Source organism: Paenibacillus arenosi, assembly GCF_014841135.1.
Lineage (GTDB): Bacteria > Bacillota > Bacilli > Paenibacillales > Paenibacillaceae > Paenibacillus_B > Paenibacillus_B arenosi.
The window spans coordinates 1-53377 of the sequence record NZ_JACYTN010000028.1; the positions used below are offsets into that span (position 1 = coordinate 1).

The following is a 53377-nucleotide window of genomic DNA, read 5'->3' on the forward strand; positions in this document are numbered from 1 at the left end:
AGAGTCCGCTCGACTTGCATGTATTAGGCACGCCGCCAGCGTTCGTCCTGAGCCAGGATCAAACTCTCCATAAAAGTGTTTGACTTGCTCATTTGTAATGCTGACGAAATTCATTACTGAATTTCTTATATCAAACGTTTCACTCGTTGTTCAGTTTTCAAAGAACAATTCGCCTCAGATCACTTATCTTACGATTCGTTTTCTTTCGCTCTCGTTCGCCGCGTTTCTCAGCAGCAACTCTTATAATATATCATGTTGTTTATTTTGAGTCAAGCTTTTTTTTAAAAACTTTTTTTTGAAGTTTCGTTTCAAACCAAACTTCAAACCGCTTCTATTAAGCTTTTCTCAACCGCCTCTCTCGGTGGCGGAATTACAATATATCATGCCGACCCAGCTTTGACAACAGGAAAAATAAGCCACGACAACTCGCTTCTAGGCGTTGTCGTGGCTTATTTCAATTGACTTGTATTAACCGTTAATCCACGGCATACTTTTACCTTTATGACTTGCATTAACCTGCGTATAAGAATCAGACTCTTTGTTGTTACGTGCGTTTACATTTTTACGTTGCTCTTTACTCTTCTTCTTTCCTTTGTTTGAAGATACATTATCATTTATATTAGTCGAAACATCTTCCGACTTCTGCATAGTTTCATTATCTTTCCCTGCAACTGGACTTACATCTCCCCACTGAGCCAACCAACTGCTATCCTGCATAGAAGCATTCACTCTATAAGGAGTTCCGCATTGATGACAAAAAACGCTATAGTCGCCATATGGCGAAGCTCCATAAGCACTATATTCTTGAGCAGCATATGGCATATTACTATACTGCGCTTGCTGGAACGCGTAAGACTCTGCATTCGCAACCTGTTCGTTTACTTTTTTATCCCACATCTCACCGGCAACATTCGGCGAAAAATTCTGATTAGATATCGGCGACACAGATGACAACCCATAATTAGCATTAGCTTCTGGCGATACCGAGGCCGGGCCATAGTTCGCATTTGCCACTAGAGATACAGATGCCGGACCATAGTTTGCGTTAGCACCTGGCAACACTGACGTTGGACCATAATTCGCATTAACATCTGGCAACACTGACGCGGGACCATAATTTGCATTCGCTCCCTGCGATACGGAAGCCGGGGAATAGTTCGCATTTTCTGAATAAGCTACATGATCATTTCCCCAGAATGAATTGATTCCATCCGCGTACGAAGTCTGATAAGGCACGAACGGCAGCGAGGCCCCACCATAAGATGGATAGGCACAAGGATTGCAATGATGTCCACCATAAGGATGGGGTGGATACGGATTACAGAAATTCGTATAAGGCGATATATCCGGAGAACAAAACCCTTCATATTGAGGCACGTTTGGATACACGTTAGGCTGTGAAGTCGACTGCGTCCCACCAACTTCTTGAGACTGCCATTGTACATTGCTCTGCGATTGCCCTACATAGTTAGGCGCAAAAGAATTGGGATACGGTTCTACATTGGGCATGTTTGCCGAGAAGTTACCGTAACTTGCAGGCGAAGGAACGAAATTCGGCACTTCACCTTTCGTTGTTGGCTTAACAGGACTCACATTGCCTGTCAAAGGTTTCACGGATGGTGGATTTGGTAAAGGAGTTGGAGGTATTAGCTGCTCGGCTTGTGGCTTAATTTGCGACTGCGGCTGTGGCTTGGGTTGAGATTGAGATTGTAATGGAGGTTTTGCTTGAGCTTGTGGTTGCGGTTGAGCTGGTAGTGGCTGCTTCGCTTGCGGTTGCAATTTATTCTCCGGCAGAACAGATGGTTGTATAGGCGGTTGTATAGGCGGTTGTACTGATGGTTGCGGCGGTATCGGTTTAGTCAGCTCAGCTTTGGAAAGAGGTACAATACCAGCATTCGCTGCATTCGCGCCCCAACCTGCACTCGCACTAGGCCCACTTGACTCATTCACAGTTAGTTTAGGAATATTAACAACTTGCCCAATAAGAAGCACATTCGGATTTTTCAGCTGTGGATTGGCAGCTATCAATGCCTGAAGCGGCACACCCCAAGCTTTAGCCAATTTCCATAGTGTGTCCGCTTCCTTAACTACATGCTTATGGACAATTTCGTAGCCTCCAGTAGAAACAGGAGTAGAAGGAACTCTAATTTTCATACCAACTTGAACTTGATTTGGATCAGTTAATTGTGGATTTAGAGCGATAAGCTGATCCAAAGATACCCCGTATTTTTTGGAGAGAGCGTACAATGTTTCGCCCTTTTTAATAATATGAATTTTCACGCGCGGTACCTCCTAAGGGAATCATCCTCGTAACACGGGACAATCGCCCGCGTAGTCATTTATACATCCTATGCAAGAGCTAGGCATTTGACATCATTTTTTTCAACTAACATATAATCTCCATAATAGACAGGCCATCCTATCACCAAAATTGTAGATTACAAAAAAAAGAAGCTCCCTCCTCTTCGGAGAAAGCTTCCTGCGCAATTAAGATTCGTATATTTTAACGCCATCCTGCGTTACGATTTGACGGAACTTGTCCAACAACTGAAGCGTAATCGGCCCAGCTTGCCCATTCCCTACAATACGACCATCAATCTCACGTGCCGCAATTACTTCTGCAGCTGTTCCTGTGAAGAATACTTCATCAGCAACATAAACATCATGCATAGAGAACGGCTCTTCCTTTACAGTAAAGCCCTGCTCCTTACAAATGTCGATGATCGCATTACGTGTAATCCCCTCTAAAGCCCCTAAGTAGCACGGCGGAGTATACACTACCCCTTTTTTTATAATAAAGATGTTATCTCCCGAACCTTCTGTAACATAGCCTTGTGCATTAAGCATGATCGCTTCGCCTACATCAGCTAGGTTGGCTTTAATCTTAACTAGTATATTGTTCAAATAGTTCAAAGACTTAATCTTCGGATTCAATGCATCTGGAATGTTACGACGCTCTGCAACTGATACCGCACGCAAACCGTTTTTGTATGCTTCTTCTGGATAAATAGCCAGCTGTTCAACGATGATTATAACACTCGCTTTTGGACAACGATTCGGATCTAAGCCAAGATTGCCCGCTCCACGAGATACAATAAGACGAATATATCCGTCACGCAGCCCGTTACGGCGAATCGTTTCTACCAAAGCAGCCTGCATTTCTTCAATGGTAAGTGGGATGTTCAGCATAATCGACTTAGCAGAGTCGTACAATCGAACTAAATGCTCATGACATTTAAAAATATTACCGTCATAAATGCGGATACCTTCAAATATACCATCACCATATAAAAAACCATGGTCGTATACCGATATTTTTGCTTCTTCTTTAGTAACAAATTCGCCGTCTAAATAAATCCACTGCGTCATGCTTACACCTCCGAATGATGAGGCTCTTCTCGTTGACTGGTTGAATACGCATAGGTTGGATATGTACCTAGAATGCGAACGTGGCAGCCAAGCGCTTCAATTTCTGCAAAAGCAGAAGGAAGTAGCACTGAATCTAGAGCCATTTGCAAATCGATATAAAAATAATAATTTCCGAGCTGACGCTTAGTCGGACGCGATTCAATTCGAGACAAGTTAATTCGTCTCCAAGCGAAAGCCGATAACACCTGATGCAAAGCACCTGGGAAATCCTCTGGCAGCGTCACCAAGATAGTCGTCTTATGCGTCATCGTTTCCGCCAGCTCAATCGGTTGAGATCCTAACAGAATAAACCTTGTATAATTATTATGATGGTCCATGACCTCACTGGCAAGTACATTTAGGTCATATGTTTGCGCACCCAATCGAGTACCGATTGCCGCCCAATTCTCCTCAGAGTTAACTTTTACAAGCCGAACCGCCTCAGAAGTGCTACTGACGTGCTCTTGGATCGCATGCGGCAAGTATTTACGCAAAAATTGCTGACACTGCGCCATCGCAACAGGGTGTGATAGCACCTTATTAATAGAAGAATAATCTTCTCCTCCCTCAACATCTCTTCCTATCAGATGTTGAATAGACGGATACACCCACTCCGCTTGAAATGGCAAATCAACTTCATGAACAATCCAATCCAGATGCAAATTAACAGAGCCTTCTATTGTATTCTCAATCGGAATAACAGCATAGTCCGCCTCTTTATTCACAACAGCCATAAATACTTCAGAAATAAGCTTGAAATGATGATATTGATGGTGATCGCCAAGCAGATGAAGCGCAGCTTCATGAGACACGGATCCTTGTGGCAATAAAGCAATACGAGCCATACTTCACTTACTCCTTCACATTCAAGTACCTATACTTCTGCGGCTAAACCAGACCGGTAAATCTCAGGTATCAAACTATAAATATCATCCGCCGATCCTTCCAAGCATGCCGCACCGACTGAGCTAGGCTCTAACAAGAACACATCTGCCTCAACACCACATTGTTGTAGAGTATCATTCATAAAGGCAACCAATTCATCGTTGCTCTGCAGCTGATTAACGAGCGCCAATATCGTTGGACCTGCACCACTTAAAGCAACACCATACGCACCATACTTACGAGATTCCTCCAACACCCGCTTCATACCAGGAACTAGCGACATGCGATACGGCTGATGAAGTCGATCCTGCATCGCATCATACAACAGCTCGAACTGCCCCGTTGATAAAGCAGCAACCAGCAATGAAGAATGACTCACATTGTGCACTGCATCCGCCATTGAAACTTGCTCCGGTAGAACTCCGCGGGCAGCCTTCGTCTCCAAATGGAATTTAGGAATAGCTACAACTGCTCCCAAACTTCTATGTGGCTCCAATCTCACATGCCTTGCCTGTTTGCCATCCCAAGAAGCCACGACAATCCCACCGAATAAGGATGCACCAACATTATCTGGATGACGCTCCCAAGCAGATGCCATATCGAACAATTGTTGATCTGACAATGGGGAGTTTAATAATGCATTAGCGGCTACGAGTGCCCCCACAATCGCAGAAGCACTACTCCCAAGACCCCTCGTCAGAGGAATTTCACTATATACATCGATTTCGAGCGGGCAAAACTCTATTCCCGCTTCAATAAATACCCGCTTGGCCACTTGAACGATAAGGTTCGTTTCATCCGCTGGCAAACCACCTAATTCAGGACCAAACATACGTACAACCGTTGTCTCAGCAGGCTTCATACCAATCCAAGTGTATAAAGAAAGAGCCATACCTAATGTATCAAAGCCAGGCCCCAAATTAGCCGTACTTGCAGGAACCTTTACTAGCACACCGTTTTGCTGCATCATCTGTCAGTCACCCTTCTAGCTTACGAATCGCATCCATAACCGCCTCTTCCGTATCCGGAACAACAAGCGGTTCGACAGCAGCCGTTTTTATCGCAATATTCGGGTCTTTCAAGCCATTCCCCGTCAGCACGCAAACGACAGACTCTCCGCCTTGGAAATAGCCTTCCTGATGCAATTTAATAACTCCAGCCAAGGATGCCGCAGAAGCTGGCTCTGCAAACACACCCTCTGATGCAGCAAGCAATTGATACGCAGACAAAATCTGCTCGTCCGTTACATAGTTAATCTGACCTTCTGATTGCTCAGAGGCTTCCACCGCCGTTTTCCAACTTGCCGGATTACCAATCCGTATAGCCGTCGCAACCGTTTCAGGCTCTAGAATCGGCTCACCTTTTACGATCGCCATTGCTCCTTCTGCCTCAAAACCAATCATTTTAGGTAGCTTATCCACTTTACCAGCCTCATAGTATTGCTTAAAACCTTTCCAATAGGCAGTGATGTTCCCTGCGTTACCTACGGGAATTGCCAAATAATCCGGAGCCTCTCCAAGCTGCTCACACACCTCAAACGCAGCAGTCTTCTGACCCTCGATACGATAAGGGTTAACAGAGTTCACTAACGTAATAGGATGCTTAGCCGTAATGTCACGAACAATTTCTAATGCACGATCGAAGTTACCCTCTATCGCAATCACTTTTGCACCATAAATCATAGCTTGAGCCATTTTACCAAGCGCAATATTGTTATTAGGAATAAGAACGATACAATTCAAACCGCCACGCGCCGCATAAGCAGCAGCTGCCGCAGAAGTGTTACCTGTAGAGGCACACATAATCGTACGGCTACCCTCTTCCATCGCCTTCGCAACTGCCATAACCATACCGCGATCTTTAAAAGAACCAGTAGGATTCAATCCTTCATACTTAAAATACAGATTCAACCCCAGTTGTTCCGATAGGTTTTCCGCTCGAATCAAAGGTGTATTTCCCTCATGAAGTGTAATCATCGGAGTTGCTTCCCCAATCGGAAGGTACGCTTTATACGTTTCTAACAGTCCCATATATCTCATCGTTCTCTCCTCCATCTCTATTCCGTACGCTGGAATGAATGATTAGCCCTCAACGCGATATGCACTCTTAATTTCCTTTATAACATCCAAGCTCACAAAATGATCCAACACTTTTCTCATGCTTGCTTGGCTTGCTTCATGTGTAATAATGATAATTTCAGCATCAGGATTGTTCGGATTCGGCTGCTGTACAACAGACTCTAAGCTCACACCGAATTCTGCAAATACTTGCGTAATTCTCGCCAATACTCCTGCACGATCATGAACATCCAAAAGAATAAAATTCTTATAATGAATCTGGTCGTCTGTCTTGAGCTTCTTAGTACGATAAGCATGGTGACCTTGCTTGCCATTGACACCAATACGAAGGTTCTTCACAACAGCTACCAAGTCAGCTACAACCGAAGTGGCCGTAGGCATCTCGCCGGCACCAGGACCGTAGAACATCGTCTCTCCGACAGCTTCACCATATACATAAACCGCATTAAATACTCCATTTACAGAAGCAAGCGGATGCGATGTCTTAACCATCGTAGGCTGAACAACAACACTAATCTGATCGTCTTGTCTTTCTGCAATACCTAGCAGCTTCATTTCGTAACCAAGACGCTTCGCATAACCAATATCCTCTTTAGAAATGCTAGATATGCCTTTCACTACAACATCTTCAAGCCCTACCGTCGCATGGAACCCTAACGTAGCAAGAATCGCCATCTTGCGAGCTGCATCCAGCCCTTCTACATCTGAAGTAGGGTCAGATTCTGCATAACCTAGCGCTTGTGCTTCTTTAAGCACATCTTGATAAGCTGCGCCTTCTTGGCTCATCTTCGTTAGGATATAATTCGTAGTCCCATTTACGATACCCATAATCTTCTTAATGCGATCCGAAGAGAAGCCTTCCATTAAGGTACGAATAATCGGAATACCACCTGCTACACTCGCTTCGTAAAATACATCGCAATTGTTCGCACGTGCTTTTTCTAATATTTCAGGTCCATGAAGCGCCATCAAATCCTTGTTGGCCGTTACAACATGCTTACCTTGTTCCAAAGCATCAAGAATGAGTTGTTTGGTAGGCTCAATGCCTCCCATAACTTCCACAACAACATCAATCTCTGGGTCAAACACCACTTCTGAAGCATCTTCCGTCATAAGCTCTGGTTGAATATTTAAGTGACGCTGCTTACGCATATCCTTTACGAGTACTTTACGAACTTGAATGGGAGAACCAACTTGACTCATCAAATCTTCCTGATGCCCTTCTATAATTCTTACAACACCAGTTCCAACTGTTCCTAATCCTAATAAGCCTACCTGTATTGGTTTCATCTTTGTTCCTCCCCTTCTTATGTGTACAGCTGTATCCCTACTTTCCTAACCTTGACCAATAAGAACAACTCGCTTCACTCCAGGTATATCCCGAAGCGTATCCATCATTTGTCCAAAATTCTCAGCAATTAATGCCGTTTCAATGGACAACACTACGTTAGCCATACCCTGCAGCGGTATCGTCTGGTGAATAGTAAGTACATTCCCCTCAAATGTAGCTACCGAGCCAAGTACTTTGGACAAAATCCCTGCACGATCTTCTAAATCCAATGAAACCGTAACAATCCGCTCGCGCTCCAATTGATTCAACGGAAAAATACCATCTTTATATTTATAGAAAGCACTACGACTCAAATCGACTCGCTCCGCCGCTTCATGTACCGTCTTTACCTCTCCAGCCGCTAGCAGTTGTTTCGCTCTTACGGTTTTCACTACTGCTTCAGGCAGTATATCCTCACGAACTAAATAATACCGTTCTGCCATAACCGTCCTCCATATAGAGACTATTGTTTAACTATAGAGGACATTATAGCGAATAAGTGCCGCAAAAACAATAGGTTCATGTCAAAAGTTGAATCTTATTATACACGATGTCTATCCTATCAATCTTAATATTTTCTTACTTGAGTTAAAAGTTAAAATAAAAAAAAGCCGTATGACGCAATAACGCCATACGACTTGTTCTTCTTATTAATAGTAGCTACTGCCTTCGACAAACTCAAATTCGAAATCAGCGATACGTATAATCGTGCCATCTTTTGCTCCGCGCTTACGAAGCGCATCGTCAACACCCATTTTACGCAGCGTGTTTGCAAAACGCAAAATCGCATCATGCGTATTCATTTGCATACGCTTCATCATGCGCTCAATCGCTTCGCTCTCCACCACATACGTTTCATTCTCACGTCGAATTGTGAACTGCGGCTCATCACCTTTTTTATCAAAGCGATAGATCTTACGCTCTTGAACTTGAGCAACTTCTTCCACTTCGATTTCTTCAGGCAATTGATCCAACACTTCCAGCGCCTTGTACATCAATTCCTGAATGCCTTCACGTGTCAAAGAAGAAATAGGCATAATCTCGATATCTGGTCTTACTTCTGCTAATTGTGTGCGGAATGCAGCTAAATACTCTTCTGCCTCAGGCATGTCCATCTTATTAGCAGCTACAATTTGCGGTCGTTCTGCCAACTTCTCGTTGTACAGCTTCAATTCGTCATTGATTTTTACCCAATCTTCAAATGGGTCGCGGCCTTCAGTCCCTGCCATATCAACCACATGAAGAATAATACGTGTACGTTCAACGTGACGCAAGAATTCATGCCCCAGTCCAACGCCCGTATGTGCTCCTTCAATTAGGCCAGGTAAATCTGCCATAACAAAGCTCTGGCCATCCCCCATATCAACCAATCCTAGGTTCGGAGTAATTGTTGTAAAGTGATAAGCACCAATCTTTGGTTTAGCAGAAGTAACAACCGACAGTAGTGTAGATTTACCTACACTCGGGAAACCAACCAACCCGACATCTGCCATGACTTTAAGTTCAAGAACAACCCAACGCTCTCGTCCCTCTTCACCGTTCTCAGCCAGTTCAGGTGCAGGATTGGTTGGAGTAGCAAATCGCGTATTACCGCGTCCACCACGACCACCCTTCGCAACAACAACTTGTTGCCCATGACGGGTCAAATCTGCAATTACTTCCTGAGTATCATCATCTACAACAACAGTTCCAGGAGGAACGCGTACGATCATGTGCTCTGCATTTGCACCATGCTGACTTTTATTACGCCCTTTAATTCCACGAGGAGCCTTGAAGTGCTTCTGATAGCGGAAGTCTACCAACGTCCGCAAACCCTCATCAACACGGAAAATAACGTCGCCACCACGTCCGCCATCTCCACCTGCCGGCCCTCCATTTGGTACATACTTTTCACGACGAAACGCCACGAGACCATCCCCGCCGTCTCCGCCTTTTACATATATTTTAGCCTTATCTACAAACATGAAGTTTCACCTCTCTAGTCCCTTACCTTACATGGTACAATCCATTCATATATAGAAGCACCAGCTTGTAGCTCGTTCGCGGGCACCTGCTCCAGCCGCACGCCATGCTCAGCTGCCAGCCTGTCAAGTTGAGTTCTCACATCGTCCGGTTGAAGCAGCTGTCCTTCATATAAGAATCGAATGCCTAGCGCATTATCTGAACGAATATCTATTATAAATTGAAGCGGAGCTGCCACATCTGCACTTGCTTTTGGCGCTAAGCGCATGACTTGAACTCCCTCTTTAATTATATCCGTTAATGCTCGTCCTTCCATCAACAACCCGATTTCGCTCAAATCAATCTGTCTTGGAAGATGTACATACACAGGCATCGCATGCCCTGATACACGGACATGAAGCAAGAACAATGTCAATTCCGGAATGCCTAGTTTAGCAATACGTCCTTCTTCGATCATTTTACTCTTAATGCCTTCAACACATAAACGGAGCTGCTCCATTCGATTCAGTCGAACATATCCATACAGCAATTGCAATTCATTCATCCAATCATGTCGCTGATGATTCATTAATTCAAGCGCAGACTGATGAGCCATATGAATAGCGCGCTCATGTTGATGTCGCTGTTCGCGAAGCAACATAATACAACCTGCCGCTAAACTTAGGATGAGTAGTATGACAGCGAATATACGCCACGGCAAATATAAAGGTCCCCATGCCAATACCACTGCGCAAATAAATGCACAAGCGCTGCACGCAAACACCCAAAGTCGGATTCCCCTCATCGTTCACCCTCGCTCCATTCCCAAATAAATGCACACTCCCACCCCATAGTATAGCATGAGTTCAGAAAGTCGTCCAAAGCGATTCCAGTCGAACAAACGCGAAAGAAGGCAAGAAATGAATCAAAAAACCCTCGGCCTAAGCCGAGGGTTTCACATGACGTCTATTACACTTCCACAGCAGCTGCAACTGGTGCAACGTTAACTGGGTAGACGCTCACTTTCTTGCGGTCACGACCCCAACGTTCGAACTTAACAACGCCTTCGATTTTAGCGAAGAGCGTGTCGTCTTTACCGATACCAACGTTGTTGCCTGGATGAATCTTTGTTCCACGTTGGCGCACCAAGATGCTACCACCTGTAACAGTTTGACCATCGGCACGCTTAACACCAAGACGTTTGGAGTGGGAATCACGACCATTCTTCGTGGAACCTACACCCTTCTTGGAAGCGAATAACTGAAGGTTTAATTTCAACATGTTGTCTACCTCCTTTTTGAATTATTTTCTTTTATCTGAATATACGAACCGTATGAATCTTCCATCGTATTCAGACTGACGACCATCGACTCCAAGAGCAATTGAACTTGCTCCGAGCAATGAGCGTCATTCAGAACCGGCACAGTGCCGTTCAGGAATCCATCCTTCATCTGGCACTCCAACGCAACGCCCGTCAATGCTTCAATAGCATTCACTACTCCGACCGAAACCGCAGATACGCCAGCACATACAATATCCTCTCCATGCGGAGCATAATTAGCATGTCCCTTAATGGCGAAACGCTCGATAAGCCCTTCAGAATTCCGGTAAATGGTGACGCGAATCATTCGCTACACCTCTTATGCTTTGATGCTTTCGATTGTCACCTTAGTGTAAGGTTGACGGTGACCTTGCTTACGACGGTAGTTTTTCTTAGCTTTGTACTTGTACACGATAATTTTCGCGCCTTTTCCATGCTTCTCAACTTTAGCCGTAACAGCAGCACCTTCTACCAATGGAGCACCTGTTACGAGGCCACCCTCGTTAGATACTGCCAATACACGGTCGAATGTGAAGCTCTCACCTTCAGCAGCGTTCAACTTCTCAATGTAAAGAACATCACCTTGTTGAACTTTGTACTGCTTACCACCTGTTTCGATAATTGCGTACATTGTGTTGCACCTCCTCATGTCTCAGACTCGCCATACCAGGTGATGGAGTAAACCATACTTATGACCTGTTCCGTGCGGTTACAGCATGTGTGCAGAAACGAATATTAGACACATACCTGATGATTCTAACACACACTCTCTCAAAAATCAATGTGCGATTACAATTACATTCCCGTACCAAACATTAGTTACAATTGCTGAAATTCCGGAACCCTTTTGCCTGTACCATCACAAGTCGGACAAGGTGTATATAAGCGACTCATCACTTGCTCTCGTACTTTTTTACGAGTAATCTCAAGCAAGCCAAGCTTTGTCCAACCAACGACTAAACATTTGGTACGATCCTTCCGAATCGTTCGCTCCAATTGCTCAAGTACACGCTTACGATTATCGTCTGAATCCATATCAATAAAGTCAACGATAATAATGCCGCCAATATCTCTTAACCGAATCAGACGGGCAATCTCTTCTGCCGCCTCCATATTTGTGAAAAATACGGTATCCTCTAGATCGCTCGTGCCCGTATATTTGCCTGTATTCACGTCTACTACCGTCAAAGCTTCTGTTTGATCCCATACAAGATATCCACCGCTTTGCAGCCACGTTTTTCGTTGGAACGTCTTATCTATCTGTCCTTCAATATGGAATTTGCGAAAAATCGGTTCTCGGTCTTGGTAGACCATTACACGCTCAACCAACTCAGCATCAAACGTACATACGAATGATTTTATTAACTCCGCTTGCTTTCGATCGTCGATTACAAGCTCATCTACATTGTGAGTGAACGCGTCCCGTATCATTCGTTCAGCCATCGATACATCCTGATGGAGCAGAGCGGGTGCACTTACAGCAGAAGCTGCTTGCTCAATCGCTCTCCATTGCTGACGTAACGTTTCCATATCTTGAGCGAGACCTTCAACCGTCTCCCCATGCGCCACGGTTCGAATAATGATACCTTCTTCATTTGCTCGCAGCGCTTCAGCAAGTTGCTTCAGTCGATTGCGTTCTGATTCCCGCTCAATCTTCTTTGATACACCAATATAGTCTGCTTGTGGCATAAAGACTAAGTGGCGCCCTGGCAATGAATAATGCTTCGTAACACGAGCACCTTTCCCACCAAAAGGCTCTTTCATCACTTGTACAATTAACTCTTGCCCTACACGCAGCAAGCTCGTAATAGGAGGCTTCTCCTTCGGCTGCTTCTCTAAATGCGGATGCAAACAATCATCAACATATAAAAAAGCGTTCTTCTTCTGCCCAATATCTACAAAAGCTGCCTGCATACCCGGAAGAACATTAACAACGCGGCCCTTGTAAAAGCTCCCAACGAGCCTAACACCCGCTGCACGCTCTACTGCAAACTCTACTAGACGGCCATCTTCTAGCAATGCCATCTGAGTTGACTGTTCTCCACAGTGAACGATCATTCGTTTCATAGCTTCACCTCTACTCAAGCGCGTCACCTCTTATTGTAACATGAAGCGAGAAACGATGAACATGTCGGTTCATAACTCGATCTAAAAAAATATATACTTCCATCCAAACGTACCCCTATTTTCGACTATTCATTTCTTCGTAGTCACGCACATGGCTACGAATCGTCTTGCCAATGTTGAAAAAAAGCATCTATTAATTGCTGCTCTGGTATTACTCGTTGAATACGGCCATGCTCGTCAATCACGTATATCATATGATAGCTATTTCTGCGAAAGTGCTGCATGATATCTACAAGACCACGCTCTGACGATGCAACGATTGGCCTTCCTATATGGGAGCTCATTTCCCATGCACGAAGTCGCTTGGCACGATGTACAAGAAAACGAAAAAATCGATACGGAACATGCCTGCATTCCATTATGTTTGTCCACAGTAAAAATAATCCGAGCACCAGCAAATTCATATTAACGGCCGATTGCTCCAACAATGGCAGTAGCGCGAATAAGCCAAGCAAAGCACTTCCTACAATACCAATCCAAGCCCCTAACCGGAGTGTAAAATGATAACTGAGTCCATACGCACATAAAGCCTGCAAAATCCGCCCACCATCAAGCGGAGGGATCGGAAGTAAGTTAAAGCCACCAATGATAAGGTTGGCCTCAATAAAATAAGTGGACCAAGCTTCGCTCCACCACCCCATATATTGAAACCACAGTGACAATCCGATCATAAGTACATTTTGCAGAGGTCCAGCAGCAGCTACAATGATCTCCTGCCACGAAGGAGATAAGGCCCCATCCTCCGTCTCAGCTACTCCACCAAAAGGTAGCAGCTTCACGTCAACAATTGACCATCCGAAGCACTTCGCTGCAATGACATGCCCCGCCTCATGAACTGCAACAATGACCACTAGCGTTAACAGTTCCAACAAATGGCCCGTAATTGCCGAAAGAGCCAGCAGCATGATCAACAATGGATGTAAGGAATAGGTCGTCCCCTTCCACCTAATCAAAGCTCATCACTTCCGCTGGATCCACAAACTGCCCCTCTTTCTTAAGCGCAAAAAATAATCCTGAAATCGTGCCTGATGAAGACATGTTCGGCATACGGCCAATCTCCTGCCCTGCCTCTACCCAATCATCCTTCTTCACGTAGCATTCTTCTAACCGTTCATAGTAAGACATATATTGATTGGCGTGCTGAATAACAATCGATGACCCAGCTTGCGGATCTTCAATTACTCGTATCACTCGACCCACAGCTACGCTTGCTACATTCGCCCCGCCTTCCTCCGCTCGTAACTCAATTCCTTGCAAGCTAAGAGCGAATGGCTGTACAACATTTCCCGCCATCGGTATTTGAAAACCAAGCTTAGCTTGAGCTTCTTTAGCTGCTGGCGTGTGATCTTTCCATATAGGTATAAACGCAGGCGAACCCCCAAATGTTGCTTCCGCCCACACTGCTATTGATTGGAAATCCATATTCTCTGACATAGCCGAAGCGACATAGTTCCTAGTACTGTCTAAAAAAGGAGTTTTCCACTTCATCAAGCCTGTCACAGCCACACACAGCACGATCGTACAACCAAACTGTATGAAAAAGGTCCTCATAAAGGTTGAGGAACCGTGAGTTCGCTCGCTTTCTTTCCAACCATAGCGTCCTCCCCATGCCTGCTTAGCATCTCTCCATACTTGCTCTGGGTCGCGCTCATTGTACTCAGCAGCTAGCGCCCCCTTGTCCTGTGCAGGATGGCTGTAATGGTAATAGGACGGCTGTGTAATCACCGACGGAGAGACAGACTCCTTCGTAGCTCCGCTCATGTTATGGCCCGGAATATCCCGTAGTGTCAGTTCCTTAATGCGCGCTTCTCGGCGGCGACGAATATCATCCTTCATCCGTATCCCTTCCCCACTCAAATTATTCATATGCTACATATGTATGACGAGCAGGATATTGATATGAACAAGCCCTTGCAACAATACAAAATGAGAAGCTTCAGCAATACAAAAAAACACCTCGCTGCCTAACAAGGGAACGTAACGTTTCCTTACTAGAACCACGAGGTGGATAAGTGAATATGACTTACATAATGATGTGGACCGACATTATTCATCTAATTGGTATTTTTCTTGATGAATCCGCACGCTCAACACTAGGCCAATACAGACCATATTCAGAATAAGCGACGTTCCACCGTAACTAATAAACGGCAGTGTAATTCCTGTAATCGGCATAAGACCGATCATCATCCCGATATTTTGGAAGATTTGAAACACAAACATGGAGACGATACCAATAATAATGTACGATCCCCTCAAATCATAGCACTGGAAAGCAATGAGAATCATGCGATAAATAAGGAAGAAATAGAGCAGTAACAGCAAGGCTCCTCCCTGAAAACCAAATTCCTCACCAATAACGACGAAGATAGCATCAGAATAGGTAAGCGGAATAAAGTTACGACTCTTCAGCTCTCCTTGTAAATACCCATCACCAGTCAACCCACCGGAACCAATAGCAATTAATGCATATCTCGATTGATGGGATTCGTCTTTATCTGCTGACTCTGGATTGATAAATGTATTAATACGTTCATACCAGTGATTTTGACCGAGCGTATCTTTGAAGAAACTTTCAACTTGTGGGCCGAATTGCGTAAATAACACAACTACGATCGCAATGAGAGCACCAACAATCGCTGTTCCAACAAACATATGCCGATACTTCACACCACCTATCCACAGCATCCCGATAAAGATAACGATCAATATCATCGCATTCCCTAAATCAGGCTGAGCTACAATAAGACCGAATGGAATGATCATCACACAAGCAATTGGAAGTAAATCTTTAACAAATCCGAGCGGTTCACCTTCACGTTTGCCGAGCAGTTGCGCCAAAGAGAGGATCAATACAATTTTGGCTAATTCAGCTGGCTGGAACGATAGTCCTCCAAATTTATACCATCCTTTTGCGCCCATAGTGACGTCAGCAAAAAAATAGAGACCGATAAGAAGGAGAACCGTGATAACCATCCATATGATCCAGCCCTTAAGCAGCAAACGATAATCAAATAAAGTAACGGCAAACATGACTACGAATCCGATAACGTAAAATACGATTGTCTTTATTTCAAAATTAGCTGGTTCGAACTTTGTTCCAACTGTGGAGCTGTACACAATAAAAGGGCTTATTACCGCAAAAACACCTAGTATCGCAACAATCATCCAATCGATGCGCTTCAATTTATTCAACAACAGTCAATCATCCTATTCCAAAACTTCTTCTATCAGCTTTCACCTTCAACCTACTCAATCAGGATCAAGCTGATACTTTTCTTGATGAATCTTTACACTAAGCACCAAACCCATGCTTATCATATTTAGAACTAACGATGTGCCACCATAACTAATGAACGGAAGCGTAATCCCTGTAATCGGCATTAGACCAATCATCATCCCAACATTCTGGAAGATTTGGAATACCAGCATCGAAACAATTCCAATGATAATATAGGATCCCCGTAAGTCATAACATTGAAACGCGATTAATATCATCCGATAAATAAGAAAGAAATACAATAATAGCAGCAATGCTCCACCTTGGAAGCCGAATTCTTCTCCTATTACAACAAAAACAGCGTCCGTATAGGTATAAGGTATAAAGTGACGGCTCTTTAGCTCCCCTTGCAAATACCCATCCCCAGACAAACCGCCTGATCCTATAGCAATAAGCGCGTATCTCGACTGATGAGACTCGTCTTTGGTCGCCGACTCAGGATCGACAAACGTATTAATACGTTCATACCAATGATTTTGACCAAGTGTATTTTTAAAGAAACTCTCTACTTGCGGACCAAATTGCGTAAACAAGACAACTATGATCGCGATAAAAGCACCGACAATTGCCGTTCCAACGAACATATGCCGATACTTCATGCCGCCAATCCATAGCATTCCAATAAAAATGACGACCAATATCATTGCATTGCCTAAGTCTGGTTGCACTACGATAAGTCCGAACGGAATAATCATCACAAATGCAATCGGAACAAGATCCTTTACAAATTCAAGCGGCTCGCCTTCACGTTTACCCAACAACTGAGCTATTGCAATAATTAGCGTTAGCTTTGCTAGCTCCGCTGGTTGAAACGTCTGCCCTCCTGGAAGTTCATACCACCCAGTTGCTCCCTGTCGTTCCGACCCGAAGAAAAAAAGCCCGATAAGAAGCAAAATCGTAATGCCCATCCAGATATACCAGCCCTTAAGCAGCAGACGATAATCAAATAGAGTAACAGCAAGCATAACTACAAATCCGATAATATAGAATACGATTGTCTTTATTTCAAAATTAGCTGGTTCAAACTTTGTTCCAATCGTGGAACTGTACACAATAAAAGGACTTATTACCGCAAAAACGACAAGTATTGCAACAAGCATCCAATCTATGCGCTTCAGTTTATTCAGCAAAAGTCAATCATCCCATTCCGAGAAACTTCTTCATGCGAGTAAGCACGCTTTTCTTTTGGTCCATCGGCATTAACGGCACAGTATCACCAAGTATGCGGCGAGCAATATTACGATACGCCAATGATGCTTTAGAATCCGGATTCATCACTGTCGGCTCGCCCATGTTCGCTGCCTTAATAACGTGTTCATCATCAGGAACAATTCCAATGAGTTCAATATTCAATACTTGCAAAATATCTTCGATATCAAGCATATCACCGCTCCGAACCATGTTCGGACGTATCCGATTAACAACGAGACGTGGCGCAGACAAGCTCGCACTCTCCAACAAACCGATAATTCGATCTGCATCTCTCACGGCCGCATTTTCAGGTGTCGTGACAACGATTGCACGATCAGCGCCAGCAATAGCATTTTTGAAACCTTGCTCTATACCTGCCGGACAATCAATAATGATATACTCGAAGTCTTTCTTCAACTCCAAAATAATATCTTTGATTTGCTCTGGAGATACGGCATGTTTGTCTTTCGTTTGAGCAGCTGGCAGCATATACAACTCTTCAAAGCGCTTGTCTTTGACAAGAGCTTGATTCAAGCGACAACGCCCTTCAGCCACATCGCAAATATCATAAATAATCCGATTCTCCAGTCCCATTACTACATCTAAATTACGAAGACCGATATCGGTATCGACCATACATACTTTTTTCCCTAACAGCGCCAGGGCAGTTCCAAGATTGGCAGACGTCGTCGTCTTACCAACGCCCCCTTTTCCTGATGTAACGACAATTGCCTCTCCCATGCAACTACACTCCTTTGAACATTTTGAGGTCCTGTCGAATTCGCTGAAGATTGGTAATTTTGTCAATTTGCATTTGTCCATTATCCACATAAGCGACTTCCATTTGCGTCTGCGTCACACCCCACTCATCTGGAGGGCGGCTAATGACATCAGCTATGCGAAGCTGTGTAGGTGAAAATAAAGAAGCGGTTATAATCGCACTATGGTCGCCTTCTGCCCCAGCATGCACCGTACCTCGAAGAGCGCCGCACACGTAAATGTCCCCAGTACATATAATCATTCCCCCGGGATTCACATCGCCTAAAAATAATAGATTTCCTTGATGACGGAGCACTTGACCGGATCTAACGATGCCAGTCACCGTATGTACCTGATAATCAGGCTGCTTCTCTACTTTGTCATCTGACTGCAAGGAGCGAATGAGCAAATTCCCCTTCATTTTCAATATGTCCAATATTTCCGACTTTTGCTCTTCTGTGATCGAGCGAGCCCCCAGCTTGACATCGACATACACAATTGGTCCGTTGAAGAAATGAGGTGTATGCTCAAGCTTGTCACGCAAATCACGCAACAAGTCTATGAATTCACATTGATCGTCAAGCAGGAACACGAGACCGTCTTTTACGCCTTTAATCGTTATTAGTGACTTGGTCGTCATCGTTCGTCCCTCCCAACAAGATTCTATTTCGTGATGAACGAGAGAAGTCCTGCATGACCAAGTAAAAACCTCTAATCGCCATCGCATATTGCGATTAGCATACCCCCACATATAAAGGGCTAAAGCCGTCTCAGAGCTAGTGTCCGAGACGGCTCTCTATGCTTCTTCCGAGTCTTTCTTATTGTTGCCCTGAATCATGTCGAACCATTTTCGCAGCGGCACATAAACAATAAGCGCAAATATAAGCTGAACAAACATGCTTGGAATTATATAATCCAACAGTGCTTGCTGATAGGTGAAATGACTCAAGCTAAACAGCGTATATATACCATAAATAATCGTTTGATATAAGAAGCTCCCTATAAGTACAACGAATAGCATCATAACCATCGTCTTATGTCGTACGTTAAATACAGTGCCAGCTAGATAACCTAGCAGTCCCATCGTAAAGGAATGTGGCCCAATGATTTGACCATAATATACGATATCGTGCAATAGTCCAAAGCCAAGTCCCATTAAGAGCGCCGTATGTCGATGTGCATACACACCGTGAAACAGCACCACCACGAATACGAATTGGACAACGATACGTCCATACCAACCATCTGGTATGAGATGCGGAACTACCGATCCTTCTATAAAGAAGAGGATTAACAGAAAAAGAATCATCCAATTTCGATTCATTGTCCATTCTCCTGACTGCTATTCCCCTTATTCGGTGGAATTACAACGAACAGTTCACGCCAATCCTGATAAGTAGCTGCTGGTTCAATTACTGCCGTATGTGTCAATCCAATGTCTCCAACTTGACGCTTTATTACTTTGCCGATAATAAGACCAGCTGGGAACTTGCCACCAAGTCCAGAAGAAACGATGACATCGCCTTCATCTAAAGGATCATTTTCCTCGATACGTGTCATAAGAAACGTATTGTTGCTATGATCATAGGACTCTATCATACCGAAAGACTTATTTTCTTTACCCTGCACGGTTACTGCAATTGCTCTTGATTTCTCATCGATATTCGTTAGCAATTGTACAGAGGAAGAAAATTCAGAAACATGGCTAATAACACCTACAACACCTTCAACTGCGATAACAGGCATTCCCTTTTGAACACCGTTTTTGCTACCCAAATTAATGTTAAGCGATTGATTAAACGGATCAGCCACATTAAGTCCTGTCACTTGGGCAATGCGGTATTCGTACGGGCGATTTTGAGCCTTCTGATGTTCTGTGAATTCCAATAGCTTCTTGTAACGCTCATTATCTGCCTTTACCCGATTGTATTCTGCTTTATCGCGAATATAATGGGCATAAGCAGTTTTCAAGCGTTCGTTCTCTTCATAAGTTTCACTCAAATTGCTTACATTTTCAAAAAAGGCAGATACAGCCGCAGTCGGGCGATAAAACACCTGCTGTACAAATGACGACGTATCGTGAACGAACTTCTCCGCCCATGTCAACTTCCCTCTATTCCCCAGGGAAAAACCCATTAATGCAATAAATAAAATAAGTCCGAGCATCAAAATAAACAATCGCTTATTACCCAATAGCTTAAACAGTGTTAACACCTTCTCATCGTAATGCCGTTTCGTTACCTTGTTCATGCACATAGAGGTCCGAGCCAAATAACATCATTTGACCCGGACCCCTCACGCGGAACTAACCTCTGCTTATCGCTTAGAACGAAGTGCCGAGCTGCTGCGCGATTTGAAAAGATGAATGTTATCCAATGCGCGCCCAGTACCGATAGCTACACAATCAAGTGGATTCTCTGCCACAATTACTGGCATGCCTGTCTCACGTGCAAGCAGCTTGTCCAAGTTGCGAAGCAATGCTCCACCACCTGTAAGTACGATACCACGATCCATAATATCTGCTGCCAGTTCTGGTGGACACTTCTCAAGTGTTACCTTCACTGCCTCAATAATGGAGCTAACTGTATCGGAAAGCGCTTCTGTAATCTCTTCACCTGTAATAGACAATGTCTTAGGCAAACCAGTTAGCAAATCACGTCCGCGAATCTCGATAGAATCTTTCTCTTCTGTCGGCATAGCAGAACCAATATCCATTTTCAATTGTTCAGCCGTACGCTCACCGATCATAAGGTTGTATTGACGCTTAATATATTGAATGATTGCTTCATCCATCTCGTCACCAGCTACACGCACGGAACGACTTGTCACGATACCACCAAGGGAAATGACAGCAACTTCTGTTGTACCGCCACCGATATCTACAACCATGCTGCCCGTAGGCTCCCATACCGGAAGATCTGCACCGATTGCTGCTGCAAATGGCTCTTCGATCGTGTAAGCTTCACGCGCACCAGCTTGCTTCGTTGCATCTTCAACCGCACGTTGTTCTACAGCCGTAATGCCAGATGGTACACAAACCATTACGTTAGGATGGCGTGGAAACAGCGAACGCTGCTTCTGAGCCTGACGAATAAAATATTTAATCATTGTTGCAGTTGTATCAAAATCAGCGATTACGCCGTCTTTCATCGGACGGATCGCACGGATATTACCCGGTGTACGTCCAATCATCTTCTTCGCTGCTTCACCTACTGCTTCAATCGTTTTGGAGTCAGTACGAATTGCGACAACAGATGGCTCGCGTACGACTACACCTTTTCCACGTACGTATACGAGTGTATTTGCAGTTCCCAAATCAATCCCTAAATCTTTCGTAAAACCACCAAACATGCTGTCAAATCTCCTTTATAGTTCCTTCAATCTTACCTATTATATTACATGTACCCCTGTTCCTTCAAACTTACATAGCGATTATCTCCAATGACAAGATGATCCAGTACCTCAATGCCAATAAGTTCCCCCGCTTCCATCAGTCTGCGGGTAATAAGGATATCCTCCTGGCTAGGTGTAGGATCTCCGCTCGGATGGTTATGCAAGCATATGATAGAGGCACACCCGTACTTCATTGCTGCGCGAAATACTTCGCGTGGATGAACGAGTGAAGCGTCAAGTGTTCCAATTGATATCGTCTCTTGAGCTAGCACTCTATTCTTCGTATTTAAGTATAGACACATAAAATGCTCTCGCTTATAATGCCGCATCGTCTCCATAACCATATCAGCAGCATCTTGCGGTCGTCTGATAAAGGGGTCTTCTGTTGAACGTGTTTGTGCCATACGACGGCCCAGTTCCAAGCTAGCTCTAAGTTGAACCGCCTTCGCAGGCCCAATTCCTCGTATTTGCGTAAGTTCATGTACAGACATATCCCCAAGGCGACTCAGACTTCCTGTTCGATTCAATATACGCTGAGCCAACAATAACGCTGATTCATCGCGTGTTCCTGTACGAAGTAAAATAGCTAACAGCTCGGCGTGACTTAACGCCTCAGCCCCCGATCGTATCATGCGCTCTCTAGGTCGGTCTTCGAGGGGAAGGTCACGAAGCATAGGCGCTTGGGACAATTGTTTTCCTCCTCCGCTCACAACATGTGTCAGCATTTCATGTTCAATTACTTTGCATCACATTATGCCAGCAGCACCTATTTGAGCGTGATCTTCCTGCTACTTTAAGGCTTCTCGATGCCATACACCTTCAACATATCAGCAAGCAAAGAAATCGGCAAACCGACAACGTTGAAGTAACATCCTTCAATTCGATCAACTAATGCAGCACCTAATCCTTGAATGCCGTACGAACCTGCCTTGTCCATCGGTTCTCCCGATGCGATATAACGAGCTATCTGCTCTGGATTCAGCACTCTCATCCATACGGCCGTCTTACGGTGCCGAACGAGTTCTACACCTGTCAATGTGTCGATAATAGCAACTCCGGTGTACACTTCATGCGCTTCATTCTGAAGTGCAGACAACATGCGGAATGCATCCGCTTCATTCTCAGGCTTCCCTAGAATCGTATCTCTCAAGACGACGATTGTATCCGCACCTATTACGAGGCCGCCCTCACCGCGAGCACGGCGCGCTCGTGCAACAGAAGATGCCTTGCGCAACGCTAATTGCTCAACCGTCTCATATGGTGCCCAATGGATGTCTACTGTCTCGTCCTCATTACTCGGCTCAATCTCAACAGGCAATTGGAGCGTATGTATAAGCTCTTGCCTGCGCGGAGATGTCGATGCAAGTACGAGAAGTGGATAGTCATGAGGATTGTCTAATGTGTTCTCCATTTTTTGACACCTTTCTTTATTATACGTTCTCTTCTGCCAGTTGACAAACGACCAGTCTTACCCATCTTATCCTGTCTTTCGAATCCGATCAACATTCTTTTAAACAACTCGAATTCTCTATAAGTATATCAGGCTTGAAGCTGCTTAAGCCACTGTTGTTCTAGTAAAGAATATTGGATCAACGATTGTTGAATATTCCATAGCTGTGACGAAGCTGCATACTTATTGTACTCATTCACCGCACTGATCGCTGTGTTCATAGCTTGGACCATCTTAATCCACGTCTTTTCTGCCTCAACGTTCTGACCTTTCTGAATCAGCTCTCCAACCTGCGTCCACTTTAAATGTTCGTTGCGAAGTTTATCCATGGCAGCCTTATCAAAAGCATTAGCCTTACCAGAGGATAGGCCCGCTGCTTGGATAGCGTTTACGGACTGGGTCAACAACCAGTCTTGTACAGCATCAGAAGAGTGGATGAACCCCTCGATCTGTTTACCATCACCAGTAAAGGCAAGCTGTTTCAGCTCTGCACGCTCGATGCTACTCACATACATTTGCAGCTGCTTGTTCTTCATCGCGTCGCTTAACAGCATAGCTTCCTCTCGCTTGCTAGCTACAGCAGCATATACTCTGTGCTGCCCTTCTCCACCAAGCTGGACATCTACTCCAGCCAAACCAAGCTCATTTAACTCCGCCGCAGCAGCTTTTGCACCTACTGCTTGTTTAAATACCCCATATTGAAGCACGTAAACCGATCTTGCAGGAATGTTAACTGCTACTGAAGCGCCGCCACTAGCTGTTGCACCGTTTGTAATCTCCTCAGACGGCTTTGATGATTCAGTAGCATCATTCGAGCCAGCCCTATTCGCACTTTGCTCCTCTAAAGCTCCCATAGCAGGAATAGCTGGATTCACTTCAGGTACTCGCACTTCTCCTGTAAATAAAGACAATGCAATGAAACCAAATGTTGCTCCCGTTGCAATCGCACCCGCAATAGAGGCAATTAACTTCCAAGCAGAGGTACGAGTACGATGAGAAGCTTGCCAATGATCACTCGTTATTTCATCCACTTGATCGTTGGAGTTGGACTGCGATTGACTATGCTCACTTTGGTCAGATACAGATACATGTCCAGAAGTTGAGAGAGCTGAAGCCCACACCCAATCTCCTTCTGTCGTGGAAGAATGACCAGCAGGATCTGGAAGAGATGGTTCGAGCTGAATATCTATAACTTTCGTATCTTGGTCACTATCTCGAATAATGCGTTCCAAATGTTCAATCTCTCTATCTTCCTCTTGATCGTCATTCCTCTCCTTTTCTACTACAACTGGCACATGAGAAGGAATCCCCTCTTCTTTGGAAAGGGATATCCATTCACTCCACTCCACTCCTGATTGCGAATCTTGCTTGTCTAGAGACTGTATATCTTTACCCATAACAGGCTGTCCACTAAATTGATCATTAGACTGATCATTAGAATGCTCGCTAAAACGGAATGTCATCTTACTTGACCGTTCCATCCCCTCCACCATCCTTCTTCAAGTCATTGTTACTTCAAGATATATGATAGATTGATATGAAATAGAACGACCAACTCGACAATCTAGTAAAAATAGATAGAGTTAGAGACAACTGTACAAGGTTCGTATAAAATAAAGAAACGGACTGTTCTTCAGCACGTAGTATGACATAAGATAAACGTAAAGATTAACGACCCTACCATCTTAGAGGAGGTACTTATTGTGATTAAACAAATGATCAAACGCTTTCTTCACTCCTTAATGGGCAAGAAATCGTCTCATCGTGTGTATTACAGCAGCAGCTCTGCCTACAAGAAGCGCAAGTATTACACACCAACTCACACGCATAAATCTCACAAGTACGGTCATAAGCACTATAAGAAGAGCTCCCGAAGCTTCAGCAGCTACTTTTCTAGTTAGCAGCAAGAACAGACCGTATACGTTGTCAGCGATAAGAGAACTAGGCTTATCATCTAAATTCAATTCCATTTATGAGTAAGCACTTAGCTCCTCGTATAGAAAACACCGCTAGAATGGTTTCTGGCGGTGTTTTCATATCCTAATATTAATATGCACTTATTAGCTAAAAAGTTGCTATGAGAAGGATGATTTAATAGCAGCATATGATTTTTCAATTTGTACCAAGTATACCGTATCATCAAAAGTATCGGATGCGGCCAACAGCATCTGTATCAAAGCCTTTGTCTCTGCATGCATGTCCAACTCTTCTGTCCAGCATCGTTCCTCTTGCTCTTCGTCAGCCTCATATGTGGAGTAAAGTAAAAATAGGAGAAAATGCCCAAGTGCATACCAATCACTGCTCGGATGTATGCGTCTCATTCTTTGTTTAAAATGATCCCCTTGACTATTTTCAGCAGCATTTAAGCCAGCATACAAGGGTGGGATACTGTCAACATTGTCTTGTTGATCGGAATTTGCCCGCCCTTCACTGTACTGACGAGAAAGGCCGAAGTCTATCAAATACACTTGCTCGCCCTGAATTAAAACATTTGGAATCCGAACATCCATATGAATTAACCCTGCTCGATGAACATCTGCAATAAGAGCTGCAATACGCTTAACAACTTCCAGTGCCTCCAATTCAGAGAAGGAAAACTGCCCACCGTCCAGCAACTGCTCTACATTGAAGCCCTCAATAAAGTCCATGACGAGGAAACTTCTCCCCTTCTCTTCCCACTCATGAATACAACTTGGTATATTAGAATGTTGAATCAAGTTCAAATGTTTTGCTTCTTTCTTCAACAACTTAGCCCCAAGCTTCCCTTTACTGGGCTTGTGCTGCTTAAGCAGGTAGACCTTATCTGTTTCTAGGTCTTTGACTTTATAAGTAATGCCATAACTCCCCATCCCAATACAATGCTCAATTCGATAACGACCACCTACAACATAACCATCATGCAGAGGATAGTCTTTCCATATTTCAATTCTATTGCGCAGCCATTGCAGCATGTTACACCTCTACGGATCATTAATGAATCAAAAAACTGCGCCACTTTCTCGTAAGAAAATGACGCAGTTATCAACTTTATGAGGACGCATTACTTGCTTTGTTTAATATAATCCGCCAACTGGACAGCCACTCGCCATATATCCCCTGCTCCCATCGTTAATACGATGTCACCAGGCTTAACGGATTGTTGCAAATGCTGAACCACTTCTTCCTTCGTAGGAATGTAATGGACATTGGAGTTAGATAGTTCACGGATATTCTCTGTAAGCTTTGAAGAATTAACTCCTTCGATCTGCTTCTCTCCAGCAGGAGAATAAATATCCGTAATAATAACTTCATCAGCACCACCAAAAGCACGGCTGAATTGTTCGAACAAGAAATACGTTCGGGAATAACGCTGTGGCTGGAATACAGCAACAATGCGCTTACCTGAAGCTTTAGCAGCCAACAGCGTCGCTTCAATTTCAGTAGGATGATGCGCGTAGTCATCAACAACGGTAATATCATTTGCTTGACCGATTATTTGATAACGGCGCTTCGCCCCTGTAAATTCAGTTATCGCAGCAGCAGCCTCTTCGAACGGCACGCCAGCTTGCATACATACAACGAGCGTAGCCATCGCGTTCAACACATTATGTTGACCAGGTACAGACAACTCCACGCGACCTAGCACTTGATCTCCACGTTTAACGGTAAAGAACATTTGACGATCATCAGCTTCGATATCTACCGCTTGATAGTCAGCACCTTGTTCTACTCCATAAGTAACGATATTGGATCGAACTGCCGGGATCATTTCTTTAACGATAGGATCATCTGAACACAATACAGCCGCGCCAGATTCCTCTACTTGGCTCAAAAATTGAACATACGCTTGCTTCAAACGTTCAAAATCCCCGCCGTAGTTCTCTAAATGATCCGCTTCAATATTGGTTACGACTGCAATATTTGGGTAATAAGCTAGAAACGTACCATCGCTCTCGTCTGCCTCTGCCACAACGTAATCGCTCTTACCTGCCTTTGCATTCGTACCAAGGTTAGTAACCTCTCCACCAATGATAAAAGTAGGATCAACACCACAGCGCTCCAACACTAGTGCGATCATAGAAGACGTCGTCGTTTTGCCATGAGCACCTGCAACCGCAATACCTTTTTTGGCATTCAACAAGCGCGCCAACATTTCCGAGCGATGTAAAACAGGGATATTCCGTTCTTTAGCCGCTACACGTTCAACATTATCTTTTGGACAAGCCGTAGAATAAACGACCACATCTGACCCTTGCACATAACGTTCGTCATGGCCGATATGAATCGTAGCTCCCTTTTTCTCTAACTTATCTGTAAGCTCTTGCTTAGCAACATCCGATCCGGTGACCGTGTATCCCATTTCCAGCATTACTCGAGCAATGGCACTCATGCCGTAGCCCCCAATGCCGATAAAATGGATATGCTCCATCGTCTTCAAACACACTCACCAGCCTTTTTCAGATTCTTTGTTATATAGAATGTACGAGCGTACATCTGAGATCAAATATAAAGTTCCTGTCACGACAGCTAGATCGTCCTTTGCCGTCATTCCTTTTAGGCGATCAAGAGCCTTATGCCAATCTGGTTCAACAATAATTTCAGGCTTGTTGCTCTCCTGCTGCAGCATCTCTTGAGCCAAATCTGCCAACGCCTCTGCATCCTGCTTCTTACGGAAGTTAGGCTCAGTCACAATTAGCGTAGTCGCTAAAGGTAGTATATGACGCAGTACATCACGATGATGCTTAGTAGAAAGCATTCCCATCATAATATGACACTTATCGTATCGGTACGTGTCCTTCAGTGTTTGAGCGAGCGTCTCTGCTCCCTCTGGATTATGCGCTCCATCGAGTAAAATACGAGGCTCAAGACTGACCATTTCAAGACGTCCTGGCCAAGCGGCACGATTTAATCCTTCAAACAAAGGCTCATCGTCGACAATGAGAGCCATATATTGACGAAGCACTTCAATGACCATTAACGCGACAGAAGCGTTTTTCAATTGGTGCGCTCCATTCATTGTAATGGATACATGCTCCAAATTGCGGAACGGACCTGTAAACGCAAAGGTCTGCTCATTTTCAATCGAATGTACGGTCGAGTATTTAAATTGCTCATTCATCGTATAAAGTGTACTGCGACGCTCTGCAGCAGTTTGGCGGATAATGGCCAATGCTTCCGGCTGCTCAACTGCTGTTATTACGGGTACACCAGGTTTAATAATGCCTGCCTTCTCACTAGCGATCTTCTCCAACGAGTCTCCAAGAATATCCATGTGATCATGACCAACGTTTGTAATAACCGAAACAATCGGAGTAACGATATTCGTCACATCCAATCGACCACCGAGTCCCGTTTCCCATACAACTACGTCTGGGTAAGCAACTGTAGCATAATATACGATCGCAACCGCTGTAGACACTTCGAACATCGTTGGTGATCCGAGCGGAGTTACAGCCATCTCTTCCACGATAGGTCGCAGCTGATTGACAATCGACACTAACGTTTCATCTGGGATATCTTCATTATTATATTTGAAGCGGTTCGTAAACTTCTCAATATAAGGTGATGTGAAAGTACCCACATCGTAACCAGCTGTAAGCAATATACTTGTCAGCAACGCACAGGTAGAACCTTTCCCGTTCGTTCCTGCCACATGAATGAACTTCAGTCTTCGTTGCGGCTGACCTAGCTGTTCCATCATGGATTCAATGCGTTCAAGTCCTGGGCGAATCCCTACTGGGATCAAAGAATTAATCCAATCTACGGCTTGTTCCACTCGTTCAAATGGTGTAAACACTTCAGCTTCACTTGTTGCAGACATTGTTCCCATCCCTTATTCATATGTCATGTGGCAGCCGAGTCCTATTTACAATAGAACTCGGCTGGCTATCGATTATATCGGATTGCTTAAGCCGGACTTGAATACTTGAGTAAATTTTTGGTTCGACTCTATATTCATTCCTAATCCTTCAATACAGTTGTTACTGCTGCTTATACTTCTTGCAGTTCTTGAATACGAGCAATAACTTTGTCACGCTTCTCGCGATAGTCTTCCATTTTAGCTCGCTCTTCTTCTACAACGTTGGCAGGAGCTTTAGCCATAAATCCTTGGTTCGCAAGCTTCTTCTCCACACGCTCAACTTCTTTGTTAAGATGCTCGCGCTCTTTGTTCAAACGTGCAATCTCCTGTTCGATATCAATAAGCCCAGCAAGCGGCAAGTACATCTCTACTCCCGTTACAATTGCGCTCATTGCTTTATCTGGAGCAGTACAATCCAATTTAACCGTCAGGTTGGAAGTACCACAGAAACGCTCTACATATTCAAGGTTACGCTTAATGCTGTTATAGGTACGCTCATCAGCAGGCTTAACAACTAACTCTACTTTTTTGCTCATCGGCACATTTACTTCAGCACGAATATTACGTACAGCACGAATCATATCCATTAATAGCGTCATTTCTTGAACAGCCTCTGGCGCTTCCAGTGCACTGTCGTATTTCGGCCAAGCAGCAAGTGTTACTGTCTCGCCTTCATGCGGAAGGTGCTGCCAAATTTCTTCTGAAATGTAAGGCATGAACGGATGGATCATCCGCATTGTACGATCGAGTACATAAGCAAGCACGGATTGTGTCTTTTTCTTCTGAGCTGCATCTTGACCATATAGGCTAATCTTCGCAAATTCGATGTACCAATCGCAAAGATCATCCCAAATGAAGTTGTACAGCAAGCGTCCTGTCTCGCCAAACTCGTATGCATCAATTAGACGAGTAATCTCACGAGATGTCTCGTTCATGCGATGCAAGATCCAGCGATCTGCTGTTCCAAGCTCACCGCTAATATCGATGTCATCATACGTAAAGCCTTCTAGATTCATAAGCGCAAAGCGCGAAGCATTCCAAATCTTATTCGCAAAGTTACGAGCTTGCTCTACACGTTCCCAACGGAAACGAAGATCCTGACCAGGCGTACTGCTTGTAGAGATCATGTAGCGCATTGCATCAGCGCCATAGCGCTCAATAACTTCAAGCGGATCTACACCATTGCCAAGCGACTTGGACATTTTACGTCCTTCAGAATCACGTACCAAACCGTGAATAAGCACATCTTTGAATGGCGTTTGATCTGTAAATTCAAGCGCCGTAAAGATCATACGAGCTACCCAGAAGTAAATGATATCGTAACCTGTAACAAGAACGTTCGTAGGATAGTAACGTTTGAAGTCTTCGCTATTCGTATCAGGCCAACCTAATGTAGAGAATGGCCATAACGCAGAGCTGAACCATGTGTCCAATACGTCCTCATCTTGTCTCAACTTCGTGCTATTGCACTTTTCACATGCATGAACTTCTTCACGAGCAACGTGCATATGGTTGCAATCTTCACAGAACCATGCTGGAATGCGATGTCCCCACCACAATTGACGGGAAATACACCAGTCACGTACGTTCTCAATCCAGTGCAAATAAATTTTTTCGAAGCGATCCGGTACAAAGTTAATGCCTTTGCCAGATTTCTGCGCCTCAATCGCACGCTCTGCCAATGGCTTCATCTTAACGAACCATTGTGTAGACAAGTAAGGTTCAACAACAGCGCCGCTGCGCTCACTGTGTCCAACTTGATGCACATGCTCTTCGATGCGAATAAGCACGCCTTGCTCTTGTAGATCTTTAACGATTTGTTTACGGCATTCGAAACGATCCAAGCTCTCGTAAGGACCTGCTTGATCATTCATAACACCAGACTCATCCATTACGATAATCTGTGGCAAGTCGTGGCGCAGACCGATCTCGAAGTCATTCGGATCATGAGCTGGTGTAATCTTAACCGCACCGCTTCCGAATTCCTTATCTACATAGTCATCCGCTACGATCGGAATTTCACGGTTTACGATCGGAAGCATGATCATTTTGCCAATCATGTCTTTGTAGCGTTCATCTTTAGGATGCACAGCTACCGCTGTATCACCTAGCATCGTCTCTGGGCGAGTGGTGGCTACCGTAATAGAACCACTTCCGTCCGCAAGTGGATATTTTAGATGATACAAGTTACCTTGTACCTCTTTATATTCAACCTCGATATCCGACAACGCTGTACGCGCCGCTGGATCCCAGTTAATAATGTATTTACCGCGGTAAATAAGACCTTTCTCATACAACTTAACAAACACTTCACGTACTGCATCAGACAAACCTTCATCCAATGTGAAACGCTCACGGGAGTAATCCAAGGATAGACCCATCTTCTTCCATTGGTTACGGATATTATCCGCATATAGATGTTTCCAATCCCATACTTTCTCTAGGAACTTCTCGCGACCAAGGTCGTAACGAGATAATCCTTCTTCACGTAATTGCTGCTCTACTTTCGTCTGCGTCGCGATACCAGCATGGTCAGAACCTGGCAACCACAATGCATCGTACCCTTGCATACGCTTCGTACGAATCAAAATATCTTGCAGCGTAAAGTCAAGCCCATGACCGATATGAAGCATACCAGTAACGTTGGGTGGCGGAATTACGATTGTATAAGGCTCTGCATCAGGTAGACGGCCTGCTTGGAAATAGCCGCCTTTCATCCAGTAGTCATACCATTTCTGCTCTGCTGCCTTCGGGTCATACGTTGTAGGCATAGATAACTGTTCGTTTGCTTCAGACATACATAATCCCTCCAAATATGTGATACTGCATTGATTACTATCATAATGAATCTGACGTATTCCAATTAACGAGCGTATGGCATAAAGACACAAAAAAACCCTTCGCCTAAAAAGGACGAAAGGTTAACTTCCGTGGTACCACCTTCATTCCGCATAAATACATACATCGATCTCATCATTTACACACTCTATCCCTCAGCTATGGAAGGTCAGTATGATCCAGATCGTGCTTATGCGGCACTTCATTCGCACATAACGGCTGCTACCGTTCTATTCTAGTGCAACATGGTTCAATCACTACATCACCGATATAACAAGGCATGATGGCAGCTGTGTAACCATTGCGTTCAAATAGACAACTCCCGGGCGACTTCAACGTTAGGTCCCTTGCAGTTCTTCCACCGTAATTCACTGCTCTCTGAAAGGCTTCTGTCGTTTACTCTTCCCGCTCAATGTTTTATTTCGCTTATGTTAATGGAACGTTAGAATGTATCAAACATTTACCCTTTATTTTACTTCGACACGATAAGCGAGTCAATAGTTGTACCATAATCGATTATCTATAGTCATATCCTGTTTTTACTCTTTCATAACATGTACTATACGGGTTGTTCAAAAACTCCCCTTTTGAACACTCATTTTAAGGGGGTATTCAAAATGTTAAATATGGAACGTTGGTGGTGTAAAGTTCGATACTCCGTAAGAAGCTGCTTATTTCCTCTCATTTGCTTACAATTTGTACGAACACTCATACTACCAACAGGGCTGGATGTATTTTTGCTCTTTAGTTTATTTCTCATCTATGTTGGTTTTTTACTCGATGTATATTGAACACGGAAAAAGCCTCCATCCACTTCATGGGTTAATCCCATGAGTGATTGGAGGCTTTTTTATGTTCATATCGTGCAGATTATAATCTGCGCCGACTCGTGCATAAGTCCATGTACAGCGATTAGGATGGTATATAAATAACTTGACCTTCCGTCACGATTGCTTCAGGAAGTCGATTGTACAGTGCGATCTCTCTAGCATTCAGCTGATAACGCTCGGCGATGGAATCTAACGTATCCTGTCGCTGTACAATACATAAACGTACTTTACGGAAACTGGATTCCTCATGCAATTGGTTCAAAAACAACGACTGCCAGTGTACATCGTCACCCGATGTTTTCTGCGCCAACTGAGCAGCCTCTTCCTTGGCTTGACGCTCTTCTACTTCTCGTTCTTTATCACGCGCTTGCTTGCTCGAATGCAGCAGCGTGCTGAATCCTAAACCTTGCGATACTTCTCCATTCGAACTTGGACTACTGCTGCCAATAGCCACTTTCATCTCTTTTTTCTCAGGGTGGAGCTGCTCTTCTGTCTCAACCAGATCTCGTTCTTCTAATTCATTGTCCAATTGCGAGCTCGTATGTAACTCCGACTGCTCACTACCACTGGACACAATTAATTCTTCAAGTGCAGCTTGCTCAGACTCCTGCTCTCTCGCAGCTTCCTCTGTATATGCTGCATCATTAATGCCATAGTTAGCTTCATACTGACTCGCTGCATGATCTTGAGTTGTTATAGAGGTATTTCCCCATGGAGACTGATCCCATGTCCAAGTTGATTCCGTCCCCGTTACAGGGTTCAGTTCAGAAGGCTGTTCGCGCTGCTGCACAGCAGAACTATCCGCTTGATTGCCATCTCCCTGTCCTGACCACGACCAGTTAGCTGCCGCTGGATTAATGCTGCTTTCATCTACCCATTGTGACGAATATTGCAACGGACTTTCCGCAGATGTGACCGATTCTGTATAAGGCGAAGGCGCTGAAGATGCTGAATCTTGCTCGAACGACGAGATTGCAGCAATTCCCCCATCGTAATTATAGGAAGATATGTCTGATGTAAGATTATTATCCTGTTGAGATTGCTGGGCAGGTTGGCCATAATCTCGCAACCACTCTGGCTCATCACTTGCTTTCCTTGTTGATTCATATTCAACTGTAAATTGTTCCTGCTGCCATGCGGGAACCTCTTGATTGTCTAGATAGATGCCTTTTAGAGAAAGAACTCCTGTAATGTTTAATGATCGAGTCGAGAGCAGATCCACATCAAAATGCTCAATGTCTACATGAATTTCCTCCAAGCTGCGAACACGACTGAGCGGGAGCGTAATTTCTACAGGAATCCAATGCTCCAACGATTGATTGTTTTCATTTTCCGTTATGCCGACATAAGCTCCGGATAGCAGCAGGCTCCCTCTTACGGTAACTTGCTCGCCAGACGGAATAATTTGAATATGCGGAGTCAACTCCACCTCTTCGAGCTGATCAATACCAATAACTTCATCTGATAAGTGTACGCGCTCGTAAATATCAAATCTTAAACCATACGTTTCATCATACACAGTCTGCTCCTCCTTCCGCGGTTGATCCTGTCGTCCGTTCCATGTCCTGTTATGCCGCATCTGCTGCATGAGACGCTTGGCACGCACGAACAGGTCAGACTCCGTTCCCTACTTTTATCATATGGGCGGAGTGGGAAGAGCATGACTATATTTTTTGGCACAAGTGCGCCATGTCCGACGGCATAGGAGCTTGAACTTGAATATAGTCGCCACCAAATGGGTGATGGAATCTAAGAAGTTCACCATGTAGCGCTTGGCGCCGGATATGCTGCGCTCCACCTCCATATAAAACATCACCTGCCAACGGATGACCAATGTGACTCATATGGACGCGAATTTGATGAGTACGTCCTGTTTCCAATGTACAACGAACAAGACTTAGCGAATCGGTACACCTAACCACTTCATAATGAGTGACCGCATGATCACCGTTATCTGTCACTCTACGCCGACCGCGATGGTGACGGTCTTTTCCGATTGGAGCATCAATAGTCCCTTGCAAAGAAGCTACCTTTCCTTGGACGACTGCTGCATACTGCCTATCTATCGCTTTATGCCGCATCGCTTCATCTAAGATTGCATGAGAAAGCGCCGTTTTGGCATATAGGACTGGCCCGGAAGTATCGGTGTCTAATCGATGAATATGCCTAATCCTTGCCTCAACACCTGTCCACGCGTAATGACAAGCCACTGCATGCGCAAGTGTGTGTCTAGCAGCATGCTGCTCTGGCGTCGTCGGATGAACAGCCATGCCTGCTGGCTTATAGGCGACTAAGCATGCATCATCCTCATACAAAATTTCCGCTGGCTCATCAGCAGCTTCGTAGTCACATGGTTCGTCAGCAAATACACGCATGCGCAAACGGTCACCAGCTACTTTTAAGCCTTCTGAATGCTTCCAAGCAGATAATAAATGTTGAGGCACACCTAAGGTGTGCCTCAACCAGTCTTCTAATTGTTGTTCTTGACGAATCAAGGAACGGCCAGGTGTCATCTCTAGCCATTCACCGCGTCTTGCCCAATACTGCTGCATCGATTTCTTCCTTATCCAACGATTGCTTTCAAGGCATCATATTGCGCCTCAATCGTGTATTCTATATCTTCATCCGTATGCACAGCCGACACGAACATCCCCTCGAATTGAGAAGGAGCTACACTTATCCCTCTATCAAGCAACGCACCGAAATAGCGATTAAACATGTTCAAATCAGATTGCTTCGCTGTGTCATAGTTAATAACCGGTTGATCAGTAAAGAAAGGACACACCATAGATCCAACACGATTAATGACGATTGGCAAGCCAAGTTCTTTTGCATTGCGTTCTAATCCAGCTTGCAAGCGAGCAGACTTCGCCTCTAGCTGCTCATATACGTCTGGCGTCAGCAAAGACAACGTCGTATAACCCGCTGCCATTGCCAATGGATTTCCACTCAAAGTACCCGCCTGATAAATCGGACCAACTGGTGCAACTTGCTCCATTAGATCTCTACGACCGCCATACGCACCTACAGGCAGCCCTCCACCAATTACTTTACCAAAGCAAGTCAAGTCAGGCGAAATACCAAAACGTCCTTGAGCGCATTGATAGTGAACACGGAAACCAGTCATTACCTCATCAAAAATAAGCAAGCTGCCAAACTTCGTCGTAATCTCGCGCAAGCCTTCCAAGAAACCTGGCTGCGGAGGAACTACCCCCATATTACCTGCGATAGGTTCTACAATGATGCAGGCAATCTCTTCTCCGAACTTTTCAAAAGCAAGCTTAACGGATTCCATATCGTTATATGGCACTGTAATCGTATTCGCTGCGATACTTTCAGGAACACCAGGGCTATCCGGCAACCCCAATGTCGCAACACCAGAGCCTGCCTTAATTAGCAAGCTGTCAGCATGCCCATGATAGGAACCTTCAAACTTAACAATTTTGCTGCGCTTCGTCACGCCGCGCGCCAATCGAATGGCACTCATCGTTGCTTCCGTTCCGGAGTTGACCATACGAACGATATCTACAGATGGAACTCGCTCACATACTGTCTTCGCCATTAGAAGCTCTAGCTCAGTCGGCGCCCCGAAACTCGTTCCTTTTGCAGCTGTGCGCTGAATGGCCTCAATGACTTCTGGGTGAGCATGACCAAGAATAAGCGGCCCCCACGAACCTACATAATCAATAAATGAATTTCCGTCGATATCAAATACGCGGGATCCTTCCCCGCGCTCCATCACCATCGGCGTTAGTCCAACTGACTTGAATGCACGAACAGGGCTGTTTACGCCGCCCGGAATATATTGCTTCGACTGTTCAAATACGGCTCGTGATTGTTCGTCACGGCGCGGTTGCACATTAACTGTCATACTGTCCACTCCCGTCGTATTATGATTTCAACCAACCTGCTATATCTTTAGCAAAATACGTAATAATAAGATCCGCTCCTGCACGCTTCATGCCTAACAGCATCTCTGATACGACAGCACGCTCATCGATCCAGCCTTGCAGTGCCGCAGCCTTCACCATCGAGTATTCGCCACTCACGTTGTAAGCAACAACTGGTAAGTCGTATTGCTCTTTCAATGTGCGAATAATGTCCATGTAAGCAAGCGCTGGTTTCACCATCAGCATGTCAGCACCTTCTGCCACATCAGCCTCCGCTTCACGCAAAGCTTCGCGCGCGTTAGCTGGGTCCATTTGATAAGTTTTGCGATCTCCGAACTGTGGAGTTGAATGAACAGCATCTCGGAACGGACCATAGAACGCAGATGCATATTTAACCGAATAAGACATAATCGGGACATCCGTGTAGCCTGCTTCATCCAAGCCTTGACGAATAGCCGTTACGAAGCCATCCATCATGTTAGAAGGAGCAATGATGTCCGCCCCAGCTTCAGCTTGAGATACAGCCGTTTTCGCTAGTAGAGCCAAAGAAGCATCATTATCTACTTCTCCAATCATTTGTCCGTTCACTTCATGAACATGCACCATCCCGCAATGGCCATGATCCGTAAACTGACACAAACAAGTATCTGCGATAACAACAAGCTCAGGATGTCTCGCTTTCAGGCGACGAATTGCCTGTTGTACGATACCGTTGCTATCATATCCCGAACTGCCGACTTCATCTTTCTCACTTGGCACACCGAAGACAATAACAGACTTCAAGCCAAGCTCAACGATTGCATCTACTTCTTCATCCAGCTTGTCCAATGAAAAATGATATACCCCTGGCATGGATCCAATTGGGCTCTTAATTCCTTCACCGTGCGTTACAAATATCGGCATAATGAAATCATCAACCGTCAATATCGTTTCACGAACAAGACTGCGGATGCCTGCCGTTTTGCGCAAACGGCGAAGGCGTACTGTAGGATAAGCCATGATGTATTCCTCCTTGAATGCTTATAAACTACACTTTTTACTTAGATCTATACGAAATAACGAATATAAAATCATTACGATCTAACTGTCGTCGTATCTTGGCAACCTTCACTAACAAGCGATACAATCGTGTCTAACACTCCATCCGTCGTAGAGGACTGTGCCACTGCATCTACACGAATACCAGCATTACGCGCTGTCTCCGCAGTCACATTTCCTATGCACACAATACGGGCACGGTTGACAAGTTGAACGGGGTCTTCAGCGCCCAACTGCTTCAGCATCTGAAGTAAGTTCGTTACTGTCGAAGCGCTTGTAAAAGGTACGATTTGTATGCCGCCTTCTTCAAACATCTCTAAAATATGAGCATCCTCATATTGAGGCAAAATGGTCTGGTAAGTGGTCAGTTCAACGGTATGAACCCCAGCTGCTCGAAGCTGCTCTGCTAACCATGTTCTAGCTAAATCCCCGCGTGCAAGCAGTACGTTCTCCCCTTTTTGGATAAGAGGCTGCATTACATCCCACACGCCTTCTTGGCTAAACTGTTCTGCAACCAAATCAGGTACGATTCCGAGGTCAGACATCGCTTCTGCCGTTTTGGGACCTACTGCCACAATACGCGTATGCGCTAATCGACGCATATCGGTACGAGTACGTTTCATATGCTCCATCCAAAAACGAACCCCATTTTCACTTGTAAGCACGAGCCATTGATAATCACTCAATCGCGTCATCGTTTGCTCGATCAATTGGTTATCAGCTTCCGTAGTAGGCATGATCGTTTGAATGACAGGAAGCTCATAAGGCTCCCCTCCTGCTTCTTCAATCATGCGCACAAACGATTGGGATTGTTCACGCGTACGAGTAACGAGAATACGCTGTCCGAATAGCGGCAACTGCTCGACCCATGCCATTTGTTCGCGCACACGCACGACATCACCCACAACTATGATAGCCGGGGAACTAAAGCCCGTTCGCTCAACTTCATCAACCACTGTTGCTAAAGTAGCAACAATCGTTGCTTGCTCAGAACGAGTCCCCCAACGTATTAAAGCAACTGGTGTATCACCAGATCGACCGCATCGTATAAGCTGCTCAGCAATCGTGCTAATGTTGCCAACACCCATCAGGAACAATAGTGTATCCGCCGCTGCCGACAGCTTCTCCCACTCCACGCGAGCCTCCAGTTTATCAGGAGTCTCGTGCCCTGTTATGACACAGAAAGAGGATGCCCAGTCACGATGTGTGACTGGAATACCTGCATAGGCAGGAACGGCTACAGCAGAAGTAACACCTGGAACGACTTCATACGAAATACCATGTACTTTCAACAGCGCAGCCTCTTCTGCCGCGCGTCCGAATACACAAGGATCCCCACCCTTAAGTCGACACACATTAAGCCCTTCTTGCGCCAGTGTTACGAGCAGTTGGTTGATTTCAGGCTGCTTCATCGCATGTCGATCAGGCAGCTTACCTACATAAATTCGACGTGCATCGTGTCTGCTCATATGAAGCAAGCGTGGACTAGCCAAACGATCATATACGATAACATCCGCTTCTTGCAGGCAACGCATCCCTTTGACCGTAATTAATCCTGCATCTCCTGGCCCTGCACCTACTAAGTACACTTTCCCGCTACGTTTCCCGTGCTCTCCCACAGTGATCAACCTTTCCAACGTGCCAGTATTGGTTCAGCTCCTCGTTCTAATAAACGCTCAGCGACAGCAACACCCAACGCCTCAGCGTCCGTCCCTGTCAACGTATCGCTCAACATCATTTCTCCGTCAGGTGTTCCAACGAGTCCGACCAGCGTAAGTACTCCTGTATCATCTTGAGTCGCATAAGCTCCGATAGGAACTTGGCACCCTCCATTTAGCCTACCTAGAAATGCTCGTTCTGCGCGAACCGTGATCGACGTATCCTCACAATGATAATGGCGCAATAGCCGCAGCAAATCTTCATCTTCACTACGGCACTCGATAGCAAGCGCCCCTTGTCCAACAGCTGGTATACATACGTCCGTCGGTAAATAAGCCGTAATTTTGGATTGCCACTCCATCCGATGCAGTCCTGCTGCTGCTAACACGATCGCATCGAAGCCTTCACTTTCCAACTTCTTCAGTCGCGTATCAATATTGCCTCGCAAAGACTCGATGTTCAAATCAGGACGGTTCGCTTGCAGCTGGCAGGAACGACGCAAACTACTCGTACCCACTTTCGCCCCTTTCGGCAAGTCAGCTAAGCTTGTCCCTTCTTTCATAATAAGGCAATCTCTCGGGTCCTCCCGTTGCGGCACCGCACCGATACAAAGCCCTTCAGGCAGTGCATATGGCATATCTTTCATACTATGTACAGCCATATCTATATGATCATCAAATAGCGCCTGCTCAATCTCCTTAACGAACAAGCCTTTACCGCCAACTTTGGATAGTGTAACGTCGAGAATTTGATCGCCTTTAGTAACGATCTTATGTGTCTCAAATGTGTAAGGAAGCCCTTCTTCTCGGCAAATCCGTTCCAATGCCGATATGACATGTCCTGTCTGTGTAAGTGCCAATGCGCTTTGTCTTGTGCCTACTCTAATTACTCTCATATCGTTTATTCCTCCTCGCATGCCGTTAGCAGCGGAAATGTCTCATGAAACCAAGTCTCCCATTCTGGAAAAGGCTGCTCTTGCTCCCACGCTTCCCAACATACATCTCCAAATCGTCTTAACATTTCATGACGAAAGGTCTCGTCGTCAATTGTGCGCTGTGCTGCCAATCTTGACTCAAGCAAGCACTCAGCAAGTATGCCAAGACGATCATCAATGATACGATCAACTTTGTCGACAATATGCCTTGTTAAAGTCGGGCTCGCTCCACCTGTGGATACATTTATCTGAATAGGACCATATCTAAGAACACCTGGATTCGTAAAATCGGATAGATGAGGAGCATGAGCAACGTTAACTAGTCCACGAATTGCTCGCGCATCCTCTGCAATTTGCAAATTCACATTTTGATCATCAGTTGCGGCAAATACAAGCATGGCATCCTGCAAATCTACACGATCATAGTCCCGCAACTGCACACAAATCGTCCCTTCTTGCAACAAACGCCGAAGTGCTGGCGTCAGCTTAGGGCTGACAACCATAACTTCGGCGCCGCTATCCAGCAACTGCTTCACCTTACGCGTCGCAACGATGCCGCCTCCAATGACGACACTACGTTTCTCTTTCATGTTTAACATAATTGCATATTGCGGGTACTCAAGCGGCTGGCCCATCTGTCACACTCCCATCCAGCGATGAAATCCTGACAAGCTATTCAGTGCGTAATTCAACAACATCGTACCGTAGCAAATAAGATTCAACCAAGCAATGTGAAGCCCAGTCATTTTGCCTCTGTGACGCTTATAGAAATAATAGCTGTACAATCCAAGTGAGAATAGTGTAAACCATACTTTAATATCAAGGAGAAGCTCATGCCGCTCACCCAACATCACTGACACTACCGCTACGGAAAGAGATAATAGAAATAGTGGTACACCGATGACAGATGCGGTTAACGATGAACGCTGCATTCGCTCCAAGCTAGGCAGTCGTCGAACCGCATTCGACCATTTGCGAGACTTGAGTCGATGATGAAGGAATATGTACATTCCCGCATAAATTCCGCTTACCGTTAGTGCCGCAAAGCCACATGCCGCTAAAAAGATATGCAGCGATAATATATTCCCCATCATTTCCCACTCCAATAAAGCAGTAGAAGATGTAGGATCATTCAGCATGTTAACAATAAGCAAAGCAAAGCCAATTAAGTTTACGAAGAAGACGATAAATTCAATATGAAAAAATCGACTGATAACTAATGAAGCGGTAACGAGTATCCATGAAAATAAAAACATAAATTCAAAGGTTGTAAATATCGGTACATCCCGATGGTTAATCATCCGAATCACAAGAAATATCGTTTGTAGCACCCAAACAAATATAAGAAGCCCTGTGCCCATCCGCTTCGCTCTCCGATTAATATCAACGAAGTCAGAGAAATAAAACAGAAGGCTCAGGGCATATGTGTAAATGATCGCATCGTAAATCCAATTACTTGTAATCATTGCAGCCTGTCGCCCCCCGTCTTCCGTCGCTTACCATGTGACGGCTGCCCATGACAATCCAGATGTGACACGCTCAGGATCATCTGCAGATTCACGCTGATCCGTACGATTGCGATTCAATGATTTAACTGAAGAAGAAGTGCTCGGTTCTTTATCTGAGCTCGACACATTGTCTTCGAGAGCAAACAGCTGGGTAAATAACTGTAATGCTTCCTCACTCTTCTTCTGCGCAGCAAGCTCTTTGATCTGAAGAATCGGATCATGCATCATTTGATTAAGCATACTCTTCGTGAGACGACGAATCACTTTGGCTTCATGTTCAGACAATTCAGGCAGCTTATTGAACATGCTGTCCAATGTCTCCTGATGAATCTTCTCTGCTTTGGATTGCAGTGAGCGAATAAGTGGAGTAACACCAAGCATCTTCTGCCACTGATGGTATTGATCCATCTCAGCTACAATAAGTGATTCTATCTTCTCGCCTTCACGCTTACGTATCTCCATATTGCTCTGAACAATACCTTCCAAGTCATCAATGTCATATAAGAACACGTTCGGTAAGTCACTGATTGCAGGATCAAGATCCCTTGGCACGGCTATATCGATTAAGAACAATGGTCGTGAACGACGCTGTTTAAGTACTTTCTCAACATCAGAAGCATTCAAAACATATCCTGCAGCCCCTGTTGAACTGATGACAACATCAGCATCCAATAGGAAGCGATCCATATCTTGAAGTGTGCCAGCAGTACCATTAAATTGCCCTGCTAGTTCTTCCGCCCGCTCTCTCGTTCGGTTGGCAACCATAACGAGAGCAGCGCCGTTGCTATGCAAATGCTTCGCCGTCAGCTCACTCATTTCCCCTGCCCCGACAATTAGTACATTTTTCCCCTTGAAGGAGCCATATATACGTTTGCCAAGCTCTACAGCTGCATAGCTAACCGACACAACATTGTCGTTTATATTCGTCTCAGACTGGACGCGTTTAGCGAATGTTATCGCCTGCTTGAACAAGTAATTGAAGCATGTTCCGGTTGTACCTTGCTCCTGCGCAAACAAGAATGCATGCTTAACTTGACCGAGGATCTGAGTCTCTCCTACGATCATAGAATCAAGTCCAGACGTAACACGGAACAAATGCTCCACAGCCTGATCATCTTCATATATATATAAATAAGGCGTAAATTGCTGTCTAGGTAATCCAAACCACTGCTCCATGAAACTGCGGATAAAATGACCGCACATATGAAGCCGATCCACCACAACATACATCTCCATACGGTTGCACGTGGATACAACTACACATTCCAGAACACTCTTCGTATATCTGAGCTGTTGAACAGCCTCTTGTAATTGTGACTCCGGTATCGCGAATTTCTCTCGAATTTCGACAGGCGCCGTTCGGTAGTTCATTCCGACGACAACAAGATGCATGGGGTATTCACCTGCTTTACACGTATTTAGAACATAGTTGAAATCATAATGATTATAGCATAGTTCCTGCCTAACTATATCGCTAAATATGAAGAATGTTTGAAAATGATTCCATTGTTTACGTTTCCACGACAATCTTTACCCTATACCTGCTATTCATGCCCTTTATCTGGTTCTTGGTTCGACATTTCTGTGTCTGATTCTGATGCTTCCAAAAATATTTGTGACGCTAATGTTTCCAATTCTTCCGCTTTAGATGACAGCACCTTCCCTTGCTCTGTCATAAATTGACCATAACGCTCTACAAATGTTGGCATGGCTGCAGCTGCAGCTGCAATTTGTTTCCGCTCGCTTTCCTTCAATTGACGATCTCCATTAATTTGAACGACGGTGATCAAATCCACCATTTTTTCGAAGACAATAAGTTCTGGCACACGATCCTCCCCAATGGCTTGTCGTAACCGTTCATGTACATACTGGGCAGCGTACGCATTCGTCTTCCACTCATTCCACCCCGATGCCGTCAAGGAAGCTTGAGCCTCTCTCATGGCCCCTTCCAGCATCTGCACATTTAAATACGCAGCTTCAAACAACAGACGCTCAGTTGCTACTGATTTTTCATTTGCATGCAGTAAATTATAAATTTGATAAGATGGCCATACGATCAGCATAAACAATAATACAACTCCGATTAACGGTGAACGTCGTCCCCTGCCACGACTTCGAACTCTCACGCCATCATCTCCTTATATGCATATATCCATGCACATGCTATAACGCATGTACACGTTCCTATATATGCACATTCTGCTATTGTATGCAGCTTACTCAAGAGTGACAGTTAACAGGCGCTGCCTAGCATAAAAGTATAACGATTATAAACAAAAGGGGCTGCTGGTTAGAGGGAGGCCCCTCCCTAAATCCAACAGTCCCTTAGCAATTTTACTCGTCCACATATACTTCAACTAAACTATTTTCATACTATAGACGAACGCATTTCCCCGCAATATTAGTGAGTCCCCCTGACACGATAATCATCACGCGAGGACTGAGCCGCGTCGTAGAATAGAATATCGCCATCCTTTAGATGGAATGTGGCACCATATGGATCAGTGACGCTATGCACGAAACCTTCCCGCCGCCATTGATTCGATAATGGAGCATGTATGTACTGCAGATGCGGGTCATTCATCCGTCCTTCACGAATGGTTTCCACATTGAAATTTACAACAATATAGCCGTCTTTCAAGAAAAATGAAGCATCTTCTCTAAACGAAAATTGTCGGTGCAGTGGGAATCCTTTCTGTACAATGTATACTTTCGATGGAATGCCAAATTCTCCATACCATTGTTGTTCAGCAGCATAGGCCCTATATGAATTTACACCATTCGGCAACTGAGTCGGCCCTCGGAATAAGCGAAGCTCTCCTGGTATCTTCATATGACTAAACCCACCTGTCTTCGTTGGACGATCGGCCTGCCTTAGCCATTGCTGCATAAACACCTGCTCACTTTGAGAAAGCTGATGACGATATATTTGATAAAAGGTACGTCCCGTCTGTTCGATTTGCAGCGGATGAAGATTGCGGAGCCTTTCATTCAAAGTAATCTCCCGCTCAATCGTATCAAATGAAGAGCCGACCCTTACAAAATTTCGATCTGGCGCGTGGTAATACAAATCCACATCTTGACGACGCTTGCCATCACGACTCACGAACTCAAACGTTGGTGTAATGCGAATGGAATCGTTAGGCCCAAACATATTGCCCTTCGTCTTGAGATCAAACTTAAAATGATAGCCTGGCTTGACGGTTACATTTTTGAATCCATCATTCGGATGGCTCCCTCGCTTGATCGGCAGCGTATAACGTGATTCATTCCCTCTTACGTATCCATCAATATTACGCGTCCCCACCCAATAATAGCGACCTGTATGCTCCTTACTCTTTTTTTGTTGCCGGAAAGCAAGCTCCCAATTCATATCCACAATATCAGTAATGCGGAAATCATACACGCGTCCAATGACTTCCACTGGGACCGTATCTGTCGCAACATAGTTGCTGAGATCAAAGTTGGCATCCTGCTGGGTAAGCGAATCGGAAGGAGCATTTTCGGCAAACGATCTGAAATGGATCGTATAGTCCCCCTCCTCTACCCATACCGGTAAGTAAAACGTTGTCTCAACATCCCCTACCGGAATGCTAATCCAAGTATTCCTCGGATAAAAAGTGGACCTATCCGCACTATATAGATCAAACTCGAATCTAACTTGTTTTTCTTTTATGTATTTAGCATAGTCACGGTTGCCATAACCTAAAATGTTGCGATGCTGCCCGAATGTTGGTATATGTATAGTGAATGGCCTGTCGAGAATAAATGCTATCCTATTGTGGTTCGGCCTAGTTTTTTGGTTATGTGCTGCGTCATCGGTTGCGTTGGCGTAATTTATAGTAGGAGTATGAACCGTTACTGGATTGAGACCATGGACGGGATACGTCTTGTTGGCACCGCCTTTAATATTGTTCGGAATCAGCTCGTAAAAAATAGTCCCTATGCTAGGTGTATTCGCCTTATTCAAAAGCGTACTTTGTACCCTATAGTTCCTGCCATACAACACATCACGATGAATGGTAGTTGGAGATGGAATAATACCAGGTGCTGGAGCCGTCCGATCAACCCAATTATTGCTCATAATTGTATTTCCATTAAAAACTACATGGTCATTTTTAACTTTATTCTCTCCTACATGTGATTCTGCTGTCGATGTAAATAAGGAGGTTTCATTAGGCACAGATGGCTCAGAATCTCCACCAGGAACCGTTTCTATTCCTAAATCTTGACCTTTACAAGCAAATGGCTGTACATGATCGTTAACACGCTCACTATGATCCGAGTTTACATTAGGTGCTGTATACCCAGTTGGATTCAATGTAACGGACTCATTTGGCAAAGCATAGTTGTTGATAGTTGTTCTAGCTAATTTATAAACTTCTAGATTATCAATTTGCCAATAAGAATAGCTTCGTTTAACTGTGATATTTTCCGTTACAGGAACTTCCCGTTGTCTAGGGACCGGAGGTATAGGAGGTGTCGTTTTCGTGCCTGGCTTGCCCGGAATTGTCCATGTTAAAATATATTTCTTCTTCACTGGAACCGTATACGTTACTTCCCCCGTCATATTGGCCCACTTATTTTGGAACAAGTAGTTCAGTCCAAATACATTTACAAACAATGACTCGGAAGTCGGAATTCCATCTAGCACATTGAACTTTTCAGAATCTCTATTGTCTGCTTTAACCAATCCCGTTGCAATCGGGTCCATAACCGTGTGAGCTGTTACAGCACCTTTACTAGGAGTATTAATACTTATCGTACAAACACCCGAACTACCGTTTCCACCGCCTGGTATGCCTGGGTCTGGATTGGTGCAAGAAGTGCCTGTCCCCACTTGTATAGTAGCATTGTCCGATTCATCCAAAGCTTGACTCGTGTCTTTGAAATGAGCAGTTATGGTTGCCTGTCCTGTGGAGGCAACGGCTGTAACTACGCCTGAAGAATTTACACGAACGATACTGTCATCCGAGCTTCTCCAAGTTAACTTGTCATGACGCTGCAAGTTATATGTACTTCCATCTATTTTTGTTAGTTTCGCAGTGAGTTGCGTCGTGCTTGAAGGAGCAACACAAGACGAACCGGTAATTTCTAATCCGGAAGTGCCATCGGCAAAGGTTGCTCGAAGAATTTTGTCTTTGTATACATAAGTAAAAGAAGTGAAATCTACAATAAATTTATTAAAATAAAATACTTGCTTCGCCCCAGGATTAGCCCAGTAATGCCTGTAGTCATCGTTACTAAATGTCTGGCTGAAATTAATAGTTATTAAATTTAAATCTGTTACATTTGCAATCGCTCCCTCCTTTGGCAGAGTGCTTGCATCTGCATAACCTTCATCCGTAGAAACACTACCACTAACAATAAGAGAATTACGATCTACTCGCACATTAGTCGCTTCAACTTCTTCTTTAGAAATCCCTCCATCTTGGATCCACCGATCAAAAAATGGGGAATTTGTATCAACAACATAAAAACCTTCACTACGAGGAATTTTTGAAGCAAGTCCATCATCAGTACAGTTTGGATATCTCGGAAGAGGGTTACCTTGCACATTTTCAGTTTTTGCTGATGTATCACAGCCCCTACTGTCTGTTTTAGTAACCACACCCCCACCAGCTCTCCAATGCTTTCCATGCCAATTTCTAGTGTCAAAAATTGACCACCTATCCCAGTAATACACTCCACCATAATTCGAATTATTTGACGAACGAACCCTAGTTTTGCTTCCATATAGTACATCAGATTTATTTTTCCATTCAGTCTTTCCCGTTGTAAAACCATCAAATGACCGAATAGGTTTATTGGTTGATTTTTCTATCCACTCAAGTTTTTTTATTACTTTGCCTGACGGCGCATTAATTGTAATAGGTTTTGTTGTTAATTTTGTTTTGTCAGAAAATAAATAACCTCCATAAACATAATCATCGAAATCCTTTTCCATTTCATAAGGTATATCTTTTATTATGTCTCCAGCGGCTAAAGTTATATTTCGTACAGGTACCAGAAGGTTTAACACAATAATAAGTACTAGCACCATCCAAAAATACCTATTAATTTTCAAGTAATACACTCCTTACTTCACAAGAATAGAAGTGGCAAGATCCTGACTGATTATTGGTGCACCTGCAGATATGGTCTCTACATACAACTTTATAAATCCTTCTGTACTAAACTTCTCCTTCGGAATTACAAGACCGTAAATTTTTTTATTTGGATCAATAGACTGAATTACTGTTGGCATAATTAAACTGCTGTCTGTTGAAGTACCGTTATAACCACTAATTAATAAATTTACACGATCATCAATGGGATAGCCCTTTGGGTTTTTATTAACTAAAATGCGTGCCTTGCATACCAACACGTAGCCCTTAAGCTTGCTATTAAACTTCACCCATCCATTATTCGATCTATAAAGAAGTTTATCAGTTGTAGGTAGTAGTTCTCGATTAGGATCCTTTAAATCATTCCAATCTATTGCTATTAATTCATCTATTTGAACAATCGTCCCGTCTTTCCCCTCAAATTGAAGTCTAGAAGCCTTCCACGAATTGATACCGGTATTTTTTTTATTATCCGGCCCATTAAAAATCTCAGGAGCCACCGTAAAAATATTCGTCTTATGCCAAAGCACCTCAGCTGCTGCAACTGCATATTTGTCAGCAGGGAGCTTCTCACCGTTCTTCACCTTAAGCATTCTTTCAATGACAGAGATCGCTTGAGCACGAGTTGTAGCTCCATTAGGTGAAATCTCTCCTGAGCTTGTCCCGGCAATAATCCCATTCTTCGTAGCAAGGTACATCCATTGATTCTCTTCCACCTTAGTCACACTTCCAAGGGCCCTTACCGCCACCTTCGCCATTTCTTCGCGCGTTAATGGCTTATTCCAATCTGCATCTGCAAAATCGCCATTTGCAAAAATCCCCGACGACATGGCAGCATCTACATACTTCACATACCACGAGTCATTTGAGGAAGATTCAACGGGAAGATTCAACGCAGAAACCGCCATTTTCACAAACTCCGCACGAGTCACCTTATGATTAGGTAAAAACTTTCCGGTAGGATACCCAGTTACATAACCTCTCTTCACCGCCTCATATATGGCCCCTTCTGCCCAATGCCCACCTGTGTCTGTAAATTTTTTATTATTATCCGACACAGTCGCTTTCCCTTGATTTACAGTTAGTTGGTGTTCGGCAGCAGAAACAGCATCAGCAGACATCAAACTTACTGGTACACTACCGCCTATAACGACGGTCAGCGTCGTAATTGCAGCAAGCGATCGCTTGTTCATCATAAATAAATCCTCCTCATCAATGTTCGATTAATTCTCAATTTAGTGAAATTAGTTGAGATATGAAACTTGAGATATGAAACAGAGATACAATGCAAGTAAGATGTGCATGGAAACATAAACATTGCTACTGGAAAGAGTGTACCCATATCAAGAACGTACACTTGCATGTATTAAGTAGACAAAAGAGAAGTAATTCTTAGAAGACTGATTGAAGGAAGTAAAAAAGGGAATATATAGGCGATTAATACTTATATCGGCTCTCATTAACCGAGACTTAAGCCCTATAGAACAAAAACAGCCGGACGCCCCTATAGAAGGTTAACGTCCGACTGCCTGCCGTCCACTTGTATCAATTTATTTACATTATACGCTCCTATCCATTATTTACAAGACAAAAATTAACAGCTCCTTTTAAACCCGTACCTCAATACGCTTCGCTACACTTGATATTGTAAAATTAATAATAAAGTAGAATACAGCCGCTAACAAATAAATCGGAACGACATAGTTGAAGTTTTGTCCACTAACCACTTTTGCACTATGCATCAGCTCCGGTAGTGAAATAATAACAGTCAACGATGTATCTTTAATAAGAGAAATAAACTGTCCTACAATAGGCGGCACCATACGCCGCAGCGCTTGCGGAAGAGAGATAAAACGAAGCGTCTGAATATAGGATAAGCCACTGGATCGTGCTGCTTCAATCTGCCCTTTATCTATCGACAACAAACCCGCTCGCACAATTTCTGATATCATCGCCGCTTCAAATATCGTCAAAGCCACGATAGCTGAGGTAAACACACTCATTTTAATCCCCACCTCAGGCAAGGCGAAATACACAAAGAAAATAATAAGCAGCAAGGGCAAGTTGCGGATCGTTTCTACACACACAGCGATAATTGGAGAAAGAACAGGAATACGTGCATATCGAATAATAGCGAGCAGACAAGCTAAAATAAAGCTCAGTACAATCGCCGCTGCAGCAACTGCTATCGAGACACCTAATCCCTGCAGCAAGTACATCACATTGTCATATGAATAAGCCCCGATAAAATCCATCCCCAACCAACCTCCTTCCTTAGCCAGTTCGCGCCATTCGTCGCTCCAACGCCCGAACAGCAAAGCTGGTTGGAACGGTTAGCAGCAAGTAGAACACACCGACTAGTAGGTACACATTGAACGTATCAAACGTGTCCGAATTAATCTGATCACCAAAGTACATCAAATCCGCACCTGCATATACACCTAAAATAGCGGAATTTTTAATCAAATTAAGAAACTGATTACCAAGTGGTGGTATCACGATTTTGATGGCTTGAGGCAGTACGATAAATCGCATCGCTTGTAAGTAAGATAAACCTGAGCACCTTGCAGCTTCGATTTGCCCTTGCGGGATAGACTGAATGCCTGCACGTATCGCATCTGCAATATAAGCTGACGTATAAATGGTAAGTCCTATGCCCCCAGCAACAAAACCACTTAGCCCGAGAAAAGCCAGGCCATGATAAAAGATAGCCACAACAAGCAGCAAAGGAATATTACGGATAAACTCTACGTAGGCCGTCCCTACCCACCGCAGCGGTCGAATCGAGGCAATCCGCATCACAGCGAGTACCGTACCTAGAACAAAACTGCCCATTAGCGCAAGAACGCTAATCGTTAGTGTATTTAGAAATCCCTCTATATATCGATCTCCATGATCTATGAGCAAGGAAATCATCTGACCGCCTCCTTCCTTGGCTTCATTTATAGAGCAACACTCTACTTAGCAGACGGCTTCTGTCCCATCCATTGTTCGTACAACTTGTCATACTCGCCATTCGCCTTCATTTCCTTGATCAAATCATTAATGAGCTTCACAAGCTGCTCATCCCCCTTGCGTACGGCTATCCCATACGGTTCGTCCGTAAAGTTACCGCCTACCATTTCAAAATTAGCATCCTGCTGCATCATGCCTAACAAAATCGCATTGTCAGTCGTTAACGCTTCACCCTTACCAGACTTCAGCGCCGTAAATGCCTCCTGATAATTTTCGAATTCCAACACTTCTGCGTCAGGCGCCTTTTCTTTAACATTTTTGGCAGAGGTCGAGCCTTTAACCGCGAGCACCTTCACACCTGATTTCAAATCTTCAATGGAACGTACCGAGCTGCCTTTTTTCACCAGCAATGATTGTCCCGCTTCAAAATACACGTCCGTAAAGTCCACCTGCTGCTTTCGCTCCTCTGTAATCGTCATCGTCGCAATAATCGCATCGATATCTCCATTTTTCAGCATTGGAATTCTCGTCTTAGACGTGACTTCCTTCAACTCCAGCTTATTTTCATCACCAAGCAGCTTTTTCGCGATTGCCTTTGCGATATCCACATCAAATCCACGCACTTCACCAGTACCCGGATCTTTCAATCCAAATAAATTCGTATCGAACTTCACACCAATAATGAGCTTATCGCGCTCCTTAGACGTCTCTACGGCTGACTTATTCGTACTTCCCCCACCACATGCGGTAAGGAACAGCAGCAATCCGACACAAGCAACCACCATTAAGCTTTTCCATTTGAATGTACCCTTCTTGTACATACAATCCCCCCTGGTTATGTTCGATTAATGATGCAACAAGCGACTAAGAAATACGCGTGCACGTTCTTCTTTAGGCTGTACAAAAAAATCGGCTACCGCTGCTTCCTCTACAATTTGTCCTTGGTCCATAAATACAATTCGATCTGCAACCTCACGGGCGAATCCCATCTCATGAGAGACGATAACCATCGTCATACCTTCTTTTGCAAGCGATCTCATAACATCCAGCACCTCACCAATCATTTCAGGATCCAGCGCAGAGGTGGGCTCATCAAACAACATTATGGCTGGATTCATAGCCAACCCTCGAGCAATCGCTACTCGCTGCTGCTGCCCTCCAGACAGTTGAGCAGGATACGCCTCTGCTTTATCCGCGATACCCACTCTCTCCAAATAAGCAAGAGCTCTCTTCTTTGCTTCATGCTCTGGCAAACCAAGCACACGAATCGGGGCCAATGTAATGTTGTCAATAACTTTCATATGCGGGTACAAATTAAAATGCTGGAATACGATGCCGATATGTTTACGAAAATGATTAAGCGGGAGTTTACTATCGTGGACTTGGTAACCGTTAACGATTAGTTGACCTGATGAAATTTCTTCTAGACGATTGATACAGCGGAGAAGTGTACTCTTACCTGAACCGGATGGTCCGATAACAACAACTACCTCTCCCATCTCAATGTGGAGATTAATATCTTTTAGAACATGAAAGGAACCATAGTGTTTATTCACCTGCTCAAAGCCGATCAATAAGATTCACCTGCCTTCACTCAAGATATAGACACAGAGCACTATTACTATGTGTATGGACGTGTCCTTCATTTATTAACACAAATCTCATGTAACAACGCAGGATATCAAAAAATACTCCTTACTATATACGTAATGCTCACCTGTTAAAAATAAAAAATCCACCAGGGAAACCCCCGATGGATTGATATGCTAAGCTAATTATAAGTTTAATCACATATTAAACATTCACTTGTACCGTATTATACAAGTTCCTTTACTTGCATATCCGGTGTCATTACTTCAAGTTCACCAAGTCCACGAATAATCTTCTTCGCAAACGTCTTCTCCGGCTTAAGCACGGATACCAGGTAATCAATTGCGAGTTGCGGATCAACCGTCTCCCCACATGTGTAACAATCAATAGCAGCAAATCCACGCTCTGGATAAGTGTGGATGGAAAGATGACTTTCCGACAACAAGACGAGCACCGTCGCTCCTTGTGGTTCAAATTGCTTGGATTGTACAGATAATACCGTAGCCCCACAAGCTTCAGCAGCTTCTACCAACTGAGTTTGGAGGTAATCAGCATTGTTGAGTAAATCAAAGTCTACCCCCCATGTGTCAACAGCAACGTGTCTTCCGAAAGTTGAATATTCCATCTTTCGTTTCCCCCTTCCTAGGAATAAAATGTTTTTTGAAACAATTTTCATCCGCTAGGACCTACGTCATTCACTTCCCGAGGGAATGCATCTCTCGCAACATACAATGTCCTGAGTGAATCCTGGTTCCTATATATGTTTTCAACGAGATTAAAAATAACATCTTGCGAACATTATTGCAAGCCCTTTTTTCAAGAAATCCCAAACTTCTTTATTCCCGAACTATTTTTCTTCGAAATTGCGTTATTATTCGGATGCCATAAAGCTGTATTCGTATTATAATCGAGTAGGAGGGGGCGCCTAGCCCCCGTCCTCTCACACCACCGTACATGCGGGTCCGCATACGGCGGTTCCAAAAGGTTAACAAAGTTCTACATAACGAGTAAGTAAACTTCTCAGCC

General features: G+C 44.3%; 47 protein-coding genes, 1 rRNA gene and 2 other annotated features. All 48 genes read right to left on the reverse strand.

Annotated features, from left to right (window positions below; genetic code table 11):
- Positions 1–74, reverse strand: a 16S ribosomal RNA gene (locus IFO66_RS20980); the annotation flags it as partial.
- Positions 75–468: 394 nt separating this feature from the next.
- Positions 469–2280: a LysM peptidoglycan-binding domain-containing protein gene (locus IFO66_RS20985; RefSeq protein ID WP_192026996.1), complete on the reverse strand. Its 1812-nt coding sequence runs from the start codon at positions 2278–2280 to the stop codon at positions 469–471.
- A gap of 207 nt (positions 2281–2487) precedes the next feature.
- Entirely contained in the window at positions 2488–3369 is an 882-nt protein-coding gene (gene ilvE / locus IFO66_RS20990; protein ID WP_192026997.1) for a branched-chain-amino-acid transaminase, read from the reverse strand.
- A 2-nt stretch (positions 3370–3371) separates the two neighbouring features.
- On the reverse strand, positions 3372–4253 hold the full coding sequence (gene pheA / locus IFO66_RS20995) for a prephenate dehydratase (RefSeq protein WP_192026998.1): 882 nt from the start codon (positions 4251–4253) through the stop codon (positions 3372–3374).
- Positions 4254–4282: 29 nt separating this feature from the next.
- Entirely contained in the window at positions 4283–5263 is a 981-nt protein-coding gene (gene thrB, locus IFO66_RS21000; RefSeq protein WP_192026999.1) for a homoserine kinase, read from the reverse strand.
- A 7-nt stretch (positions 5264–5270) separates the two neighbouring features.
- A complete protein-coding gene (gene thrC, locus IFO66_RS21005) occupies positions 5271–6332 on the reverse strand; it encodes a threonine synthase (RefSeq protein ID WP_192027000.1) in 1062 nt (353 codons plus the stop codon).
- 42 nt (positions 6333–6374) lie between these two features.
- A complete protein-coding gene (locus IFO66_RS21010; protein ID WP_192027001.1) occupies positions 6375–7661 on the reverse strand; it encodes a homoserine dehydrogenase in 1287 nt (428 codons plus the stop codon).
- A gap of 45 nt (positions 7662–7706) precedes the next feature.
- Positions 7707–8144: an ACT domain-containing protein gene (locus tag IFO66_RS21015; RefSeq protein ID WP_028595260.1), complete on the reverse strand. Its 438-nt coding sequence runs from the start codon at positions 8142–8144 to the stop codon at positions 7707–7709.
- A 207-nt stretch (positions 8145–8351) separates the two neighbouring features.
- Entirely contained in the window at positions 8352–9665 is a 1314-nt protein-coding gene (obgE, locus tag IFO66_RS21020; RefSeq protein WP_192027002.1) for a GTPase ObgE, read from the reverse strand.
- 14 nt (positions 9666–9679) lie between these two features.
- Positions 9680–10447, reverse strand: a complete 768-nt coding sequence (locus IFO66_RS21025) for a Spo0B domain-containing protein (RefSeq protein WP_192027003.1) — start codon at positions 10445–10447, stop codon at positions 9680–9682.
- Between the two features lie 164 nt (positions 10448–10611).
- The gene (rpmA, locus tag IFO66_RS21030; RefSeq protein ID WP_028595257.1) at positions 10612–10923 is read right to left on the reverse strand and encodes a 50S ribosomal protein L27; all 312 of its coding nucleotides are present in this window, start codon (positions 10921–10923) and stop codon (positions 10612–10614) included.
- A gap of 5 nt (positions 10924–10928) precedes the next feature.
- Positions 10929–11270, reverse strand: coding sequence for a ribosomal-processing cysteine protease Prp (locus IFO66_RS21035; RefSeq protein WP_192027004.1), 342 nt, complete (start codon positions 11268–11270; stop codon positions 10929–10931).
- Between the two features lie 12 nt (positions 11271–11282).
- Positions 11283–11594, reverse strand: a complete 312-nt coding sequence (rplU, locus tag IFO66_RS21040; protein ID WP_144994172.1) for a 50S ribosomal protein L21 — start codon at positions 11592–11594, stop codon at positions 11283–11285.
- A gap of 13 nt (positions 11595–11607) precedes the next feature.
- Positions 11608–11684 (reverse strand) — a sequence feature (ribosomal protein L21 leader region).
- Positions 11685–11782: 98 nt separating this feature from the next.
- The gene (locus IFO66_RS21045; RefSeq protein ID WP_192027031.1) at positions 11783–13030 is read right to left on the reverse strand and encodes an Rne/Rng family ribonuclease; all 1248 of its coding nucleotides are present in this window, start codon (positions 13028–13030) and stop codon (positions 11783–11785) included.
- 155 nt (positions 13031–13185) lie between these two features.
- Complete coding sequence (locus IFO66_RS21050; protein WP_192027005.1) at positions 13186–14043, reverse strand: M50 family metallopeptidase; 858 nt, start codon at positions 14041–14043, stop codon at positions 13186–13188.
- Positions 14036–14926 (reverse strand): M23 family metallopeptidase, encoded by an 891-nt coding sequence (locus IFO66_RS21055; RefSeq protein WP_192027006.1) that lies wholly within the window; start codon positions 14924–14926, stop codon positions 14036–14038. Before IFO66_RS21055 ends, IFO66_RS21050 begins: the two co-directional genes overlap by 8 nt.
- Before the next feature lie 210 nt (positions 14927–15136).
- Complete coding sequence (locus tag IFO66_RS21060) at positions 15137–16288, reverse strand: FtsW/RodA/SpoVE family cell cycle protein (RefSeq protein WP_192027007.1); 1152 nt, start codon at positions 16286–16288, stop codon at positions 15137–15139.
- 54 nt (positions 16289–16342) lie between these two features.
- Entirely contained in the window at positions 16343–17500 is a 1158-nt protein-coding gene (locus IFO66_RS21065; RefSeq protein ID WP_192027008.1) for an FtsW/RodA/SpoVE family cell cycle protein, read from the reverse strand.
- Positions 17501–17507: 7 nt separating this feature from the next.
- Positions 17508–18302, reverse strand: coding sequence for a septum site-determining protein MinD (gene minD / locus IFO66_RS21070; RefSeq protein WP_028595250.1), 795 nt, complete (start codon positions 18300–18302; stop codon positions 17508–17510).
- A 4-nt stretch (positions 18303–18306) separates the two neighbouring features.
- Positions 18307–18960 carry a septum site-determining protein MinC gene (minC, locus tag IFO66_RS21075; RefSeq protein ID WP_192027009.1) on the reverse strand — a complete coding sequence of 218 codons (654 nt, stop codon included), beginning with the start codon at positions 18958–18960 and terminating at the stop codon, positions 18307–18309.
- A 156-nt stretch (positions 18961–19116) separates the two neighbouring features.
- Positions 19117–19644 (reverse strand): rod shape-determining protein MreD, encoded by a 528-nt coding sequence (gene mreD, locus IFO66_RS21080; protein WP_192027010.1) that lies wholly within the window; start codon positions 19642–19644, stop codon positions 19117–19119.
- Positions 19641–20570: a rod shape-determining protein MreC gene (gene mreC, locus IFO66_RS21085; RefSeq protein WP_192027011.1), complete on the reverse strand. Its 930-nt coding sequence runs from the start codon at positions 20568–20570 to the stop codon at positions 19641–19643. Before mreC ends, mreD begins: the two co-directional genes overlap by 4 nt.
- Before the next feature lie 66 nt (positions 20571–20636).
- On the reverse strand, positions 20637–21671 hold the full coding sequence (locus IFO66_RS21090; protein WP_028595246.1) for a rod shape-determining protein: 1035 nt from the start codon (positions 21669–21671) through the stop codon (positions 20637–20639).
- A gap of 44 nt (positions 21672–21715) precedes the next feature.
- Positions 21716–22387, reverse strand: a complete 672-nt coding sequence (radC, locus tag IFO66_RS21095) for a RadC family protein (protein WP_192027032.1) — start codon at positions 22385–22387, stop codon at positions 21716–21718.
- A gap of 119 nt (positions 22388–22506) precedes the next feature.
- Positions 22507–23124, reverse strand: coding sequence for a Maf family protein (locus tag IFO66_RS21100; protein WP_192027012.1), 618 nt, complete (start codon positions 23122–23124; stop codon positions 22507–22509).
- A 128-nt stretch (positions 23125–23252) separates the two neighbouring features.
- A complete protein-coding gene (locus IFO66_RS21105) occupies positions 23253–24644 on the reverse strand; it encodes a hypothetical protein (RefSeq protein ID WP_192027013.1) in 1392 nt (463 codons plus the stop codon).
- Between the two features lie 258 nt (positions 24645–24902).
- Positions 24903–25133 (reverse strand): hypothetical protein, encoded by a 231-nt coding sequence (locus tag IFO66_RS21110; protein ID WP_192027014.1) that lies wholly within the window; start codon positions 25131–25133, stop codon positions 24903–24905.
- Positions 25134–25238: 105 nt separating this feature from the next.
- Positions 25239–26114, reverse strand: a complete 876-nt coding sequence (locus IFO66_RS21115; protein ID WP_192027015.1) for a serine/threonine protein kinase — start codon at positions 26112–26114, stop codon at positions 25239–25241.
- 89 nt (positions 26115–26203) lie between these two features.
- Entirely contained in the window at positions 26204–27580 is a 1377-nt protein-coding gene (gene murC, locus IFO66_RS21120; RefSeq protein WP_192027016.1) for a UDP-N-acetylmuramate--L-alanine ligase, read from the reverse strand.
- Between the two features lie 6 nt (positions 27581–27586).
- Positions 27587–28963, reverse strand: coding sequence for a bifunctional folylpolyglutamate synthase/dihydrofolate synthase (locus tag IFO66_RS21125; RefSeq protein WP_192027017.1), 1377 nt, complete (start codon positions 28961–28963; stop codon positions 27587–27589).
- A 170-nt stretch (positions 28964–29133) separates the two neighbouring features.
- Positions 29134–31800, reverse strand: a complete 2667-nt coding sequence (locus IFO66_RS21130) for a valine--tRNA ligase (protein ID WP_192027018.1) — start codon at positions 31798–31800, stop codon at positions 29134–29136.
- 108 nt (positions 31801–31908) lie between these two features.
- Positions 31909–32262 (reverse strand) — a binding site (T-box leader).
- Between the two features lie 490 nt (positions 32263–32752).
- Positions 32753–34276, reverse strand: a complete 1524-nt coding sequence (locus IFO66_RS21135) for a LysM peptidoglycan-binding domain-containing protein (protein ID WP_337913518.1) — start codon at positions 34274–34276, stop codon at positions 32753–32755.
- A 58-nt stretch (positions 34277–34334) separates the two neighbouring features.
- Complete coding sequence (locus IFO66_RS21140; protein WP_192027019.1) at positions 34335–35222, reverse strand: RluA family pseudouridine synthase; 888 nt, start codon at positions 35220–35222, stop codon at positions 34335–34337.
- An 11-nt stretch (positions 35223–35233) separates the two neighbouring features.
- The gene (gene hemL / locus IFO66_RS21145) at positions 35234–36541 is read right to left on the reverse strand and encodes a glutamate-1-semialdehyde 2,1-aminomutase (protein WP_192027020.1); all 1308 of its coding nucleotides are present in this window, start codon (positions 36539–36541) and stop codon (positions 35234–35236) included.
- A 19-nt stretch (positions 36542–36560) separates the two neighbouring features.
- Complete coding sequence (gene hemB / locus IFO66_RS21150) at positions 36561–37559, reverse strand: porphobilinogen synthase (RefSeq protein WP_192027021.1); 999 nt, start codon at positions 37557–37559, stop codon at positions 36561–36563.
- Positions 37560–37633: 74 nt separating this feature from the next.
- Positions 37634–39217: a uroporphyrinogen-III C-methyltransferase gene (gene cobA, locus IFO66_RS21155; RefSeq protein WP_192027022.1), complete on the reverse strand. Its 1584-nt coding sequence runs from the start codon at positions 39215–39217 to the stop codon at positions 37634–37636.
- A gap of 5 nt (positions 39218–39222) precedes the next feature.
- Complete coding sequence (gene hemC, locus IFO66_RS21160; protein ID WP_192027023.1) at positions 39223–40152, reverse strand: hydroxymethylbilane synthase; 930 nt, start codon at positions 40150–40152, stop codon at positions 39223–39225.
- Between the two features lie 5 nt (positions 40153–40157).
- Entirely contained in the window at positions 40158–40826 is a 669-nt protein-coding gene (locus IFO66_RS21165; RefSeq protein ID WP_192027024.1) for a precorrin-2 dehydrogenase/sirohydrochlorin ferrochelatase family protein, read from the reverse strand.
- Between the two features lie 3 nt (positions 40827–40829).
- Entirely contained in the window at positions 40830–41657 is an 828-nt protein-coding gene (locus IFO66_RS21170; protein WP_028595232.1) for a cytochrome C assembly family protein, read from the reverse strand.
- 30 nt (positions 41658–41687) lie between these two features.
- Positions 41688–43091, reverse strand: a complete 1404-nt coding sequence (hemA, locus tag IFO66_RS21175) for a glutamyl-tRNA reductase (protein WP_192027025.1) — start codon at positions 43089–43091, stop codon at positions 41688–41690.
- A 152-nt stretch (positions 43092–43243) separates the two neighbouring features.
- The gene (locus tag IFO66_RS21180; protein ID WP_192027026.1) at positions 43244–43825 is read right to left on the reverse strand and encodes a hypothetical protein; all 582 of its coding nucleotides are present in this window, start codon (positions 43823–43825) and stop codon (positions 43244–43246) included.
- 275 nt (positions 43826–44100) lie between these two features.
- Positions 44101–47310, reverse strand: coding sequence for a DUF5704 domain-containing protein (locus IFO66_RS21185; RefSeq protein WP_337913522.1), 3210 nt, complete (start codon positions 47308–47310; stop codon positions 44101–44103).
- A 468-nt stretch (positions 47311–47778) separates the two neighbouring features.
- The gene (locus IFO66_RS21190) at positions 47779–49002 is read right to left on the reverse strand and encodes an S-layer homology domain-containing protein (protein ID WP_225445958.1); all 1224 of its coding nucleotides are present in this window, start codon (positions 49000–49002) and stop codon (positions 47779–47781) included.
- Positions 49003–49413: 411 nt separating this feature from the next.
- Positions 49414–50061 carry an amino acid ABC transporter permease gene (locus IFO66_RS21195; RefSeq protein WP_192027027.1) on the reverse strand — a complete coding sequence of 216 codons (648 nt, stop codon included), beginning with the start codon at positions 50059–50061 and terminating at the stop codon, positions 49414–49416.
- Between the two features lie 19 nt (positions 50062–50080).
- Complete coding sequence (locus IFO66_RS21200) at positions 50081–50722, reverse strand: amino acid ABC transporter permease (RefSeq protein ID WP_192027028.1); 642 nt, start codon at positions 50720–50722, stop codon at positions 50081–50083.
- 41 nt (positions 50723–50763) lie between these two features.
- Positions 50764–51582 carry a transporter substrate-binding domain-containing protein gene (locus IFO66_RS21205; protein ID WP_192027029.1) on the reverse strand — a complete coding sequence of 273 codons (819 nt, stop codon included), beginning with the start codon at positions 51580–51582 and terminating at the stop codon, positions 50764–50766.
- Between the two features lie 24 nt (positions 51583–51606).
- Positions 51607–52335 carry an amino acid ABC transporter ATP-binding protein gene (locus IFO66_RS21210; RefSeq protein WP_192027030.1) on the reverse strand — a complete coding sequence of 243 codons (729 nt, stop codon included), beginning with the start codon at positions 52333–52335 and terminating at the stop codon, positions 51607–51609.
- A 242-nt stretch (positions 52336–52577) separates the two neighbouring features.
- On the reverse strand, positions 52578–52976 hold the full coding sequence (gene speD, locus IFO66_RS21215) for an adenosylmethionine decarboxylase (RefSeq protein ID WP_144994118.1): 399 nt from the start codon (positions 52974–52976) through the stop codon (positions 52578–52580).
- Positions 52977–53377 lie beyond the last annotated feature (401 nt).

Bases quoted from the DNA above. Each gene is read 5' to 3' on its own strand.
- ilvE (WP_192026997.1), bottom strand. From the start codon at position 3,369: ATGACGCAGTGGATTTATTTAGACGGCGAATTTGTTACTAAAGAAGAA.
- pheA (WP_192026998.1), bottom strand. From the start codon at position 4,253: ATGGCTCGTATTGCTTTATTGCCACAAGGATCCGTGTCTCATGAAGCT.
- thrB (WP_192026999.1), bottom strand. From the start codon at position 5,263: ATGATGCAGCAAAACGGTGTGCTAGTAAAGGTTCCTGCAAGTACGGCT.
- thrC (WP_192027000.1), bottom strand. From the start codon at position 6,332: ATGAGATATATGGGACTGTTAGAAACGTATAAAGCGTACCTTCCGATT.
- IFO66_RS21010 (WP_192027001.1), bottom strand. From the start codon at position 7,661: ATGAAACCAATACAGGTAGGCTTATTAGGATTAGGAACAGTTGGAACT.
- IFO66_RS21015 (WP_028595260.1), bottom strand. From the start codon at position 8,144: ATGGCAGAACGGTATTATTTAGTTCGTGAGGATATACTGCCTGAAGCA.
- obgE (WP_192027002.1), bottom strand. From the start codon at position 9,665: ATGTTTGTAGATAAGGCTAAAATATATGTAAAAGGCGGAGACGGCGGG.
- IFO66_RS21025 (WP_192027003.1), bottom strand. From the start codon at position 10,447: ATGAGGGGAATCCGACTTTGGGTGTTTGCGTGCAGCGCTTGTGCATTT.
- rpmA (WP_028595257.1), bottom strand. From the start codon at position 10,923: ATGTTGAAATTAAACCTTCAGTTATTCGCTTCCAAGAAGGGTGTAGGT.
- IFO66_RS21035 (WP_192027004.1), bottom strand. From the start codon at position 11,270: ATGATTCGCGTCACCATTTACCGGAATTCTGAAGGGCTTATCGAGCGT.
- rplU (WP_144994172.1), bottom strand. From the start codon at position 11,594: ATGTACGCAATTATCGAAACAGGTGGTAAGCAGTACAAAGTTCAACAA.
- IFO66_RS21045 (WP_192027031.1), bottom strand. From the start codon at position 13,030: ATGAAACGAATGATCGTTCACTGTGGAGAACAGTCAACTCAGATGGCA.
- IFO66_RS21055 (WP_192027006.1), bottom strand. From the start codon at position 14,926: ATGAAGGATGATATTCGTCGCCGCCGAGAAGCGCGCATTAAGGAACTG.
- minD (WP_028595250.1), bottom strand. From the start codon at position 18,302: ATGGGAGAGGCAATTGTCGTTACATCAGGAAAAGGGGGCGTTGGTAAG.
- minC (WP_192027009.1), bottom strand. From the start codon at position 18,960: ATGACGACCAAGTCACTAATAACGATTAAAGGCGTAAAAGACGGTCTC.
- mreD (WP_192027010.1), bottom strand. From the start codon at position 19,644: ATGAATCGAAATTGGATGATTCTTTTTCTGTTAATCCTCTTCTTTATA.
- mreC (WP_192027011.1), bottom strand. From the start codon at position 20,570: ATGAACAAGGTAACGAAACGGCATTACGATGAGAAGGTGTTAACACTG.
- IFO66_RS21090 (WP_028595246.1), bottom strand. From the start codon at position 21,671: ATGTTTGGTGGTTTTACGAAAGATTTAGGGATTGATTTGGGAACTGCA.
- radC (WP_192027032.1), bottom strand. From the start codon at position 22,387: ATGCTTCGTGACCTTCCCCTCGAAGACCGACCTAGAGAGCGCATGATA.
- IFO66_RS21100 (WP_192027012.1), bottom strand. From the start codon at position 23,124: ATGGAGAACACATTAGACAATCCTCATGACTATCCACTTCTCGTACTT.
- IFO66_RS21105 (WP_192027013.1), bottom strand. From the start codon at position 24,644: ATGGAACGGTCAAGTAAGATGACATTCCGTTTTAGCGAGCATTCTAAT.
- IFO66_RS21110 (WP_192027014.1), bottom strand. From the start codon at position 25,133: ATGGAATTGAATTTAGATGATAAGCCTAGTTCTCTTATCGCTGACAAC.
- IFO66_RS21115 (WP_192027015.1), bottom strand. From the start codon at position 26,114: ATGCTGCAATGGCTGCGCAATAGAATTGAAATATGGAAAGACTATCCT.
- IFO66_RS21125 (WP_192027017.1), bottom strand. From the start codon at position 28,963: ATGTCTGCAACAAGTGAAGCTGAAGTGTTTACACCATTTGAACGAGTG.
- IFO66_RS21130 (WP_192027018.1), bottom strand. From the start codon at position 31,800: ATGTCTGAAGCAAACGAACAGTTATCTATGCCTACAACGTATGACCCG.
- IFO66_RS21140 (WP_192027019.1), bottom strand. From the start codon at position 35,222: ATGCAGCAGTATTGGGCAAGACGCGGTGAATGGCTAGAGATGACACCT.
- hemL (WP_192027020.1), bottom strand. From the start codon at position 36,541: ATGACAGTTAATGTGCAACCGCGCCGTGACGAACAATCACGAGCCGTA.
- hemB (WP_192027021.1), bottom strand. From the start codon at position 37,559: ATGGCTTATCCTACAGTACGCCTTCGCCGTTTGCGCAAAACGGCAGGC.
- hemC (WP_192027023.1), bottom strand. From the start codon at position 40,152: ATGAGAGTAATTAGAGTAGGCACAAGACAAAGCGCATTGGCACTTACA.
- IFO66_RS21165 (WP_192027024.1), bottom strand. From the start codon at position 40,826: ATGGGCCAGCCGCTTGAGTACCCGCAATATGCAATTATGTTAAACATG.
- IFO66_RS21170 (WP_028595232.1), bottom strand. From the start codon at position 41,657: ATGATTACAAGTAATTGGATTTACGATGCGATCATTTACACATATGCC.
- hemA (WP_192027025.1), bottom strand. From the start codon at position 43,091: ATGCATCTTGTTGTCGTCGGAATGAACTACCGAACGGCGCCTGTCGAA.
- IFO66_RS21190 (WP_225445958.1), bottom strand. From the start codon at position 49,002: ATGATGAACAAGCGATCGCTTGCTGCAATTACGACGCTGACCGTCGTT.
- IFO66_RS21195 (WP_192027027.1), bottom strand. From the start codon at position 50,061: ATGGATTTTATCGGGGCTTATTCATATGACAATGTGATGTACTTGCTG.
- IFO66_RS21200 (WP_192027028.1), bottom strand. From the start codon at position 50,722: ATGATTTCCTTGCTCATAGATCATGGAGATCGATATATAGAGGGATTT.
- IFO66_RS21205 (WP_192027029.1), bottom strand. From the start codon at position 51,582: ATGTACAAGAAGGGTACATTCAAATGGAAAAGCTTAATGGTGGTTGCT.
- speD (WP_144994118.1), bottom strand. From the start codon at position 52,976: ATGGAATATTCAACTTTCGGAAGACACGTTGCTGTTGACACATGGGGG.